Origin of the sequence: Larkinella punicea, assembly GCF_003334855.1 — a bacterium.
Taxonomy (GTDB): Bacteria; Bacteroidota; Bacteroidia; order Cytophagales; family Spirosomataceae; genus Larkinella; species Larkinella punicea.
Window position 1 is genome coordinate 57672 of sequence record NZ_QOWE01000016.1, and the last position, 57671, is coordinate 115342.

Here is a 57671-nt window from a genome sequence, read left to right on the forward strand (position 1 = left end):
AGCCGACCGAGAACCTGATTCTCCGCGTCAATGACCACCCAGTCTTTCTGCACCGTCGCTTTGTTGGCCGAAATGGTCTTGTAGCTTAACGTATCCACTTGTTTATGGGAGATTATATATTGATAGACAAATACTTGCGCTATACACAAAAACTCCCGTCCAAAAACGGGAGTGCAAATATAGAGTCTATATTTCTGAAATACAAGGTCGAATGAAATTTTCAGCTATTTCAGATGTTCTTTCAACAGCATTAAAATGAGCTGCTGCGTTTGTTCCATTTTTCCCATTTGTATTTCAAATCGGTCAAAACGTTGCTCAAGCTTATCAAAACGTTGCTCAAGCTTATCGAAACGTTGCTCAAGTTTATCGAAACGTTGCTCAAGTTGGACTTGTCTTTCTTCCAGCTTGCCTTGTCGCTGTTCAAGTCGGTCGAAACGCTGACGCATTTCCTGACGCGTTTCGCTTAGTTCGATCGTTACTGTAGCCAACCCGCTGGCAAGTGTATCAATTTTCTTTTCGGTACTAGTCACCCGTCGGGTCAGATCGTCCAGTCGCACGGTATGCAGGGAGACCTGGTCTACGATCATGCCAATCTGGCCCAGCATACGGTCCTGCTTGAGGGCGATGTCGGCTACCAAAGGTTCCAGTTGATCAAGGCGTTCTTTCTCGGTCATGGTTCAATTTCGTCAGATAAAGATTTACAACTACTCTGACGTTAACGGAGCTTCAAAGTCACTAAACTGATAACCGCTAAAATGATGGCAACGATCCAGAACCGGGTGACAATTTTGGCTTCGTGATACCCTTTTTTCTGAAAATGGTGGTGCAACGGCGACATCAGGAAGATCCGTCGCCCCTCGCCATACCTCCGCTTGGTGTACCGGAAATAACTGACCTGCATGATCACCGACACGAGTTCCACCAGAAAAATACCGCAAACAATCGGAATCAGCAGCTCTTTCCGGGTTGCCAGCGCCAGCACGGCTATGATACTGCCCAGCATCAAACTCCCCGTATCACCCATGAACACCTGGGCCGGATAAGAATTGTACCACAAAAAACCGATGCAGGCGCCCACAAAAGCCGCACAGAAAATAACCATCTCCCCCGAATTCGGGATGTACATGATGCTCAGGTATTGCGAAAACGGTTTGTTGTTCGACAGATACGCGAAAACGCCCAGCGTCAGGCCGATGATCACGGAGGTGCCGGCCGCCAAACCGTCGATGCCGTCGGTGATGTTAGCCCCGTTGGAAACCGCCGTCACAATAAAGATAACGATGGCGACGTACAGAATCCAGGTGTATTCGCCCGGGATAAAATCGGGCAGTAAAGACGTGTAATTGAAGTCATTGTTCTTCAAAAATGGAACCGTAGTCGACATGGATTTGATGTCCTGATAGGCCCCGTATTCCACCTGACCAATCGACGTGCTGATCAGCCCCGGTTTGTAGACCCGGATTTTGACGTGTTCGTTAAAGTACAGCGTCAACCCAACGATTAGCCCCAGTCCAACCTGCCCGACGACCTTGAACTTCCCCTGTAAACCTTCTTTATTTTTTTTGAATACTTTAATGTAATCGTCAATAAACCCGATCAGACCAGTCCAGACGGTGGAAACCAGCAGCAGAACGATGTAGACATTGGTCAGTTTGGCAAACAGCAAGGTTGGAAAAACCAGCGACGCCAGAATGATAAAACCGCCCATCGTTGGCGTCCCGCGTTTCTGCATTTGTCCCTCCAGCCCCAAATCCCGGATTTCCTCGCCAATTTGCAGCTTCCGGAGTCGATCGATGATTTGCCGCCCATAAACAGCAGCAATCAGCAGCGACAGCGTAATGGCTGCACCCGCCCGAAACGATAAATATTGAAAAACCCCGGCACCGGGGAAATTGAACTGCTGATCCAGATACGTAAAGAGATAATAGAGCATAAAGTCGGAATGGTTGAATAGCGGAATGGAATTGATGGTTAGATGGTTTTTGATGTTTTTGATGGTCAGATGGCTCTAATGGTTCGTATGCATGCAGTAACCATTTAACCATCCAACCATTAAAGCCATCCATCAAAACCATCAAAACCATTCAATCATGATTGTTGAAAGGCTTCACGCAGAATCTTGCGGTCATCGAACTCGTATTTAACGCCTTTGATTTCCTGGTACGTTTCGTGGCCTTTGCCGGCAATTAATATCACATCGTTGGGCTGCGCCAGTTCAACGGCCCGGTAAATGGCTTCGCGCCGGTCAACAAGCGTCTGGGTTTTCTTGAAATGAAGCGGTGGCACGCCAGCCTGCATCTGTTCCAGAATGGCCATCGGGTCTTCGTTGCGTGGATTGTCGGACGTCAGAATGACCCGATCACTGAATTTACAGGCAATTTCGGCCATAATCGGACGCTTGGCGGCATCGCGGTTTCCACCACAGCCTACCACCGTAATCACCTGTTCGTTGCCCTGCCGCAAGCCCGCAATGGTTTCCAGCACGTTCTGCAACGCATCCGGCGTATGGGCGTAATCGACAATACCCACGATTTTTGTATCGGAAATCACCATCTCAAACCGGCCCGGCGGACTGGGCAAATCCGAAAGCTGCGTCAGCGATTCTTCGGGGTCTTCGCCCAGTAAAACAGCCGCTCCGTATACCGCCAGCAGGTTATAAGCATTGAAACGACCCGTCAGCTTAAACCACACTTCCCGGCCGTCGACTTCCATCTGCATCCCGAACAAGCCTTCCGACAGAATCCGCCCTTTGAACGACCCCAGCGTTTGCAGCGAATAGCTTTCTTTCCGGGCGCGGGTATTCTGAAGCATCACCAGCCCCCGCTTGTCGTCCAGATTGGTGAGCGCAAACGCCGACGCGGGTAATTGGTCGAAGAAGCTTTTTTTGGCCTTGATGTAGTTATCAAACGTCTCGTGGAAATCAAGGTGATCGTGGGTAATGTTCGTGAAAATGCCCCCGGCAAAGTGCAAACCCGCCACCCGCTGCTGCACCATCGCGTGCGAACTCACTTCCATAAAACAATGCGTACAACCGCGCTGGGTCATTTGCACCAGCAGTTCGTTCAAAGCAATGGTGTCGGGCGTGGTGTGCGTCGCCGGAATAACCGTCTCATCGATCTGGTTCTGAACCGTCGAGAGCAGGCCCGACCGGTAGCCGCGTCGCTGGAAAAGCCGGAACAACAGCGTCGCCGTCGAGGTTTTGCCATTGGTCCCGGTCACCCCAACGAGCTTTAACTTTTTGGAAGGATGATCGTAGAAATTGGCCGCAATCAGCCCCAGTGCGTAACTGCTGTCCAGAACCTGAACGTAGGTTACCTGTTCAGACCGGTTTTCGGGCATCTCTTCGCACAGAACGACCGAAACGCCCTGTTCAGCGGCTTTGTCGATAAACCGGTGGCCGTCGGTCTGCGTCCCGCGAATGGCCGCAAATAAACCGCCGGGGGCCGCCTGCCGCGAATCCATCGTCAATTTACTGACCTCGACGTTCATATTCCCGGAGGTCGACTGCAAGGGTACTTTATATAATAGGGTGGTTAACTGCATAAGAAAGTGGCGAAGACAGTCCGTCGGGCGGTTATCTTCCGGATTGATTTTTTTTGTTTACGGCCACCACCAGCGTATCCGGTCGCGCACTCTGCCGCAAGGTCAGCGAGATTTTTCGCGGATTCGGCAGCGGATCGCCCGGTGGCACCGATTGGTCGATCACTTTACCGTAGCCTTCAAAACGCACCCGAAAGCCCCGGTTTTCGAGCAGGTGCAAGGCATCCCGCAGCGTCATGCCACGCAAATCAGGCACTTTGTTCTGGGTGGTCTGGCTCACCCACTGCGTTCTTGTACCCTGCGTTTCGGTGGTCACCCAGCCGTCAGCATCGGGTTTGGCGTCCATATTCAATTCCGTACTGATGGTTCGAATGTCGTCGGCAAAACCGGCCTTGATGCCTTTTCCGGACTGACGAACAGTTTTAGAGGCAATGGCGACAGGTCGGTGCATCTGGACATCGTACGCATAAATCCGGTCGGCAATCTCGCGAAAAACCGGTGCCGACACACTGCCTCCGTACAGCAGGTCGATGTTGGCCCCGTGCGGGGTATCGATGATAACCGCAATGCTGTATTTCGGTTTTTCGGCCGGGAAATACCCGATGAATGAGGTCAGGTATTTCCCCACCTGATACCGTCCATTGATGAGCTTCTGGGCCGTACCGGTTTTGCCCGCAAAGCGGTAATACGGACTCTGGCTCTTCTTGGCCGTCCCGCGTTCCACAACGCCTTCGAGCATTTTTTTCACCTGCCGAATGGTCGTTTGGGAGCAAATCGGTTCCTGAGCCACATACGGTTCATAATCTTTCACCACTTCGTTGGCCCGGCGAACCTGCTTGACGAGCATCGGCTGTACCCACTTACCGTCGTTGGCAATGGCGTTGTAGAACGTCAGCATCTGCAACGGCGTCAGTTTCAGTTCGTAGCCAATGGCCATCGAGTTCAGCGACAGTTTGCTCCAGCCCGGCGACTGCGGGTTGGGAATCACAGGCATGGTTTCGCCAATGAGCCGGAGCCCGCTGGGTTTGTCCAGCTTGAAACGGCGCATGTAGCGGCAATACGTGTCCGGGTGATTATACATATTACTGCTGCTCATCAGCAGGTGGACGCCAACGTTCGATGACTTTTCGAAAACCTGCGCGGCCGTTATGCTCCCGTGACCGCTCCGTTTGGCATCCGAAATCCGCCGGCCCCGGTACATGACGATGCCACCGCCCGTATGAACCATCTGTTCGGGCCGGATCAGTTTTTCTTCCAGCAGTGCCACGAAGGTTGGGAGCTTAAAGGTAGAGCCAGGATCGCCCCCACCCGCCAGCGCATGATTAAAGTTTTCGACATACTTGCCGTCTTTCAGCGTTAGATTTGCCATCGCCCGGATTTCGCCGGTTTCCACTTCCATCACGATCAAACAGCCCCGTTCAGCCTCGTATTTTTCCAGTCCGTGCAACAACGCGGTTTCGGCCATGTCCTGAAAATTGACATCGAGGGTCGTATACACATCCATACCCGGTTCCGGTTTGATGTCTGACCCATCTTCAATCGGCATGCGCACCCCACCCGACAGGGATTCGACCAGGCCGACGCCGTCTTTTCCCGCCAGTTCTTTCTGAAAACTGGTTTCCAGCCCAACCAGTCCTTTGGCGGTTTCCGGATTCAGGTAACCGACCGTTCGCAGGGCCATTCGCCCGTAGGGATGATACCGTTGGTAAACCGGGTCGAATTTCCCGCCACCCAAACCACTTTTCGAGCGATCACGACGGAAAAAGGGCCATTTCTGCATGGCCAGCCGTTCCTGATAGGTGATTTTCTTTCGACTGAGCAACAGGTATTGCCGTTCGTTTTCCCGGGCTTTCCGGATCATGTAGGCGTACTCATTTCGCGAGCGTTCCCCGAATTTCTGCGACAACAGCATGGCGAGCGAGTCGACTTTCTTGTCAAACGAGTCGGCTTTGGCGACGCGGGGGTCAATTCCAACGTAATAATACGGCAGCGAGATCGCCAGCGGATCTTCGTTGCGCGAATAAATATTGCCCCGCGTGGCCCGCAGGGTGTCTTTTTTGATGTGGAATTGCGTAATGCGATCTTTCCACATTCGTCCGTCCAGTTTCTGGAAAAACTGAACATAAACCAGTTGCCCGATAATCGCCAGGGCAAACAGACAAATGGCCACGGATGCCAGGGTAGCCCGGCGGAGAATGGCTTTCTTTACGTTCATGGCTGCGGCTCTTCCGGTTTAACAACGATTTTTAAAGGCGGGGTGACGGGTTCCGTCAGTCCGGTGGCAATCACCTGCTTGCTGATTTCGGATTGTTTGCTGCTTTTCTTGAAGTCGGCCTGCAGGGTCATGTATTTGGCCCGTTTCTCATCCACCACGGCTTTCACCCGCTGAATATTTCGCACGAGCCGCTCCGCGTTGTGGTTGAAGCCGATGTACAAAATCAGCAGGAACGAGATCCACATGATGCGATCGAAATGCTTGATCGGCCAGGCGTTGTCTTCCCCGAAAAGCCGCTCAAATCCAATGGTATTGTTCAGGTAATTTAAAAGCCGGTTTTCTCGTTTTTTCTTCACGATCGGTGCTTTTGGCGGATGTTTGTAGGTATTCTGTGCCATTATCGTTGATCAAAGTGTCTATCATACCGGTTTCTCTTTACTACCCTAAATCCTCTAAAGGCTGGGCTGTTACGTTCTGCCCCGTCTTTACCCCCCAGCCCCCTTTAGGGGGAGTTTTGTCGCAATTCGCAACTTCGCACTCCGCGCCCGCGGATTCCGGGCCACTTCCTCCGCCGACGCTTCAATCGGTTTGCGCGTGACGGACTGGAGCGGTTTGATCTCGTTTCCGTATAAATCCTTCTCAATATCGCCCCGGAAATTGCCCGACTTAATGAAGTTTTTCACCAGCCGGTCTTCCAGCGAATGATACGCCATCACCACCAGCCGCCCGCCCGGCGCCAGCACCTCCGGCACCTGCATCAGAAATTCTTCCAGCGTCACCAGTTCCTGGTTGACTTCGATGCGCAGCGCCTGAAAAACCTGGGCAAAATATTTGTATTCCCGCCCGCGTGGCGCATAACGCTGCAAGACGGCTTTCAGGTCGTTGATCGTTTCCAGCGGCCGGTTCACCCGGTTGGCGGCAATAACGCCGGCCAGGGTTTTGGCGTTGGTCACTTCGCCGTACATGCCAAAAATTTTATGCAACTGATCTTCCGGATACTCATTGATCACTTTGCGGGCCGTCAACTCGCCCGACTGGCTCATGCGCATGTCGAGATCGGCATCGAAACGGGTGGAAAACCCACGCTCTGGCGTGTCGATCTGGTGCGACGAAATGCCCAAATCGGCCAGAATCCCGTCGACCTGGTCAATTTTATAGAGTCGTAAATACCGCTTCAAATGCCGGAAATTGGCCGCCACAAAGGTCAGCCGCGGGTCGTCGATGGCGTCCGCATTGGCGCGCGCGTCGGGGTCCTGATCAAAAACGATCAGGCGGCCCGGCGAATCCGGCCCGGACGGTAATTGTCGTAAAATTTCGCGGGAATGGCCTCCGCCCCCAAACGTCACGTCAACGTACGTGCCGCCGGGTTTCAGATTTAACCCCTCTACGCAAGCCTGAAGTAATACCGGTTCGTGGTAATTAGTCGCTGTCATTGTCCTTGTAAAACTTCCTATAAACCAGCATGAACGTGCAATCCGCAGAAGATTTCTGGCCCATTTTGTAGGAATTCCGACTTACCGGTCGTTTCAAAAAACCTTTTCGGAACTAAAACAAAATCTTCATCCGTTACAAACTTAACAAAACCGCCCCTATTTCTACCCCGAAGAGAACTGGATCTGCTATTTTTTATTGTATGAAAAAAAACGTTGCGTTGCTGCTTGCAACTCTATTCTTGATTCCTTTCTCCGGCGTATCTCAATCGGATTCAAAACTAAAAACTGGTATCTGGCGGGCGGTTTTACAGAGCAAGGGCGGAGAACTCCCGTTCGGACTGGAACTCAATCAAACCGGGGCAACCTATACGGCTTTTGTCCGCAATGGAGCCGAACGGCTTGCATTCGATAACGTGACGTTGAAAGGAGATTCGGTTCGCCTGACCATCGCCATTTTTGAAGCGGAAATTCGCGCCAAAGTGGACGGCAACACCTTGCGCGGCATCTGGCGTCGCCGACGGACGGGGCAAAATTACACCTCGCTGCCATTTAGCGCCCGGCACGGCTTGAGCTACCGGTTTACCCCGAGTACGCAAACGCCTACCATCAACGTAACCGGAACCTGGGCAACCACTTTCCGTTCCGGAACGGATTCGACAGTTTCGGTTGGTATTTTCGAGCAAAAAGGCAATAAGCTAACCGGTACATTTCTGACGACGACGGGCGATTACCGCTTTCTGGAAGGCAATGTGGTGGGCGATAGTCTGCTGCTTTCCACTTTCGATGGAACGCATTTGTATCTGTTCAAGGCCCGGCGCAAGCCCGACAATACGCTGGAAGGCGGTTTCTGGTCGGGCGAAAGCGGGTATGAAAGCTGGACGGCGCGGTTCGATCCGAAGGCGAAACTGCCGGATGCCACCACGCTGACGTACCTGAAACCGGGTTATAAAACCATTGCGTTCACGTTTCCGGATGTCAATGGCAAGCCGGTTTCGCTGACGGACGCCCGGTTTCAAAACAAGGTCGTGGTGGTTCAGATTCTGGGTTCCTGGTGTCCGAACTGCATGGACGAAACCAATTTTCTGAGTCCGTGGTACAAAAAGAACAAAAACCGGGGCGTCGAGATTGTGGGACTGGCCTACGAAAAATCGGCGGATCTGACGGAATCGGCACCCATGCTGAAACGCATGACCGCCCGCTTCAAGATTGATTATCCGGTGGTTTTGGCCGGAACCAGCGTCAAATCCGAAGCGTCGAAAACCCTGCCGATGCTGAATCAGGTGGTGGGCTTCCCGACGATGATCGTCATTGACAAAAAAGGAACCGTCCGCCAGATCCACACCGGTTTTACCGGACCGGGAACCGGCAAATACTACGACGAGTTTGTCGAAGACTTTAACCGATTGATTGATAAGTTAGTAACTGAGTAAAGCAAAATAACTAGTAAACAACAAATCCACACCAGAGAGGAAAGATAAAAGAGTAAAGACAAGAGACCGTACGGTTTTCGATGTCTTTGCTCTCTGGTCTATCGTCTCACATCTTGAACACACATGTCCCGTCAGGAAAAATTACTGCTTTTTGTTCTCGCGTGCATCAACTTCACGCACATTGTCGACTTCATCATTATGATGCCGATGGGCCCGCATTTGATGCGGCATTTCGGCCTAAATCCGCAGGAATTCAGTTTCATTGTCTCCGCCTATAGCCTGAGTGCCGGTATTTCCGGTTTTCTGGCCGCGTTTTTCGTTGACCGCTTCGACCGGAAAAAAGTAGTGTTGACGGCCTACATCGGTTTTGTAATCGGCACGATTGCCTGCGGACTCGCCCCAACATTCGGTTTATTGATTGTGGCTCGCACCACCGCCGGTTTATTCGGAGGAGTGCTGGGCGCACAGGTGTTTTCGATTGTGGCTGATGTGGTTCCCTACGAGCGACGGGCGCAGGCGATGTCGGTCATTATGACGGCATTCTCGGTAGCCTCCGTTGCGGGAGTGCCCATCGGGTTGTATCTGGCAACGAAAATTAGCTGGCACGCGCCGTTTCTGGCCATTGGCGGTTTGGGTGTTCTGGTGATTGGCCTGATTATCAAGTTTATTCCCCGTCTGGATGGCCATTTACAACGAAACGGCACCCGGTTTAATCCGCTGGAGGTGATCACCACCATTGTGCGCAATCCGAACCAGATGCGGGCGTTGTGGCTGACCACGACCATTATGCTGGGCCACTTTAGCATCATTCCGCTGCTCTCGCCGTTCCTGGTCGCCAACGTCGGTTTGGGAGAAGACCAGTTGTATCTGATTTATTTCGTGGGCGGTTTGGTCACTATTTTTACGGCTCCCATCGTCGGTCGGCTGGCCGACCGACGCGGCAAATATCCGGTTTTCGTCACCTTTGCGCTCTTGTCGATGATCCCGATGTTTCTGCTGACGTCCATGCAGCCGTCCAGCCTGACCTACATTCTGTCCGTCAATGCGCTGTTTTTCATCTTCTCCAATGGACGGTTTATCCCGACCCAGGCGATGGTTTCGTCGGTCGTGTTGCCGCAGCAACGGGGCGGTTTTATGAGCATGAACTCGTCGGTGCAACTACTGGCGCAGGCGCTGGCTACCTACGGGGCCGGTTTGATCGTTACCAAAACGGCGGGCGGTCAGTTGATTCACTACTCGTGGGTCGGTTATCTGGCGATGGCGGCTATTTTCGCGAGTGTGTTTATCGCCCGGAAACTCCGGCCGGTCGACGAAAAACCATCACCATCGAACCCGCAGCCTCCTGAGCCTGTACACCCTGCGCCCAAGCGCCCGGATGTGAACCGACCCGTTGAAGCGCTGTAACCATTTCCTAAAAATTTAACCGGAAAATTTGGCGGGAATGAATTCTGTTGCTTACATTTGCACATATCCTATTGACAAAGTATAGTAATGTCTGTTTCTACACAAAAAATCGCCACTCGCCCGTTTGAACGGGTTCTCCCACTGCACAACGTTTGGGTGAATGGTTGCTGTTGTCAGCGATTCCGAATGGGCTGTTAGAACATCTCTTCCCTCCCTGTTATCCAATTTCTACCCGACGAATCAGTCAACTTGAAAACCGGTGACACATCGGTTCAACCCATCTGCCCGCGTCGATTCTTTTCGTTGACTCAAAAATCTATATAGTCTATAAACTTACTAAAAAAATGGCAACCTTTTTTGATTCTATCCCCGAAGACTCTGACTTGTATTCCATTCCACAAGTGTTTCGGAAACTCACGCCCATTTCACCCTTGAAAACGGGTCAAAAAGCCCCTTTGTTTGGACTCCATCGCCAGCGGGCCATTGGACAATACATCACCTGGCAAACGGACTATTCAAAAACCGTTCATTTGCACGACTGGCTGCAAACCGGCCCGCTCGTGGTTGCTTTTTACAGCGCTGGCTGGAGTGGCTACGGCAACCGGTATCTGCAAAAACTGACCCGGCTTTACGCCCATATTCAGGAGAACGGCGGCACCTTGCTGGTGTTGTCACCGGATTCCCTCGAATCGCTGCAAACGCTGGTTGAGCAACACGATTTGCCGTTCACGATTGCACAGGATGTTGATAACCAGATTGCTGCCAAATTCGGCGTTTATTCAACCGAAGATCCGGTCTGGAACCTGATTGCCGGGATTACGGAGGACGTCCCCTACCCGGCTTTGTTTGTGGTAGCGCCCAACCGGCAGATTCAATTCAGCTATGCCGATCGGAATTTTACGGAAATTTTTCCCGCTGGTGAATTGCTGCACCACATCAACGGGCAGCAAACGGCGTTATTGAGTCTGGCCGCTTAACCTGCCACGGATGTACCTCCGGACTTTAGTCCGGGCGTACATCCGGTCATCCGCAACTTTTTTAGTAGTTTTGAATGTTCTTTCAAGACGATTAAACCTGAAGCGGAGCGTAGTTGATGACGGATTATATTTCAACCTTAAATGAACCTCAGCGGCAGGCCGTGCTGCATGGCGACGGCCCGCTGATTATTATAGCCGGTGCGGGATCGGGGAAAACCCGCGTGCTGACCTACCGGATTTCACACCTGATTGAAAAAGGCGTCGATCCATTCCGGATTTTGTCGCTGACCTTTACCAACAAAGCCGCCGGTGAAATGCGTCACCGGATCGAGAGCGTGGTGGGTACGGAAGCCCGCAACATCTGGATGGGGACTTTTCACTCCGTTTTTGCCAAAATTCTGCGGATTGAAGCGAAGGCCCTGGGTTTCACCAGCAACTTTTCCATTTACGATACCGACGATTCCAAATCACTGCTGCGAAGCATCATCAAGGAATTCGGGCTGGACGATAAAATTTATCGCGCCAATGTCGTGTTTTCGCGAATTTCAGGCGCTAAAAACCGGCTCGTTGGCCCGGCAGATTACCTGGCCAATCCATTGATTCAGACGGACGATGCAGCCGCCCGGATGCCCGAAATCGGCCGGATCTACAAAGCCTACACCATGCGTTGCTTTCAGGCCAACGCCATGGATTTCGACGATCTTCTGTTCAACACGAACGTGCTTTTCCGCGACCACCTCGACATTCTGAACAAATACCAGCACAAATTCAAACACGTGCTGGTCGATGAGTTTCAGGATACGAACGTGTCGCAGTACCTCATTACCCGGAAATTATCGGCGGTCAATCAGAACATCTGCGTCGTTGGCGACGATGCGCAGAGCATTTACGCCTTCCGGGGTGCCAATATTGAGAACATTCTGAATTTCGAGAAAGATTTCCCGGACGTTCGCACGATCAAACTGGAGCAGAACTACCGCTCGACCAAAACCATCGTCAACGCGGCCAATTCGATCATTGCCCGAAACCGGGCGCAGTTGCGCAAAAGCGTTTTTACCGACAACGAAGACGGCACGCTGATCGACGTCATCAAAGCCGCTTCTGACAACGAGGAGGGACGCCTGATTGCCACGTCGCTCTTCGAAGCCAAGATGCAGGACGGACTGCACAACACGGATTTTGCCATTCTCTACCGCACCAACGCGCAGTCGCGGGCGTTTGAGGAAGCCCTCCGGCGACTGAACATCAAATACCGGATCATTGGCGGTCTGTCGTTTTACCAGCGCAAAGAAATCAAGGACTTGCTGGCGTACCTGCGTTTTACGGTCAACCAGAGCGACGAAGAAGCCTTCAAGCGAATCATCAACCTGCCCAAACGCGGGATTGGCGATACCACCGTGGCAAAAATTGCGGTGGTCGCTTCGGAAAACCAGGTGCCGATTTGGGAAGTGGTGAGCAACGTCAATAAATACGTCGCCGGACGAGCCGGGATTGCCATTGAAGCGTTTGCCGATCTGATCAAGAGCTATCAATTGCTGCTCGACAAGAAAGACGCCTATGACGTGGCTGCGCACGTGGCCAAGACCTCCGGGATTCTGAAAGAGCTGTATGACGACAAAACCGTCGAAGGGCTGTCGCGCTACGAAAACGTGCAGGCGTTGTTGAACTCGATCAAGGAATTTGTCGACAATCCGGACAACGACGACAAGAGCCTGAGCGCCTTTTTGCAGGTGGTTTCGCTGCTGACCAGCGCCGACGAAAAAGACGACGACGGCGACAACGACAAAGTGACCCTGATGACCATCCACGGAGCCAAAGGACTGGAGTTCCGGAATGTGTATATCGTGGGGCTGGAGGAAGACCTGTTTCCGTCGCAGATGATGCTCGAAAGCCGGGCGGATCTGGAAGAAGAACGGCGGCTGTTCTATGTGGCCATCACCCGCGCCGAGAAGAAACTGACGGTTTCCTACGCCGAATCGCGGTATCATTATGGTCGGCTGAAAGTCTGCGAACCCAGCCGTTTTTTGATGGAAATTGACCCCGCCTTTCTGAAAGTGGCCAAAACCCGCAAGGCGGAACGGGAAGAAAGCCAGGAAGCCAAGCGGGAAACACCGGCTGGCGGTTCGATGAGTTTTGTGCGGAGCCTGGCCCAGAAAACCGCTAAGCAACAAGCTCCGCAACCCACGGTAGCCCACGTTCCATCCAGCGATTTTACGCCCAGCGATACGTCAAAACTGGCGGAAGGCATGCGCGTCGAACACCTCAAATTCGGCTTCGGGCTGGTTCAGAAAATCGACCAGAACGGCAACGACCGCAAAGCGATCATCAAATTCGAAACCGCCGGCGAAAAGACGTTGCTATTGAGTTTTGCCAAATTGAAGATTGTGTGAGACTGAAAACCTGTAAGGTCTTTAAGACGGGGTCGCCCAGACCTTGCAGGTTTCTTTGTATTTTGTTTGATCGAATAGGCGAAATAGCTTCTGATTCTCTTTCTGCGAATCAGTATACCAGCCCCCTTTATCTCCTTTTGACTCAAACGATTCCCTGCCCGTATGGTCTCCGATGTCAATGCCGGTTCTGTGCCCCTTCAGACCCAGGAAGTGGCGGCTGTTAAAGCCAAACGATTGCTCTCCATCGATGCCCTCCGCGGGTTCGATATGCTGCTGATTGCGGGTGGGGGCGCGTTCATCGAACGACTCAATGGAAAAACCGGTTTAGGCTGGGTCGACTGGATGGGCAATCAGTTGACGCATCCGGCCTGGAACGGGTTTACGTTTTACGACTTTATCTTTCCCCTGTTCCTGTTTCTCTCCGGTGTTTCGCTTTCTTTTTCTCTGCAAACAGCCGTAGCCAAAGGCATCGAAAAGCCTGTTTTATACCGAAAGGCGTTTCGCCGGTTTGTCATTCTTTACCTGCTGGGTATTCTCGACAAAAATATTCCGCTGGATGTATTCGATCCGGCGAACATCCGGTACGGGACGGTTTTGGGCCGCATCGGTCTGGCTACGCTGGTTGCCACGGTTTTATTCCTGAACTTTTCCTGGAAACAGCGGCTCTATGCCGTGGCCAGTATTCTGCTGGCTTACTATGCCGCCCTGTTTCTGATCCCGGTTCCAGGCTTCGGCAGTGGCGACCTTTCGTTCGAGGGCAATCTGGTGGGCTGGTTCGACCGGGCGTTTATGCCCGGTCGGTTGCTCCAGAAAACCTACGACGAACTGGCCCTGCTGACGCAGTTTCCGGCGCTTTGTCTGGCGGTTTTGGGAACCGTGGCCGGGGAGCTGCTGCAATCGGATCGATCCGACCGGACGAAGCTAACCTATCTGGTAGCACCCGGCCTGTACAGCATTGGAATCGGCCTGCTCTGGAGCCTGCATTTCCCGATCAACAAGCACTTGTGGACCAGCTCTTTCATTCTGGTTACGGCGGGCATGGGCGCGCTGTTTCTGGCGCTGTTTTACGGCATCATCGACGTGCTGGGCTTCCGGAAATGGTCCTTTTTCTTCAAGGTGATTGGGGTGAATTCGCTGGTGGTTTACCTGGCGTACCGGTTTATCGATTTTAACCACACCGCCAAACTCTTATTTGAAGGATTTTACCGGCATACGCCCGAACCCTTTCACGAATCGCTGAACGCGCTGGGTGCGCTCGCGCTGGTCTGGACGTTTCTGTATATTCTCTACCGAAACAAAATTTTCGTCAAAATATAGCGATAGGAACGCGGATGGAACGGATTAGGCGGATTTTAACGGATTATCGGTGTCAATCGGTTTAATCCGTGCCATCCGCGTTCCCATTCAGAAGGTTGGCTATCTTTGCGGTATGATTCGATTCTTTACGGAAGACGTTAAATTTAATCTTTCCCGGAAAATACCAACCCGGCAGTGGCTCACCAATCTGGCGTTGAAAGAAGGTTTCAGCGTTGGTGAGTTGAATTACATTTTCTGCTCCGACGAGTATCTGCTCCAGGTGAACCGCGAGTATCTGGAACACGATTATTACACCGACATCATCACCTTTGACAATTCAGAAGAAGAAAACCGGCTGGAAGGCGACATTTTCGTCAGCATCGACCGCATCCGCGACAACGCCCGGCAACTAACCATTCCGGAGGAGCAGGAACTCCGCCGGGTGCTGGCGCACGGTTTGCTGCACCTCTGCGGCTACGGCGACAAAACCGACGAAGAAGTGAAACGAATGCGGGAGAAGGAAGAAGAAGGTTTGATAGACTGGAATAACCGTTCGCTCAATCGTGCCTCCGGCCAATCGGACCTTTAAGCAGAAAACCGTATTTTTGAGGGCTTAATTTTAGGCCCCCTACGCAATTGAAGCCATGTAATCGTTCACAGGTCTCCTTTTAATGGATTTGCCCTTGCCACCCGGCAAGGTGCCTGTGTTACCTTTTATCAAAACGAACATGGTATTTTCACAAAAATACGGTCGCACGTATCATTACCCGTTTTCGCCAGGCACGACCAGCGACGACCGCATCAATCAGCACTACGAAGAACATATTGCTCCTATTCCAGCACTGGTTCATACCGAAAAACTCGACGGTGAAAACAATTGCCTGAATCGCTACGGCGTTTTTGCCCGCTCACACGCAGCACCCACACAATCGCCCTGGACAAGGTATCTGCGTGACCGCTGGGAGTTGATTCGCCATGATCTCGGCGATCTGGAAGTGTTTGGCGAGAACCTCTACGCTATTCATTCTATCGAATACCACCAGTTAGAACACCATTTCTACGTCTTTGCCATTCGCGACCGCGACCGCTGGCTTTCGTGGGAAGAAACCCGGTTTTATGCCCAGTTGCTCGATTTCCCGCTAGTACCCGAGTTAGAGGTTGTTCAGGCGCCCTTTCGCCCCGGAGTCATTGAAAAACAAGTGAAAGGCTGGGCCACCCAGAACAGTCGGCTTGGTTCGCACGATGCTCTGACGGGCCAGCCCTGCACAATGGAAGGCATTGTCACCCGCAACACCGATGCCTATACCGCCGATGCATTCGGCCAGAATGTGTTCAAATATGTCCGGGCCGGGCATGTAAAAACGGATGAACACTGGACGCGCAATTGGAAACGGGCTTCATTGCTCCGGGAACGCCCCGCCGATGTTCTACCTCAACCGACGATCCGCTGATGTGGCAGTTAACGACACAAAAGAATTGGGACGAGCTTGAGCGTCAGTTTGGGTTTGTCCGGGATATGCGCGACGTGCCGCAGGACCCGCGTCACCATGCCGAAGGTGATGTAGCGGTTCATACCCGCCTGGTGATCGAACAACTGCAACAGCTTCCCGGCTACCAGCAACTTAATCCGCAGGACCAGGCGGTTTTGTGGACGGCAGCCCTGCTGCATGACGTTGAAAAACGATCGACAACGGTGCTGGAAACCGATGGCAGCATCACCTCACGGGGCCACGCCCGACGGGGTGAGCAAACCACGCGGGAATTGCTGTACCGCAACTTTCCGGCCCCTTTCGAACTTCGGGAGCAGATTGCAAAACTGGTGCGGTATCACGGCCTGCCCTTATGGATCTTTGAAAAACCGGACCCGTTGAAATCGTTATTGCAAACCAGTCTGGAAGTCAACACGCAATGGCTGGCGCTGCTGGCCGAAGCGGATGTCCGGGGGCGAATCTGTACCGATCAGGCTGAATTGTTGGAAAAAGTAGCCTTTTTTCGGGCCTATTGCGAAGAAAATGGGTGCTGGGGAACGCCTTATCCGTTTTCCTCCGGGCGAAACCGGTTCACGTATTTTTACAAGGAAGACGCGTCACCAACCTACGAGCCCTTCGACACCACGGTTTTCGAAGTAGTGCTGTTGGCCGGATTGCCCGGAGCAGGAAAAGATACGTACATCAGCAAACGGCTCGCCGACTGGCCGGTGGTCTGCCTGGATGATTTCCGGCGACAATTCCGCATCGATCCAGCAGACCGCGAAGGAACGGGTTACGTCGTTCAAATGGCCAAAGAGAAAGCGAAAACCCTGTTACGACAACAACAATCGTTTGTTTGGAATGCCACAAATTTGACCCGACAGGTGAGGCAGCAACTGATTGAGTTGTTCGTAACCTATAAAGCGCGCGTCCGGCTGGTCTACCTTGAAGTGCCGTATACCCAGCTAAAGCAACAAAATCAAAACCGCGTTCATGTTGTACCCAATGCCGTTATGGCCCGAATGCTTTCCCGACTTGAAATTCCGGCCTGCTGGGAAGCCCATGAAGTTGTTTATGAAGTTCGTACTTAATGGCTTGATTCAGTACGGCAAATTCCCGTATTTGCCATTCGTACAACAACCGCATCTCTATACCGAATTATTCTATGCAATTTACTGAAATAGATCAGCATCAGATTCTGGCGCAGGGCGCTACGCTCGAGCAGGTTGAAGAACAGATCCAGCATTTTGTCGATAACTTCCCGTATTTGCCCGTCATCAAAGCGGCTACGGTGGGCGACGGTCTGATCCGCGTCGATGAGCAGGCACTGGCCGGCATCGTGGCGGGTTTCGACCAGAAAGCCCCGGCCCTGTCGCTGCTGAAATTTGTGCCGGCATCGGGAGCAGCCACGCGGATGTTCAAGTCGCTGTTTGCCGGGCTGGAAGGCAAAACCGACAAATCGGTGGAGGAATTCTTCGCCCGTCTGTCCGATTTTGCCTTTTATGACGCCTTGAAAGGCGTTTCGGGCGAAGCCAACCACCAGGTTTTGTCGGCTCTGCTCACCGAAGAAGGACTGGATTACGGCAGTTTACCCAAAGGACTGCTGTTGTTTCACCGGTATCCCGAAGGGCCGCGCACACCCGTCGAAGAGCACCTGATCGAAGGGGCGGCATACGCCAATTCGAATGGCCGCGTCCGGATTCACTTCACGGTTTCGCCCGAACACCGCAGCCGGTTTGAAGACCTGATCGAACGCGTTCAGCCGGACTACGAAGCCAAACTGGGCGTTACCTTCGAAATTACATTTTCGGAACAGAAAAAATCGACGGACACGATCTCGGTCAACCCCGACAATACTCCGTTCCGCAACGCCGACGGTTCGCTGCTGTTCCGCCCGGCGGGTCACGGTGCGCTCATCGAAAACCTGAACGACATTGACGCCGACGTAGTGTTCATCAAAAACATCGATAACGTGGTGCCGGATGCCCTGAAAGAGCCAACCATCACCTACAAAAAAGTGCTGGGTGCCATTTTGCTCGACATCCAGCAGCAGATTTTCCGGTTTCAGGAAATCCTGGGCGACGATATGATCAGCGAAGGCTACCTGGCCGAACTCGATGAATTTCTGCGGACGACACTTTGTATCCTCCCGCCCGATGGTTTTGACACCTGGCTGCAGGATGAGAAAGTGGAGTATTTCCGGAAGAAACTCGACCGGCCGCTGCGGGCCTGCGGCATGGTGCAGAACGTGGGCGAACCCGGTGGAGGGCCATTCTGGGCGAAAAACGCCGACGGTTCGGTTTCGCTGCAAATCGTGGAATCGGCGCAGATTGACCTCTCCAATGCCGAGCAGAAGCAGATTTTCGATCAGGCGACGCACTTCAATCCGGTCGATCTGGTGTGTGCGCTGAAAAACCGGGACGGCGAAAAGTATAACCTGCCCGCTTACCGCGATCCGCAAACGGGCTTCAATACCGCAAAATCGAAAGATGGCAAGGAACTGAAAGCGCAGGAATTGCCGGGATTGTGGAATGGCGCGATGGCCGACTGGAACACGGTTTTTGTCGAAGTGCCGCTGATCACGTTTAACCCGGTGAAAACCGTGAATGATCTGCTGCGGAAGGAGCACCAGCCGGCTTAATGAAACTTGCCCCTAAATCCCCTGAAGGGGACTTGGACACCGTAATATCCAGATGCGTAAAGTCCCCTTCAGGGGATTTAGGGGCTTAAACCGTAAACTATTTATTCTCCGTATCGACCAGATTCACCACCACTTCCTGGTGTTCGGCTTCCCGGCGGGCAAACGCCAACAGGGTGGTTTGTTCGTAGACCGCCAGGTTTGCGTCCCGGACGCGCTCCATAATCGGGCGAATGGCACAGGTTACTTCGTCGTTGCAGTCGTCGCAGCGGACGTAAAAATTGAGGGAAACGCAGGGCGTTGGCGCAATCGGGCCGTCGATGACGCGCAGAACCTGGGCCAGATTGACCCGTTCGGGATCGACGCGCAGCAGATAACCGCCCCCTTTGCCTTTCTGGCTTTGCAAAATGCCGTGGTTACGCAACTCGAGTAAAATCGCTTCCAGGAATTTTTTAGGGATGTTCTCTTTCGCCGAAATATACGAAATCAGGATCGGCCCCTTGCCAAATTCTTCGGTAAGAACTTTCAGGGCTTTGATGGCATACTTGGCTTTCTTTGAAATCATTGCGTTACGGGTATGAAACAGTTTCAGGTGTCGGTTTTGGCGCACAACCAGACAAGATATTAACTTATTAGTCTATAGACAAGTTCCTCAATAGATTTGGTAGTGAATGGCGTCCGCACGGTATGGGGTAAAAATAAGAAAAAAGCCGGAGCAAAGCCCCGGCCTTTTCGTGCGACACCAAATATAAAGAATTGAGAGAGTTACTTCAAGGTATAGTCTGTATTCTGCGGATCGAAGTTGGTCCAGGTTTCGGTCCAGTCTGTCGTTCCAAAAGCCCCCATAACCGTGTTGGTTTCGAAGCCCGTTGGCAGCGTTACACCGCCCGTCAGCAAAGGAGAGCCGGTTTGGGGCAGAATACCCGGCTTGCCGGTCAGAACGTTGAAGTTGGCGGGCAATTTCAGATCGGCTTCTTTCGCACCCAGCATGTTTTTGCGATCGGTGGCTTTCAGCATAACCGTATCGCCCGAAACCACCGCTTTGCTGTTCACAATGGCCAAACCACGGTAATCGCTTTTACCGGTTTTGAAGTTATTCTGCGTAGCTTCCTGTTCCAGTTCCAGACCGCCTTTCGGGAATGCACCCACCACCGTCGAGTTGTAGATGCTGATGGCCGAATTCCGGCGAATCCGGAAAGCTGACCGGTATTTGCTGTTTACCGTACCGCTACCCATAAAGACACTGATGTTGGCGAATTTGGCCGACGTCTGTGGCAGATCGGCCGAACCGGTTCCGTCGTTGTCTGATTCAAAACCGTTGGAGTCCGAACAATTACACTGATCGGCAACCGCCGGATCGCGCAGAATCAAACCGTACTGCACATTGCCGCTGAAGCCATAATCCGTATCGAAATCATCGTCCAGGGTCCGGTAAGAAACCAGGTGCTTCGCATTGACCGTTCCGCCAAACCATTCGATGGCGTCGTCACCACTGTAGGAAACCTGTACGTAGTCGATCACCGTGCCGCTACCAACACCGGCCAGCGTCAAACCGTTGATCTCTTTGTCGGTCTGGAACGCAATGCCACCAAACTCGATGCGGACATACCGCAGAATCCCGGAATTGTCGGCAGCATCGCCCGTCGTACCACCCGGCACCACCGATACTTCTTCCCCTTCAATTTTAAAATCCTTCTTGTTGGCGGGGGCTTTTCCCAGGATTACGACACCACCCCAGTCGCCCGCCCGGCGTGAACCGATGGCTTGATTGGATGTAAAAACGATGGGTTTCTCTTTTGTTCCGTCGGCAATGATTTTAGCACCCGGCAGAATAAACAGGCTCCCTTTCGATGCCTGATCGCCTTTGATAACCGTACCCGGTTCGATGGTCAGCGTTACGCCCGGCTGCACATAGACATAACTTTTCAGCAGATACTGGTTTTTGGCCGACCAGGTTGTATTGGCCGTAATATTTCCGCTTACCTCGGTCAGTGTACCCGGCACAGGCACCACACCCAGATCATCATCATCGTCGTCGTCATTGGTACAGGAAACCATCAGACCCAGCGATACGACGCTCAACAGCAAGGCCAGCATCCAGGTTGTTAACTTTTTCATACTTGTTTAAATTGGTTGTGTGTATTGATTGGTTATTGTCTTAAAATTTGCTCCGTTCTGCCCCTAAATCCCCTAAAGGGGACTTTCAAATCCGGATGATTAGGCGTCCAAGTCCCCTTTAGGGGATTTAGGGGCGGAGCGGGCAAAGCATCAGAATTTATAGGTTACCCCCACCGTCGAGTACGAGCCGCGTTTGAAACGCTGGTACACATCATCGCTGTCCGTAATTTTCTTGTCCAGATTGGAATCCTGAATCAGGCGGAACGGCTGGTTCAGCAGATCCTGAATACCGGCCCGGATTTCAAGATGGTCGCCCACTTTTTTGGTGACCGTCAAATCGATCACGTTCCGGGGCATTTCGTAAATCGTCGGCTGCACCGACCGGTCGCCCACCGCAAAAATCCGGCGGCCGATGACGTTGTAGAGCACATTGACCTGCCAGCCCTGTTTCGGGTCGGTGTAATACACCCCGGCATTGACCAGATACGGCGACTGTCCCTGCAACGACCGGTTGTTTTCCTGTCCGACAAAGGAATTGATGACCGAACTTTTGATCAAAGCCGCATTCAGCAAAACCGTCATGTTGTCCAGAAAACCGGAACCGCTCACGCCCCGCAGCGATTTCCGCGCTTCGAGTTCCACCCCCATGCTGTAGGCGTTGTTGGCGTTGTCGACGGTGTAGGAAACCCCGCTGCCCGAATAGTTGATTTTGGCTTCGATCGGGTTGATGAAGTATTTGTAGAAACCGGCGACCGAAATCAGCTCGCCCTCGCCCGGATAAAACTCGTAGCGAACGTCGGCGTTGTGAATTTTGGCAATTTTCAGATTCGGATTTCCGACACGCGACACGTCGTAGTTGAAGTCATAATAGGCAAACTGCGCCAGTTCGCGGAATTCCGGCCGGTTGACGGACATGCTATACGCGACCCGGAACAGCGACTTGTCCGACAGGTTATACGACGCGTTGACCGACGGCAGCGGGCTGAAAATCGGGTTGTCGACCTTGATCGGTTGTACGCCGTTCACGACGCTTTGCAGTTGCTGACGGTTGTATTCGCCCCGGAAACCGACCGTGGCGTTAAACCGGGCCGACAGCGGAAGGTAGGCTCCCACATAACCCGACATCATCAGGTTCTGGGCGTCGTAATGATCCTGCGTGTTTGTGCCTTCGTTGTAATACAATCCTCTGGACGACAGATTGGACGCCTGGAAGAACTGCGATGGCGACTGCGACAGAACCTCGGAACTCACGTTGTTCGGGTTGACAATCCCGAAATACCGCGCCTTGAAAATCCGGTCTTTGTATTCGGAATAGACCCCGGCGCGCAGTTTCAGAATCTGTTTGTCGTCCGTATCGGCGGGGGCGGCTTTTTTGTATTCGTAATCAACGCGGCCCGTGGTGACGTATTCCGTCAGGTTCGAATAAAACCGGGCGGCATTCTGGAACGTCGGGCTGGGTTGTTGCGGAACGTCGATGCGGAACGGTTCGCTGCTGCCTTGCGGACGGCTCGACGTAAACCGGCGGTAATCCGGCTCCTGGCGGTTGGTGTAGCCAAAACCACCCGTCCAGCGCAACCGGCTCTGGCCATTCAGTTCGTGGGTTCCGTTCAACTGACCGGTGTAAATGCTTTTCTGTTCGTAGCGAAACGCGTAGTTGTTCAGCTCCAGGTTGTTGTCGTTATAGCCGTTCCGCAGTGTCGTTTCTTTCGTTCCCAACTGGTTGAACAGGTTCCGGAACTCGATTTTTGTCCGCGGATTCAGAATCAGCGCCCAGTTGGACAGCACGCCCAGGCGGGTGTTTTCGGTCAGCAACTGGTCGTTGTAGGCGTATTGAATATCACTTAAACCGGTGGTGGCGTTGGCGGCAAAATACCGGTATTGCTCGACGTTGGCAAACGTATGCGTGTTGGTATAATTCAGGTTGGTAAACGTGGTCAGTTCCTTGCTGCCCAGGTAAAACCGGCGGCTGAAGCCCAGTTGCGCCCGCAAATCCGGCGAAACCATTTTGTTGTTCAGCGCAAAATACGGCGACAATGATTTAAACTTGTTGATCACCGGCTCCGACGACGCACCGAAAGCGTTGATCCGGCGTTGCGACGGGAAGTTAGACGGCAACCGGCGCGTTCCATCGTCGAAACCGAGAAAGTCGGTTTTGCCACCCTGGTACGAACTGTGATTCTGGAAAGTCGTGTTGGCGCGGTAGGAAGTCGAAATGCCGGCGTAGAAACTGTTGGCGTCCGGGATGGTTTTGGTGTAGATTTTGATGATCCCGCCCCCGAAATCGCCCGGCAGTTCGGCGGCTCCCGATTTGAAGATCAGCATCCGGTCGATGGCCGAACTCGGAATGAGGTCGAATGAGAACGCCTTGATATCCACCTCCGTAGACGGCGTGATGACGTCGTTCAGCATGACGGTGTTGTAGCGTTCGTTCAGCCCGCGAACAATGATGAAGCGGTCGTCCTGAATGGAAACGCCCGGCACCCGGCGGATGACCTGCGACGCATCGCGGTCCTGACTGCGGGAGATCTGCTGCGCTGAAATCCCGACGGCCACCTGCTCGATCTGCTTGATTTCGGTGATGACGGCGACTTCGGTGTTGGTGCCGCGCTGGCCTTTTACGATGACTTCCGCGAGGGTTTTGTTGTCTTCGGCCAGCGCTGAGTTGATCAATGTGGTTTTTCCGGCTTCCACCCGCACGTTATCGATGGTTTTGGTGGCGTAGGAAACGTAGCTAATTTGCAGTTGGTGAACGCCCGCGGGCACTTTGTTAATTTCGAAATTCCCTTCAACGTCGGTGACCGAACCGATAACCGGGTTTGCCCCGACGAGTTGAATGGTGGCGCCGATGATGGCTTCGTTGTTTTTGGCGTCTTTAATCGTCCCTTTGAGGGAGCCGCTCTGGGCAAAGACGGTTAACTGGAGGAAAAGTAAGCTAATTCCGGTTAGAAGAAATTTCATAGTTTGGTGTCGTTATTTGACGACCCAAAGGTAGGGTGGCTATATTACCCCAATGTTACGGGAAGGTTATGGGAGGGTTGTGATTTTTGGGAGCGGGGTGAGAGAAGCTACCCAACTATAATTCCTCCGCTATTTACAGTAAGCAAAAAAATCGTTTAAAACATAAAAAATACGCTTGATCGTTTGTAAGATTTGTTTCATATTGTCGAGCCTATTTTTCAATGCAAAATTCGTATCATGTATTGTAATGACACTATTACCGGTCCTAACTAATTATAAAATAATTACCAGAATATTCTGAATTTGTTGGTTAGTAATAATATATTGCAGTTACGAAAAAAATCTTAATCTATTTATCATCTGCATGAAATTTAAAAAAGCATATGGATATAATTGAAATTTTATTAGACAGTTATACAGATTTTGTTAAATTCGAGAGGCTTGCGACGGAAATAATGCTTCTAGAAGGGTTCGGAACTATTACACCAATCGGAGGGTTAGATGATGAAGGCATTGATGCTGAAATTATAAAGTATTTTAAAGATAAAACTGAAAGGATAATTTTCCAGTTTACCATACAGGAGAATGTAGGGTCAAAAATTACTGATACTATAAAAAAATTGAAAGAAAATAAAATTGATTTTCAGCAATTAATAGTGGTAACTAAAAACGAAGTTAATAATGTACAAAAATACAGAACTGATGCAAGGATAAAGCACACTATTAATTTAGATATTTTTGAAAAAGCAACTTTTATCAAACATATTGGAACCAATAAATCACTCCTAACACGGTATTTTCCAGATGCTAAAGCACAGTTGAATAGTGATTTATTCGAAAGAAAATCCATTTTTTCAAGTTCGTCCAGCGATGCATTAGAAATTTCTCTTCTAAAATGCTCTTTACTATTTACGTTTAATCCAAATGTCGATGGCAAAAGAAAAAGACTTTTTGACCATACAGTTCTTAGTTTAGTCGTTGCAGAACGTAAGCCAATTTCAAAAGTTCAATTAAAAGAACGGTTTAAAAACCATTTTGGAAAAGAAATTGAAATTGGAGAAATTGATGCTACAATTACTCGCCTAAAAAAAGATAATTATATTGAAGTTGAAAATGAAAGTATCTTGCCCACTCAAGCAACGGTGGAAAAAATCGAAGGAAGTTTATCAAAAATCAATTCTTCTACCAAAGCCTTAATTGATGATATTATCACGAAAGTAAAAAAAAATTCGGAAGAAAGAATTGACAAACGTACTGAAGGCATAATCACAAATAATATTAAGCAAACTTTAAGTGCATATTTTCGCCTTTATGGTATTGAATATTCTCAAGAAAAAAAGTTTAAAACATCAAAGGAAAGTTTTAAAGAAAATAATGACTTAATAGCGCTAGCAAAAAAGAGCCTACCTGCTAAGCTTTCTGATTTTGTTATTTATTCAATTGGCGAAACCCTTAATTCTCCCACCGAAAAACAGACAGAAACGTTGGCTAATTGGGCTAAGGCATTTATTGGCGCACAAATAATGGGTGTTGACTTTAAATTATCAAATTTTCAGGCAACACGAATTAGCCAAAAGACATTCATTATTGACACAGATTTCCTTCTGTATTGTATAGTGCAAGATTGTTCACTTAGTTCTATATATCTTAAAACCATAAAAGAACTTCAAAATCTCGGATGTAAAATAGTTATCCCTGAAGAAGTTATTCACGAAAGTATTAAGCATGCAGAATTTTCATATCGGAGTTACAATTATTTTAAAACTTCAATTGATTCAATCGATCCAATAGTCCTTGAAGATAAAATTGGAAACATTTATGTAAAAGGTTATTTCAAAGCTGTAACATCTGGCAAAATTGATTCTTCAGAAATATCTTTTAAAGCATATTTAGAAAATTTCTATGACAAAGAGCGACCTTTTGCTTTTATGAAAGAATTATTGCTAACCATATTTCTCGAAAAAATTGCGATTTCGGGAATTTCAAGCCTTTCCACATCAACCGTGCCAACAGAAGAAATTGAAGAATTAACGACCTATATATATGAAGAAACAATAGGAACAGTTAAAGGTGGATATAGAACTGAAGAAGAGAATCGAGAAGTAGCTAAAACTGATGCTAAACTTTTCTTAGCAACTTACTATCTAAATAGTAAAATTGAAAAATCAGATGAAATCTTATCAGGGTCTCATTATCTTATTACATCTTCAACAAGAACCCTGCGATGTGCAAGTAAAATGGGATTTTCTGCAAACGTAATTTCGAAGCCCAGTACTATTATTAATTTGTTAGAAAAAATTGGGCAGTTTAGGCCAACATCCAACGAAATTGTTGATTTATTTGAAAATCCATATTTAATTGATGCTGTTAACAACTCTTGGAATGATATAAAAGCTCTAGTTGATGCTGGAGTTTCGCTTAAAGGAAAAAATATTATTCGTTTGAAATGGGACTTAGATGCGGAAATTAAGGCATTTATAGCAACCCAAAATATTAGCAGTGAATTTGAAACAGATTCGGAAAAAGAAAAAACAACAGAATATATTTCTTTTTTAAGAAATCTAAAGTCTAAAGGTTATACATTAATGCCTGAAGTAGAATTATTAGAGGCTAAAATAAGCGAACTTGAAGCGGAAGTAACGACAACTCAAGAGCATCAAGAAAAACTACAGAGTGAGATTGACAAGTTTGGAATAAGAAGGAAAAAATATCTTGAAAGAATAAAAAAAGGCAACAAGAATAAATAAATTTCGCCCAATATAAAGATTTTTTGCAATTGGGGAATAAGTACAATCATCGGCAGTAAATATGCTCGCCTTGGTCGATATCTTCATCGACCACATTCTAAAACCAAATTTCTGGTCGGCGCAGCCACCGACCAGAAAAAAGACGTAAAACCCTAAAAAAACCTATCCAACCCCTCGAATACCTTGCTAACCTTCCGCCCTCCCTACTTCATCATCACCCTACTCCTCTTCATCACCGAAGTCCTAATTGCCTTATTTCTCCATGATGAAATCATTCGCCCGTACGTGGGGGATTTCCTGGTGGTTATTCTGATCTATTGTTTTTTACGCTCCTTCCTAAATATAGCGGTTTTGCCGACGGCCCTTTTTGTTTTGGTATTTTCCTATACGCTTGAAGTGCTGCAATATTTCAACCTGGTTGAAATGCTGGGGCTTCATGAGTATAAGCTGGCCAGAATCGTGATTGGCACCTCGTTTGAATGGATTGATTTATTGGCGTATACGCTCGGCGTTCTTTTCGTTGTATCCCTTGAAAAGACAAAAACCGCCTGTCGGTGGAATCGGAGCGGAAGTAAAATATCCTGAGTTGCTTCCGGATGCGGTTTTTCACGGGCCACGTTCTGAAACCAAATTTCCGGCTGGTCAGGACACCGATCGGGGACATGGAAAGCACGATGCAATCCGGCCAGAAATTACTATATTTGAACTATGACAACCTATCAGATTGACATTCTGAACCCCAAAGCGACTAAGCTACTGCAAGACCTTGCAGATCTGGACTTGATTGCGATTCGACAAACAACAGAAGACGGTTTTCTGAAAGTCGTCAATCGTCTACGGGCAAAAGCGGCTGACAATCCGCCGTCTTTGGAAGACATCACTAAAGAAGTTGAATTGGTAAGGTCCAAGCGCTATGCCAAAAAGAAAGCATAGAGTTATTATTGACACAAACCTTTGGATTAGCTTTTTGCTGACCAAAAACTTCTCCAAACTGGACAACGTTTTTGCTGACCAGACACTTACCTTACTTTTCAGCCAGGAGCTTCTGGACGAATTCATCGAAGTAGCAAGGCGGCCAAAGTTCAAACGGTATTTTTCCCTCGCGGATCTGCAAGCTCTAGTAGAACAAATTAGTCTTCGGGCAGAATTTGTAACCGTCACCAGCGAGATAACTATTTGTCGCGACCCGAAAGACAATTTTCTGTTAGCATTAGCTACTGACGCGAAGGCTTCTCATTTGATTACCGGCGACAAGGATTTGCTTGACCTTCAACAGTTTGAAAATACCGCTATCATGACAATCGCAACGTACTTGTCCGGTAAGTAATCCTACTAAACCAGGTAGCCATCCTTTAGCTTCACCCGAAGAGAAATCCAATATTTGTCACACACCATCTGGCCGACACTATTTAACAAATGGTAAATCACAGCCAAAAGCTTTTGCTTAGATTGCGCCAATGAAAGAATTAATAGACTATATCTTGAAATTCGGCAACCTGAATAAGCAACAGATTGACCTGATTACCAGCAAAGTAACCGAAATAAGACTTCGTAAAGATGCGTACTTTTCAGAAGCAGGGAAAATACCCCGGCAAGTCGGTTTCGTTGTGGAGGGTGTTGTTCGTGGCTGTTATTACAACAACAAAGGCGAAGAGATTACACGTTGCTTCATTGCCGAAAATAATTTAGTGGTCGATTACGTCAATTTTGAAGCCAATACAGCTTCTGCCGAATACTTACAAGCCTGCACCGATTGCAACCTCATTGTGTTTTCAAAACAAGACTGGGAAGAGCTTTCTCATACCATTGTTGGGTGGGACAATATCAAAAACAAAATGGTGCAACTGTGTATGTACCAGAAATCCAGAAAAAACCCTGTCATTTCGCAAGATGCTACGACACGTTATTTGGAATTTTTAAAAAACTATCCCACACTGACTAACCGGGTTGCCCTCTCTCATATAGCCTCTTATTTAGGTGTTACGCAACAATCATTGAGCCGAATAAGAAAAAATCTTCACTAAAATTACTTTTTACCATTTGGTAAAACAGCTCATTTTTAATCGCGCAACCTTTGCTTCATAATTTTAATACAGAAGCAAAATGAAAAGAGCATTCATTACGGGAGCCAACAAAGGCATTGGCCTGGAAACAGCAAAGCAACTACTAAAAAAAGGATTTTACGTTTACCTTGGAAGCCGTGATAAACAACGGGGAATAGAGGCCGTTGAAAAACTGAAAGCCGAAAACTTAACGAACGTTGAAGCCATTCAGATTGATGTAACGGATGAGAATTCGGTAAAAAATGCCCGAATAGAAATCGGCAAGAAATCATCTGTCCTGGACGTTTTGATTAACAATGCCGGTATAAATGGCGGAGCACCCTATACCGCGCTTGAATCAAGTACAGCGCAATTTTTATCTACCTTTCATACCAATGTATTTGGCGTAGCAAGCGTTACACAGGCATTCATTGATTTATTACGTCAATCACCTGAGCCAAGAATTGTGAATGTGAGCACAAGTGTTGGCTCACTTACCTTACAAAGCGACCCGAATTGGTTGGGTTACGACTTTGCAAAATATGCGGTTTATGGTTCTTCAAAAGCGGCATTGAATATGTTTACCGTTCATTTGGCTTACGAACTTCGAGACACCGCATTCAAAGTAAATGCAGTTTGTCCTGGTTACACAAAAACTGATTTTACTAACCACAACGGTGGCGAAGTTGAAGCAGCCGGAAAACGTATTGTGAAGTACGCCTTGTTAGACAAAGACGGTGTAACAGGCAAATTTATTAGTGAAGAAACGAATCCAACAACGGGCGAAATTCCCTGGTAACAAATTCCGCAATTCTTTTTCGCCAATGCCAAAAGCATTGGCTTTTTTGCATTTTATCCACTGACAAAAAATAGCCCTTTAAACACAATCCTCACAAACGCCAATAAGGACACAATTCATTCGTTGCACCTTGTATTTTGGGGGAACTGAAAATTCCACAAGTGCCGGAAGACATTGAATAGTTTCACATTTTGTACAACGAAAATGAAAATGGTTGTCGGGAATCGTATTCTCCTCACACTTTACACAAACGGCAAAATACTGTTTTCCATCATCTGCAACGATCTTATGAACGATTTCATCTTCACAAAAGCGGTTTAGTATTCGGTAAACAGTGGCTCTGTCAACGTCCAGTTCCAATTTCTTGACAATAGCATCCTGGCTCATTGCCTTTTTGGCACTTGTCAAAACAGACAGTACTGCTTCTTTCGATAGGGTGTTTCTTCTTTTCAATGCATTGCAAACTTAACAAATAAACGTTCATGCGCCAACTTTGTATTAATCTATTGCAACAGTGTCGCATTAACGAAATTGATGCCTATCTTTGCCAAAAATTTAGCGCTATATGGAAACAGGGGAAAACTTAAAACCTCAAGAAATTGAAGTTTTAATCACTGACATCAAAAACAACATCCAAGTGGAACACTTGGTGAAAAATCTTAAGGATAGCTTTCCTACACTGAAAATAAATTTTGATTTAAGTGAAACCAAATTGCCTTACCCTTGTGGTCATACGGTTCTAAGAATTGAAGGAAGCCAGAAACTTTCTGAGGAGATTAAATCAATACTAATCCATTCAGGGTTTAAGTGTGCTATTTTAGAAGATAAAGTGTGTAATTAAACCAGAAAACAGAATGACTGAATTTTGGGAAGAATCATTTAAAGACAAACAGGAAATGTGGGGCTTCCAGCCTGCACATTCAGCCTTATTGACTAAAGATTTTTTTGTCGAAAAAGCAGTTAAAAATATCCTCATTCCGGGCATTGGTTACGGACGCAATGCGAAAGTATTTCAAGACAATGGAATGACCGTTACAGGAATTGAAATTTCGAAAACCGCAATAGATTTAGCAATAAAACATTTCGGAACCGCAATGAATATTTATCATGGCTCTGTAACTGAAATGCCTTTCGACAACAAACAATATGATGGCATATTTTGCCATGGATTAATTTATTTATTGGATAAACCTGAAAGAGAAAAGCTGATCAAAGATTGCTACGACCAACTCACCGATAACGGAAATATGGTTTTCACAGCCATAACCAAGAATGCTCAAACGTATGGACAAGGGGTTTTAATTGGAAAGGACCGATTTGAAATGTTTGGGGGCGTTAAAATTTTCTTCTTCGATAAGAAAACAATAGAAGAAGAATTTGGAACATATGGATTGTTTGAAGTGACCGAAGTAAACGAAAATTATCCTTTTTATTTAATAAAATGTAGGAAGAAAAAAACGAGATAAGGATACGGTTTTTCGCGGCTGGCTTCCACAATCAAATTTCCGGTCGGAATCATCACCGACCGGCGAAAGGAAAACAGATTCCCCAATACGACGGTTTTGCAAGCCTATTGATTCGTTCCCTTTGCTTTGTTATACACGACCAGGCACTCGTGAAGCGGTTTGCCCCGGTTATAAATGCAGTCACAAAAGTCTTCGCAGGCTTTTGGATTGCTATTGCCAGGACATCCATTGGTGCACTCCATCGGGGAACTACCCGGTCGAATGTCGTACAGAAACTGGTTTATAACGATTACAGCAGCGATCATCGCAAAAACACACCCAAAAAACAGGAACGGAAATTGGGTGTTCAACGGTTTTTTGCTTGCTGAGTAACCAGCTTCATTGCGTTGTTTAAACGGTAAAATGGACTTGATCCGGTTGTAGTCCCAACACAATAAATATAAATTGGCCAGCAACATGAGTGTTGTAATACGCGTACCTTCAAAGCGGGTCGCATAGGCCAGAATGCAAATATTCAGGATAATGGGAAAATACAACAGTGCACCCAGAAGTGCTGTTCTTGGAATGAGTAACAAGAGCGCAATGACCAACTGCGAAATGCCGATAAAGGTGTAGTAGTATTCGGTTTGGTGCAGTGCTTCCAAATAGTGTCCCAGCGGATGATTGTTGGACAAACCGCTGGCAAACCGTTCTCCATTCACTTTTACAAACCCCGATGGAATGAATCCCAGCGCCAGCATGATGCGACAGAAAACAGCAAAATAATGAAACCATTTGTTTCCCTTTGCTTCATCATACACCCGGGTAAGCCTGCCTGATAGACGCATACAATAAAAGTTGAGTTGATGATTACGAATCGGTTTGTGTTTTATTCCTTTTAGTATTCTTCCAGATCGATACGATTCTGAATCAAACTTTTTACTCGAAGTACTTTGAAGTACAAAGTAAAAGAAATTTGTTTCATTTCAAAAGACAAGCAACACCCTACGACTTCCAACATTCCCAAATTTTGAGTTTGAAAATAGTTGCGCAACCAGATAATTGCGCTTATATTTGCAACCACATGGTAGCAGATAGGTAAAGATGGAAACAAGACGAGACATTTTTCAGGCGATTGCCGACCCGACACGGCGGGCCATTCTTGTGCTTATTGCCATGCAGGCAATGACCCCGAATGCACTGGCCGAGCATTTTCATACCAGCCGGCAGGCGGTATCAAAGCATCTGAAAGTATTGGCCGAATGCGAATTGGTAAAACCGGAGCTTTCGGGCCGGGAAATTTACTACCAGCTTGAAATCGGCAAAATGAAAGAAATCGATACCTGGCTCGAGCCATTCCGGAAAATATGGGCCGATCGATTTAACCAATTAGACGATGTATTAGCCACCCTTAAAAAACAGCAAAATGAAAAATGATCTGCCAGTTGATTTTACCGTTGACAAAGCCGCAAAAACGGTGTTTATAACCAGAGAATTTGCGGCCGACCTCTCACTGGTGTGGGATGCGTACACCAAACCGGAAATTCTGGACCAATGGTGGGCCCCCAAACCCTGGACTTCAAAAACCAAGGTCATGAATTTTGAAGTGGGCGGGCGACGGTTTTACGCGATGGTAAGCCCGGAAGGACAAGAGCGCTGGTCGATTCAACGGTATACTTCCATTCGTCCAAAAACCAATTTCAAACTGTTCAATGCCTTTGCCGACCCGGATGAAAACCCCGAATTGCCCGGTTCTGACTGGGATTTAACTTTCAGCGAACAAAACGGAAAGACAAAAGTCAGTATTACCATTTACAATGAATCCCTCGAACGCATGGAGAAAATGATTGAAATGGGCTTCAAAGAAGGATTCACCATGACCCTGAACAGCCTGGATGAATTACTGGCCACTTTATCGCAAAAATGACTTTCGTTGTCAATTCGTCTGTAAAAACGCCGTTGTCACTCGCTTGCCGCGAGTGACAACGATCCAAAGGCCATCCGACCCGGCCTCGCATTGGTCTACTAATTACGCTAAAAACCGTTGGGTTTTGTAACGAATTCATCGTCAGCTCAATCTTTAAAAAACTCACTCGTCGGGCAGTAGTTTTCTTTCGGTTCTGTTTCATACTTCTCATTCCAGACAATAATCGAGTTTAGAATGGGCAGAAGTGCTAACCCTTTTTCTGTCAATGAATATTCCACCCGTGGCGGAAGTTCACTGAATGCTTCTCTGATTACCAGGCCGTCATCTTCTAATTCTTTCAATTGCTCCGTTAATACCTTCCTGGTTATCAAAGGGATATAGGCATCTAACTGGCCAAACCTCACTTTACGTGTTTGCAATACGTATACGATGATTGGTTTCCACTTAGTGCCAATAATGCCCATCGAGCGCGTCAACGAACATTTTGAAAAGCTAAATCGCTCGTCTTTCATGGTGATCCATTTATGGTTACTGCAAAGTAACCACTATCAGGCTGCATTAGTATCATATCGATACTAACAAAAGTATCTTTATGAAACAATTTAAAATAACGGCAAAAAACGTTCAGGAAGATGAGCAATAAATTAGCAAACAAAGTCGTCATTGTAACCGGTGCATCGAAAGGAATCGGTGCCGGTATTGCAAAACAAATGGGTGCCGAAGGTGCCAAAGTCGTCGTAAACTACGTATCGAGTAAAGAGGATGCTGATAACGTGGTGAATGCAATCACAAATCAGGGTGGAACGGCCATCGCGATACAAGGCGATGTGTCAAAATCAGACGATGTAAAACGGCTTTTTGGAGAAACCAAAGAAGCTTTTGGCGGCCTCGATGTCTTGGTAAACAACGCCGGGATTTACTGGGCGTTGCCCTTAGCCGATTTCACGGAGGATGCTTACCGCAAGATGTTTGATGTCAACGTGCTGGGCACGCTGTTGACATCACATGAAGCCCTTACATTATTTGACGAAAAAGGCGGTAGCATTATCAACATCAGCTCGGTTGCCGGTAGAGACCCGGAGGTTACCTTATCAGTATACGGCGCCACTAAAGCAGCGATGAGCTTACTGACGACATCACTTTCAAAAGAATTGGGACCTAAAAACATCCGGGTAAACTCCATCCTTTCCAGCATGATTTTGACAGAAGGGCTTGCAAGTCTGGGATTGGTTGCCAATACCGATAATCCCTACATAAACCTGATGACAAGCCGAACGGCTTTAGGACGATTGGGAACTGCGGAAGAGATCGGTCATGTAGCGGTATTTCTTTCAACAGACGAAGCCAGTTTTGTAACCGGACAAGAAATTGAAGTTTCCGGCGGGTTTAAATAAATCCATCGAATAATAAAATGGGCCGTCTTATACGTTGAGACGGCCCATTTTATTGAACACCGCCTGGGGCAGACAGAAGTGGATGGCGTCATTGTTGGCTGTTACAAGCGGGCGGAGACGTGAAGACGGGTACGGTTGACAAAAACGAAGAAAATTTTGACCGGCTTGAAACCGAATGGACTCAAACGACCTTGTAAACAAGACGATTGACGTTGACGAAGTGACCTATACCGTTTACAATGGAAGAATTTATAGCCTTCATAAAAACCATTATCTGGATCGACGATTTCGATTTGCAACTGGTCCTTTCCCGGTGCACCGAAAGGCAAATTCCCAAAGGGAAAATGATCCTGAGGAAAGGGCAGATTGCCAATCAGTATTTTTACATTGTGACGGGCGGGGTCCGGTTTTTTTATGACCGCAATGACCAGGAAAATACCACCTGGGTAACGTTTAAAAATGAGTTTTTTACCGAAATTTCAAGCCTCCATCCCCAAAAACCGACCCGGTTTACGATTGAGGCCATTGAAGATTCCAAACTGGTGGTGATTGACAAAAAAGACATGGACTTTTTATACAGCCATGTTCCCGTTTGGGAAGAGTTTGGCCGAAAAATCTGGGAAGCGATGTCGGTGCGAATGATCGACCAGATCCTGAATTTCCAGACGCTGTCGGCCGAAGAACGGTATCTGGAGTTTATGAGCAACCCTGAATTTTTACAAAAAGTACCCATCAAACAGTTGGCCGCCGTGCTGGGCATTACCCCCAACGCTTTGAGCCGAATCCGGAAAAACATCCGGTAATTTCATTATCTACCATTTGGTAGTTTTCGCGCTTCACCAGCCATCTACCTTTGAGTCGCTAAAAACAAAACGATGACTCAAACGAAAGACAATACACCGTTATCTCAGAATCTCTATTCTGACGATGAATTGATTAAAGATTTCCCCGGCTTTACCAATCAGTATGCCACCGTCAACGGAGTGAAGCTACATTACATGGAAGGCGGTTCTGGCGTGCCACTGCTTTGTTTGCCCGGATGGCCCCAAACCTGGTATTCCTACCATCCGGTTGCCACCGAGCTAGCCAAAACCTACCGCGTCATCATCGTTGACCTACGCGGCATGGGCAGTTCGGAAAAACCCGCTTCGGGCTACGACAAGAAAACGATGGCTACGGATATTTTGGAACTTGTCCGGCAACTTGGTTTAAAAAAGGTTTATATCATGGGCCACGATATTGGCGGCATGGTAGCCATGAGTTTTGCTTTCAACTATCCCGCATTCACCCAAAAGCTCATTGTTTTGGACGGTTCGCACCCCAGTGAAGGCATGATGCAATCGACGATGCAAAAGCTTACCAGCCGCTTGCCATGCCGGTCTTAGGGATTGGGAGTTACATCAGCTACCAATACATGAAAATGGGATTGCCGTATGTCGCAACCGATCTAACCGTAGTGGGAATTCTGGAAAGCGGGCATTACCTGTTTGAAGAGAAGCCGGAACAGGTGATTGACGCGGTTTTGAGCTTTCTGGCATCATAACGGAAAACGCAATGGACTTGGGTCTGATAATTCAGTTATATGTACAATTCACCCCTAAATCCCCTGAAGGGGACTTTTAGCATCCGGAGAATTCTGCGTCCAAGTCCCCTTTAGGGGATTTAGGGGTAATAAGTACTAATTCATAAAAAGCAAGACATGAAAAAAGCAATTTTAGTAGCCGGTGCCACCGGTAATTTAGGAAGTAAAATCTGCCGGGAACTCCTAAAACGAGAAGCCGACGTCAGTGCGATCGTTCGGACATCTTCCGATCCTGAAAAAATAGAAACCCTGGCAAAAATGGGCGTCAAGGTTATCGAGGTTGATTTAAACCGGATTGACGAAATCGCGAAAGCCTGTGCCGGTACCCATTGCGTGGTGTCCGCCCTCGCGGGTCTGGGCGATGTCATTGTGGATTTACAAAAGCGAATTTTGGATGGTGCCATCCAGGCCGGGGTTCCACGGTTTATTCCGTCCGATTTTTGCACGGATTACAATGACCTGGTGCCGGGCGAAAACCGGAATTTTGATTTACGAAGAGCATTTAAAGCGTATCTGGACAACACGTTCATACAGGCATCGTCTGTTTTCAATGGTGCTTTTGCCGACATCCTGAAATACAACACCCCGGTTTTAAACTTAAAAGACAAAAGCATTGGTTACTGGGGTGAAAAAGCAGACTGGAAACTGGATTTCACCACCATGGACGACACGGCGGCCTTTACCGCCGAAGTGGCTCTGGACGACAGCGCACCCCGGGATTTACAGATCGCCAGTTTCCAGGTCAGTCCCAACAACCTATGGGCCGACGTGAAAGAAGCAAGCGGCCAGGAATTCCGAATCCAGCAATTATCCAGTCTCGAAGACTTTGCGCGATTCATAAAAAAACAAAGGGCCGACAACCCGGCGGGTGAAAATGAGTTGTATGCAAAATGGCAGCAAAGCCAGTATATGTATTCGATGTTTTCGACGCAACACCATCAACTGGCGAATGAAAGGTATAAAAACCTGACCTGGACAAGGAGTTTGGCGTTTATCAAGTCTTTTGTCCACTAAAACAAGGCTGTAGAGCCTATCAATTGATAGGTTCTACAGGACAATTTGTTATTGCACCCATCCATACCCGCATCAACACCCTGCTCCTAAAACCGCATAGGCTTACTTTTGTAAAAGCAAAACGGCCATGAGAAAACTCACATTACCACACAAGCTATGAAAGCAACGCCCGAACACGATGAGCGGATCGCAAAACTGACTTTTGCTTCAGTATATCCCCACTATGTCACCAAAGTGGAGAAGAAAGGCCGAACGAAAGACGAATTGCATCAGGTGATTACCTGGTTAACAGGCTTTGATGAAAAAAGACAGCAAGAACTCATCGAAGAAAAGGTGACGTTTGAAGCCTTTTTTCAAAAGGCCACCGTAAACCCGGCGGCTCACCGCATTACAGGTGCCATCTGTGGCTATCGGGTGGAAGAAATCGAGAATCCGTTAACGCAACAAGTCAGGTATTTAGACAAATTAGTGGATGAATTGGCGAAAGGTCGGAAAATGGAGAAAATTTTGCGGGTGGTGTAAAAAGAACGGCGAGCAACGACCGCAACCCGGTAAAAGCTACATACCAGGAACCCTGACTTTCCCTGTAACACCAATCCCAAACCGTGTCTGGCAAGTTGATCATTAGTGATTAATCCACAAGTCAATCAGTATGAAATATTCATTCGTCGCAGCATTACTCTGTATCGCCCTGCTTTGTGAAGCACAAATAGCACCACAACTATTTGAACCCTCGCTGATATCCAATGGTGGCGTTTTTGGGCTAACCATTTCGCCTGATTCTAAAATTGCCCTCTGGGTACGTTCAAATGGAAAAAGAGATACGTTAAAAATAATGGAGTCAAGGAAAAACAACGGTATCTGGTCGACGCCGGTTGTAGCGTCCTTTTCTTCACCAACCGGCGAATGGAAAGACATCGATCCCCTGTTTAGTCCGGACGGAAAAACGGTATTATTTCAATCCAACAGAAACACGGGAAGGAGTGCGGACCGGAAAGATTTTGACATTTGGGCGGTTACGCTGGCGAATAATCAATGGAGCAAACCCTACCATCTGGGTTCTGTAATCAATACAGAAAGCTCCGAATCCTATGCCTCCGTAGCCCGGAACGGCAACATTTACTTCATGAAGGAAAATGAAGATGGCAAAGGCAAATCCGATCTGTATGTTTCAGAATTTAAAAATGGCAACTATCAAACCCCTCGAAACATAGGTTTGCCGATCAATACGACGGAGCGGGAATCAAACCCTTTTATTTCTCCCGACGAAGATTACCTGCTCTATTTTTCGTCCGATCCGACCGGTTTTGGCGATGTCGATTTATACATCTCTTTTCAGAAAAAAGGTAAATGGACCACCCCGAAAAATCTGGGATCACCCATAAATTCCAGCCTCGCTGAATTTTGCCCATTTGTCCATACCAAAGAAAAAAGACTATATTTTTCCAGACAGGAGAAGCAAGGTGATAAAATGAAAGAAGACCTGCTTTATATCGATTTTGATATAAAAAAATACAAGTAAAACAGGCATCAACAACTGTTGCGAACCATCGATCCATGCCCGAACGCTTCAAAGCCCATTTGTATAAATTCACAGCCGCTACGGATGACGAAGCGGTTCAGATTCTTTCGTATTTTCAGACCAGAACAGTGGGCAAAAAAGAAAACCTGCTCACGGCAGGACAGGTCTGCCAATGGCTTTATTTTGTCGAACGGGGAATCCTGCGGAAGTTTTATGTCAATGAAAAAGGCGTGGAACAAACCACAGAACTGGCCATCGAAAACTGGTGGATAACCGATCATTTTGCCTACGAAAGCCAATCGATCACCGAGTCTACCATTCAGGCGGTTGAACACACGGAAGTGCTCGCTCTGCATCGGGATAGCCGGGAAAAACTGCTGGCGCAACATCCGGTGATGGAAAAATATTTCCGGTGCGTCTATCAAAAAGCGTATGCAGCCGCTCAGATGCGGATCAAGTTTATGTATGGCTTTTCGCGGGAAGAGTTATACCATCATTTCTGCAAAAAACATCCCGAGTTTCTGCAACGCATTCCGCAATACCTGCTGGCTTCCTACCTGGGTTTTACGCCCGAATACCTGAGCGAAATTCGCCGGAAAAGCCTTTCTTAAACCAGTTTAAGATTTCTAAACGATGCGGTTTTCACCTTTGCATCACATTTAATCCGTTAAAAAAGAAGCAAGATGAAAATAGTCATTATCGGCGGTACCGGCCTCATTGGTAGCCAGTTAACCCATACATTAAAAGACCAGTACGACGTTCTGGCCGCATCGCCCAATACCGGCGTCAACACGATTACCCAAGCCGGTTTGGCAGAAGCCCTGCAAAACGCCACGGTGGTGATCGACGTTTCCAACTCGCCCTCCTTCGCCACGGAGGATGTGATGGCCTTCTTTAAAACCTCCACGGAGAATTTGCTGGCGGCCGAAAAAAGAGCCGGTGTTCAACACCATGTTATCCTCTCGGTGGTCGGGACCCACAAACTCCAGGAAAGCGGTTATTTCCGGGCCAAACAGGTGCAGGAAGACCTGGTCAAGGCATCCGGCATTCCGTTCTCGATTGTTCGGGCGACCCAGTTTTTCGAATTTGCGGCAGGCGTTGCCCACATGAGTGCGGCCGACGGAAAAATCGTGCTGCCCCGCGGGCTTGTGCAGCCCATCGCCAGTGCCGACGTGGCGTCTTTTCTGGCCAAAACCGCCACCGGAACGCCAACCAATCGCATCGTAGACATTGCCGGACCCGAGCGGTTTGAGCTGGATGCCTGGATCCGACGCTATTTTGCGAGCATCGACAATCCGCAGGAAGTGGTAACCGATGCCAAAGCGGTTTATTCAGGGGCCGCCATTACGGCCACGACGCTGGTGCCCGATGACGCCGGGTATGTGGGAAGCACCCACTACGACGAATGGATTTCGAAACCGGAAAACCAACGGTAAACCGCAGCACCACACCCGTAGGAAAGTGCAAATTCAACTGCGGCAATCGACCACAGGAATAAGCGAAAAAAGGATTGCCTTATCGTGGCAATCCTTTTTTCGCTCCCGTAGTGACCTTCACAACAAACTAAAACTGGACGTTACAGCAAAGTTGCCAATCGCTCTAATCCGGAATTTTGTGCTGTTCATTAACGACACAAATAAAATGACGAACCAAACCATATTAGTAACCGGCGGCACCGGATTTGTGGGGATCCACACCATTCTGCAACTTTTGCAAAAAGGATACCACGTAAACACCACGCTGCGCTCCCTGTCGAAAAAAGACAGCATTCTCAATGCCTTGAAAGAAGCCGGAATTGACGATTTTACTGCATTGGCGTTTTTTGAGGCCGATCTGACCAGCGACACCGGTTGGGAAGAAGCCGTGGCGGGTGTGGATTATGTGCTGCACGTCGCGTCGCCGTTTCCGGCCCAGGACCCCAGGGATGAAAACGAACTGATCATTCCGGCGCGGGATGGTGCTTTGCGGGTGCTGAAAGCCGCTCAGAAAGCCGGTGTCAAACGGGTTGTGCTGACCTCCTCGTTCGCGGCCATTGGCTACAGCCGCAATCCCAAAGACCATCTTTTTACCGAAGAAGACTGGACGGATGCCACGGCAGCGATTCCGCCGTATATCAAGTCGAAAACCGTGGCCGAAAAAGCGGCCTGGGAGTACATTGAAACCGAAGGCGGGAATCTGGAACTGACGGTGATCAATCCGGTGGGAATTTTTGGCCCGGTTCTGGGTGGAATCAGCTCGGCGTCGCTGGATATTGCCGTGTCCGGAATCCTGAATGGCGTGATCCGGGAAAGTCCGAATTTTACAATGGGCGTTGTCGATGTCCGGGATGTGGCCGCGATCCATCTCACGGCCATGACGCATCCGGAAGCGGGTGGAGAGCGGTTTATTGCTACGTCGGATGGCGTGATGAGCTTTTATGATGTCGCCGAACTGTTTAAAAAAGAACGGCCCGAATGGGCTGAAAAGATTGCCGACATGCAGCCGACGCCCAATGAATTTTACATTGAAATGACAAACCACAAAGCCAAAACCGTGTTGGGCTGGCAGCCCCGGAGCAAAGAAGCGGCCTTGCTGGCCAGTGTTGATAGCTTGCCAAGGAATTAATTTTTTAGATTTAGAGATTTCGCTTTTTGCCCCTAAATCCCGAAGCGTCGGCCCGGCCTAAAGGGGACTTGGACGCTGTTCAATCCGGATGCCTAAAGTCCCCTTTAGGCCGGGCCGACGCTTCGGGATTTAGGGGCATTTTTCAGTGCAATACAATTATCAGACAAAAGACCCAAACATTGAAAGTTCACAACATCCAATCCTGCCACTTAGGCCCCGAAATTTCCCCGGAGCAATTCATATCAGACCATTTTTTTCTGTATTTATTGAAAGGGTCGATGAAGGCGTTTGACGGACGAAACACGTATACGATGAATCCGGGCGATGCCGTAATCGCCCGGAAAAATCATTTGGTGCGGTATACGAAGTACAGGGAAAACGATCGGTTCGAGAAAATTATCATTACGCTGGACGAGCCTTTTTTGCGAAAATTCCAGGAGCGACATCCGGTCGACGTGCCGGTTTTTGCCAATGACAACTCGTTTTTAGGGATCGAAGCGACTAAATTCATACAGAGTTTTATCTATTCTCTGGAACCCTATTACACCGGCGATTTACAGATCGACGAAACCTTCGCCGATTTAAAAAGGGAAGAATTGCTGCTGATTTTGTTGAAAGCCAATCCACAACTGGCCAGTGTTTTCTTTAATTTCAGCATTCCCGAAAAGATAAATCTGGAAGAATTTATGAACCGTAATTTTCGCTTCAACATTAGCCTCGACCGTTTTGCCTATTTGACGGGGCGAAGTTTGTCGTCGTTCAAACGGGATTTCCAGAAACGATTCGGGACAACGCCCTACACCTGGCTCAAAAAGAAACGGCTGGATGAAGCTCATTTTCAACTTTCGAATCAGCACCTCAAACCCGCCCAGGTGTATCTGGAAGTCGGGTTTGAAGATTTGTCACATTTTTCGTTTGCCTTCAAAAAGCAGTTTGGCAAAACACCGACGGAAGTAATTGAAAGTCAACACCCAGGCAGATAAAACGGTTTTAGTAGAAGCAGGCATCTTACCGTAAAGAAAAGAAGTCGATCATGGCTTATACTGAAGAAACCGCACTGATCGACCTCACTATTTATTGGGCAAATCCTTGATTTGCTGAAGCGTTTTTTCACGGATGGGTTTACCGTCTGCAATACTGTGAACCGCGCTGGTAACACAAATGGCCGCATTCAACGTGTTCGGATCGGCCCGGCGTTTGGGGTAATCTTCAAAATTGGCCTTCTTATTCGCCAGCAACTGGTAGAGTTGCTCCATGCCAGGGTGGCGGGTGACAATGGGCTGCTCTTCATATTCGTCGCCAGGACTTGATGTCTCACGATCCAAATTGACACAATAGAGAAAAAGTAACGCCAGATAGCGTTCTTTCGCAGGCACCTCGATGGACACCCTGGAAGGCAAAATTCCATTCTGAACATTTCCCGATTTGCTGATAAAAAGCAATCCGGGTGGTAGCTGAATGGTAATGGGCTGGTTGGTACTGTTATAAAAATTCAGACAGAGTATAACGGCTCCTCCGTTGCCATATTCGTGTTCTCTCCCGGCCTCCTGCTGACAGTCATAATCGGTTCCGGGTTTGCCAATCAACGTAATGCCTTTGGGCCACACGAAAGGTGTACCGACGGGCCGTTCTTTCGATTTGCCAAATCCTGGCTCAAGCCGCGGTTTGGGGCTGTCATCCTCTCGGGATGCCGGCTTGCAATCCAGCAGGAAGAGAAAAACCGCCAATAGACATAAACGGGATAATACGGTCACGAATGACATAGCCTTGCTGTTAGATTTACAGGCGAACTTACCTGCCGTGCCTGCCGATCTGAATGGGTTTTATGCCAACCACTTCTGATGTTATTTGAATGCATTGTCTTGCGGTTTAAACCAAAGGAATTGACTTCGCTGAAAAAAGGGATGACAATTTGTTATGCTGCCGCGTCGGAATGGATGCCTGCGAAACCGGGCTCAGGCAGTGTAGTGAAAGAAAAGAGCGGTTTCGTGACGACCTAAAACGTCAAAAAAAGTATCTTTCCGAAACTTTATCAATTACCAACCAAAACGTAAAAAATGGCAAAGATCACCTTAAAAGACGGGACTGAAATCTATTACAAGGACTGGGGCACCGGTCAACCGCTCGTATTCCACCACGGCTGGCCGTTGTCCGGCGATGACTGGGACGCCCAAATGATGTTTTTCCTGAACCAGGGCTTTCGCGTGATTGCGCATGACCGCCGGGGACACGGCCGGTCGTCGCAAACCGAAAATGGCCATGACATGGATACCTATGCCGCCGATGTGGCTGAACTGACAGCGTTTCTGGATTTAAAAGATGCGGTACACATCGGCCACTCGACCGGTGGTGGTGAAGTGATCCGGTATGTGGCCAAACACGGCCAGGGCCGTGTTGCGAAAGCGGTTTTGATCAGTGCCGTTACGCCCCTCATGGCACAAACCGAATCGAATCCGGACGGGATTCCCATGTCGGTGTTCGACGACATCCGGACTGGTACGGCCACCCAGCGCCCCCAATACTTTCAGGATTTTACGATGCCTTTTTACGGCTTTAACCGGGAAGGCGCCAAAGTCTCGCAGGGAATTCGGGATAACTGGTGGCGGCAGGGCATGATGGGGGCCATCAAAGCGCATTACGATTGCGTTAAAGTTTTCTCCGAAACCGATTTTACCGAAGACCTGAAAAGTGTCGATGTACCGGTCCTGGTTCTGCATGGTGAAGATGACCAGATCGTTCCCTTTCATCTGACCGCCGTGAAGGCGGTGAAGCTTTTAAAGAACGGAAAGCTGATCTCCTACCCCGGTTTTCCGCACGGCATGCCGACGACTGAAGCCGCTACCATCAATGCCGACCTGTTAGCATTTATCCAATCATAGTTCTTTCCGTGGCCGGTTTCATCACCGGCCACCTTTTAAAAACCAACCTAAGTTCAGTATCCGGGTTTTGTTTTTGTAGGGGATAAAAATTTCATACGTAAAACCGCAAGCCCTTGCCAACCAAGTCTTATTTGTATTTTTACAATTCGTAAGCTAGAAGATCAGCAGCGCATGGTCTCCCCATTACCCTGTATTTGATCCATGGTTGGTTCCGACGATTTATTCCTGCCGAAACTTATATCGCTGATTGACAGCAATTTAATCAACCCTTCGTTTTCGGCTGAAATCATTTGCCGGGAAATGGGGGTCAGCCGATCCGGGTTACACCGGCTTGTCAAAGAACACACCGGTCTGTCCGTCACCTTGTTCATTCGCCGGTACCGACTGGAAAAGGCCAAAATTCTGCTCAAAACAACCGAATTACGCAGTGTGGAAATCGCCGAGCTGGTCGGCATTCCCAATCCGCAGAACTTCAGCAAGTATTTTACCGAAGCCTACGCCGTCAGTCCTTCCGAATACCGAAAGCTGCCGCCCGAAACGGATCATTTTATCCCGGATCCGGAGCCAATCGTTGCCGATACTATGCCGATAATAGCGGAACCAAAACCGATTCGTCAACAACCGGTCTCCCCACCCGTTACGGACTCTAGACGCCGGTATCGATACCTTATTCCGGGGCTGCTGGTTGCGGGTCTGGCGCTGTTGGTCTGGCTGCGATTCGGCAGGCAAACCGATGATTTACAAACGTCATCGGGCTTCGACAGCTCCATTGCCATTCTGCCCTTCCGAAATCTGGGAACCGCCGAGACCCAGTATTTTAGCGAAGGCGTTCGGGAACAGGTTCAGGTGGCTCTCGCTTACATCCCGCAGGTGAAAGTCATTTCACGAACCTCAACCCAATCCTACGAGAAAACCGCGAAAACCGTCCCGCAAATTGCCCGTGAACTGGATGTTTCGTACCTGCTCGAAGGCAGTGCCCTTCAGTTGGGCAACCGGATCAAACTATCGGTTGCGCTGATCCGGGCGGAAGAGAACCAAACCGTCTGGACCAAGACCTACGAGGGCGAGACAAAAGACCTGTGGGCGTTCACCAGCACGGTTGCCAAAACGATTGCGGGCGAACTAAACCAGCAGCTTAGCAGCATCATCCGGAAAAAAATGGATAAAGCGCCCACCTTAAACCCGACCGCGATGACCGAATACCTCAAAGGTGAGTATTTCCTCCGGACCCGAACCAAGGAAGGGCTCAACAACAGTCTGATCAATCTGAACCGGGCGATTGCCCTGGATTCCGGCTTTGCAGAAGCCTACGCCAGCAAGGCGCAGGTGTATTTTCTGTACTTCGAAGAAGGGTATGCCGATGCCGACAGCAGTATGAAACGGGCCGAACAAAATGCCCTTACCGCCATCCGGCTCGATTCCGAAAATGCGAACGCCTTTGCCCTATTGGCTAAATTGTACCAGCGGCAGAGCAAGTGGGAACAGGCCCTCACGACGATCCGGATTGCCCTCCAATACCAACCCAATAACGCCCTGACCAATTATTGGTACAGCCTGATGCTTCGTTCCGTGGGCGAGGCTGATCGGGCCATCGAGTACAGCACCAAAGCCCTGCGCATCGACCCACTGTTTCCGGTGATTATGATTGGCCATTTGGGAAATTTAACCTACGCCGGGCGATTTGAAGAAGCCCGACAGGTGATGGAAGAAGGGCAGCGACTGCATGCTTCGGCTTATGGCTGGTACTGGAGCACGGCTTTTTATTACATCAACCAAAACCGGTGGCCGGAAGCACTGCGTGAACTCGAAAAGGCGCAACGACTCAATCCGGATACCCGCTCGTTTCCGGTTTTTATTGCTTACGTAAAAGCCCGGATGCATCAACCGGCAGCCGCCCGGGCGCTGCTGGATTCCCTGCCGGATGACGTGACCCATTACCCCTATCGGTCCGTTCTGTACATCGGACTCGGCGACACGGACCGCTGCCTCACCTACCTCGAAAAAGGAGCGGAGGTGGGTAGCCTGCCCGACTATCTCAAAGTTTCGCCGGTGTTCAAGTCACTGCGGAATACGCCCCGGTTTCAGGCCGTCATCCGGAAAGTGGGACTGGATAAAACCGCCTTCTGACACAATACACCAACTTTTTGACACAATACACTAAGTTTTTGACACAATAGACCAACAGGCCTGGCTGGTTTGGGGGCGAACTTTGCCCCAACGTAACCGGTCTATGAAACCCGTCCTGTTTTTGTTACTGGCTCTTCAAACAGCCTGCACCCCGACCACCCTGAAGGAACCGCTTACCGACTACGGGACGGCCGACCTCTCCTATCTGGTGCTGACCCAGAAAGCCCTCACTTATCAAGCTGATTTCGACACCGAAGCCTGGGGGGAAATGCTCACCGATAGTATTGAATTCATTGCCCCCGATGGGCAACCGGTCTGGCGCGGAAAACCGGCGGTGCTGGCGGGCTGGCAGCAGTGGCGGCAACAGCTCGGTGTAGCCCGGATGCAGTTGACCAACCTGACGCACTGGCCCATCCAGATTGCCCAGCCTTCGGCGCTCTGGCACAAACCCGGCGTCTATGTGGTCTCGTACTGCACGGCCCACCTGTCGTTGCGGGATGGACAACAAACCCACCTGCTGATGCACCTGTGCTGCCACTTCGACACCACCGGCCACATCGACCGCTACCTTTTGTTACACCAACAACCCTTGAACAAAGCCACAACCCGAAAACCGGCATCGGATTTCAAAAAACCGTATCTGTTTTAACCCTCAATTTTCTTGTTTATGTCTCTGTTTTACAAAACCACCCGCACGCTACTCATCCATTTCCAACCGCTTCTCCTGGCTTTATTTTTTGGATTAGCCACCCTGCCCGCCCTGGCCCAGACCACCTGGACCGGAACCACCAACACCGACTGGAACACCGCCGGCAACTGGTCGGCGGGCGTCCCGACAACGACGCTTGACGCCATCATCCCGAATGTAACACCCTCACCCACCATCGGGGCTAGCACTTCGGCGGTGGCTAAGTCCGTGGAAGTGCAGAGTGGCGGTACGCTGACCATCGCCAGCTCGGCAACGCTGACGATCAATGACTCCAAGACCGCTACAGACGGATACTTCGCTTTCCTGAACGAAGGCGATGTTCAGAACAGTGGGCAACTGCTCATTGGCAACCTCAACACTGCGGGGTCTTATGGTATTCGTAACAAAGCCACCTTCAGCAACAAGGCAGGGGGAACGATTCAGATTGACCGGACATATGGCTACGCTTTGTACAATAACAGTGGCACGTTCACCAATGCGGGCACGATCACCATTGGGAGCATTACCCCTACTGTTGTCGGCAGTTACGGCCTCTACAATGCTGCGACGTTCAATAACAACACGGGGGGACGAATCCAGATTGACCGGGGACAAGGTAGTAGTTTAAACAATGTTTCCGGCGGCACCTTCAACAATGCCGCGACAATCGTCCTGGGCAGTATGGCTTCCGGGGGCAATTCGTGCCTGTCCAACGCGGCAACGTTCTACAATAATGCGGGCGGAACCATCCAGATTGACCGGGCAGACAACTCTGGTTTGAGCAATGAAACCGGTGGCACCTTCACCAATAGCGCCACGATCACCATTGGGGGTACGACAGGCACAAATTATGGAATAATCAATCAGGCCACGTTCAACAACGACGCAGGAAGCATTCAGATTGACCGGTCAAGATCGAATGGTTTATACAATATTTCGGGCACATTCAACAACGCAGCCCAGATCACTTTCGGGGCGAACGCTGCTCTTGGAACTAATGGGATAGATAACCGGGCCACGTTCAACAACAACATAGGGGGAACCATCCAGATTGACCGGGCAACTTCTGAAGGAATATCCAACAGTGGAAGCGCTACATTCACCAACGCGGCTACGATCAAAATCGGGAGTCTCGCTGCCGTCGGTCAATCTGGTATTCTTACGATGGGAACGTTCAATAACAATGCAGGGGGGAGCATTCAGATTGACCGTACCACTACCAATGGCATAAGCAACAACGGACCATTCACCAACGCGGCCACGATCACCATCGGGAGCCTCGCTGAGGTCGGCCAATTTGGCATTTTCACTTCTAATACGTTCAAGAACGAGGCAGGGGGAAATATCCAGATTGACCGGGTCACGAATAGTGGCTTGTACAATAGTGGCACGGTTATCAACGAAGGATTGATGAACATCGGGGCCTTGATGGCTACGTACGGCAGCATTTACAACGCCAATACGATCAACAATACCTGTGGAGGAGTGATCACGACCCAGAATACCATCACCATCAGTAATTCCACCACTTTTACCAACAGCGGCTCGATTATCGACAAGGCCAGCGGCAACAGCAGCATCAGCAGCAACACCGGTTTGGTACAGAACCTGAACGGGGGCAACTTTACCATTACGACCAACTCGGGAACCCTCACCACGGCGGAGGGTACATTCTGGACGGGCTGCACCAGCACCAACTGGGCCACCGCCAGCAACTGGAGCGGGGGCGTGGTGCCTACCACCGCCGACGATGTGGTGATTTTGAGCGGCACCGCCAACCAGCCCACCATCGGGGGCGGTACTTCGGCGGTGGCCAAATCCGTGGAAGTGCAGAGTGGTGCTACGCTGACCATTGCCAGTTCGGGGACGCTGGCCATCAATGACTACAAGTTTGCTTCAACAACAATACCTGTCTCTTTCTATAACCAAGGTACTGTTCAGAACGGGGGGCAATTGCTCATTGGCAACACCGGTAGAATAAACGGCTCGGGAATCTACAACCGCGCTATGTTTAACAACAACGCCGGAGGGACCATTCAGATTGACCAAACAAATAGCATTGGCCTGGTCAACAAGGAAGGTACGTTTACCAATGCCGCGACGATTCGCATCGGAAGTCTGGCCGGCTTGGGCAATCATGGTCTGAAAAACGATGGTACATTCAACAACAATACGGGGGCGACCATTGAGATCGACCGAGTAAACGGTGACGGCATGAACAGTGAGGGCATTTTTACCAATAACGGAGCCATCATCATTGGGGCGATTGGCGGAGTGTATGGTGACGGTATATCTAATCAAGGCAACTTTACAAATAACGAGGGGGGACGCATCCAGATTGACCGAACCTCAAATAACGGCCTGGCAAACGTTTCCACATTCACTAATTTTTCGACCATCACCATTGGGGCTTCCGGCATGATTGGTCGTAGTGGGTTAGTTAACAACGCTACGTTCAACAATAACGCGGGAGGATTCATTCAGATTGATCGAACAGATAGTTATGGCATTGACAATGCTGCTGGCACATTCACCAACTCAGCAACAATTACTATTGGGGCTTCGGGAGATACGGAAATTTACAACCGTTCCACCATCAACAACAACGGTTGCGGGGCGATAATCACTACGCAGAAAAGGATCACCAATCTCGGTACGTTTACCAACAGCGGCACCCTCATCGAGAATTCCAGCAGAGACAGCGGCATCAGTTCGAATTCGGGGCTGGTTCGAAATCTCAATGGAGGTGCCTTTACCATCACCACGAATACCGGGGTGCTGACCACCACCGACGGTACAGCCGCACCCACCATTACGGCCACACCCTCACTGACGGTCAACCAGGGGGAGATTGTCACCCTGACCGCCGAGGGTGCCACCAGTTACCACTGGTCGACGGGCGAAACTACCCCCGCCATCTCGGTAACAGCCGCCGGGCCCTATTCCGTCACCGGTACCATCGGTGAGTGCTCCCAGGTAGCTTCCGTGACGCTCATCGTCAATGCCGTAACCGACGTGACGGTGACCAACCCGGCGGCTGTCTGCGCGCCCGCTACGGTCGATCTCACCCAGGGTGTAGCCTCCTCCAGCATTCCCAATTCCACATTTTACTTTTATACCGATGCTGACGGTACGCAGGAAGTGCCCAATCCGGCCGCCGTGGGCGGGGGTACCTATTACGTCAAAGCCACCAGTCAGGTAGGGGGGGCTTCTTCCCTGAAATCCATCACCGTCGTGGTCAATACTTCCCCAACCGTTTCGATTAGCCCCAACAATCCCACGATCTGTTCCGGACAAAGCACGACCCTGACGGCGTCGGGGGCCAACACGTATCTCTGGAGCACCGGCGCGACCTCGTCCACCATCAGTGTGTCCTCTGCGGGCGTCGTTTCGGTGACGGGCACGAGCAATGGCTGTTCGGCGACAGCGACCCAAACCGTCACTGAAAACGCGCTCCCCACACCCACGCTGACCACCAATGTATCCGCCAGCAGTCCGGGCAGTGCAACCGTCATCCAAAATACCCCCTTTGTCACCCTGACCGCCAGTGGCTGCAGCGGAACCCTGGCCTGGACCGGCCCCAACAATCCCACCGGAAGCCCCATCGCGGTGCTCACCTCGGCCACCGGCACCTTAAGTTATACGGTTTCCTGCCAGCAAGACGGCTGTAGCAGTCCACCCGCCAGTTTCACAGTTTACGTTACCGCTCCAACCACCACCGGCTCTTTCGACGGGTTTGTCAACGGGGCCGATTGTGGCACCTTCCGCGGATGGGCCTGGGATCGCAACAAACCCAATACCGTCGTCTCGGTCGAAATCCTCGATGGTTCAACCATCATCGGAACCCTGCCCGCCGGCGATTTTCGCCAGGATTTGCTCGATGCCGGGAAAGGAAACGGTCGGCACGCCTTCCGCTTCACGATTCCCGAAAGTGTCAAAGACGGCTTGGCCCACAGTCTCTCGGCCCGGGTCGCGGGGAGCAGTTTCATCCTGAAAGATTCCCCCAAAGCCATCATCTGTGTCGGCACCGCCCCCGAAGGCAACAAACCGCCCCAGCCGCCTACCCCCACGGTTCTCAACGCTCCGCTGACGGCGCAGGTCGGTGTCCCCTTCTCGGGAACACTCGTGGCCTTCACCGATCCTGAAGGCACGACGATGAGCTACGGTTTGAGCGGTTTACCGACGGGATTGAGCCTGAACCCCGTCAGCCGGGTCATCAGCGGAACGCCCACCGAAGCAGGCACCTTTGTGCTGACCTACTCGGCCACCGACGAAGGCGGAGCCAACAACAGCGTGAGTTTTAACCTGACGATCAATCCGGCCGAAACCACGACGGTGACGGGCAATTTCGAAGGCTATCTCGACAAAGTGGAGTGCGGCACGATTCGGGGCTGGGTCTGGGACCGCAACAAACCCAACACCCCGGTGACAGTCGAGTTCTACACCGGCAATACGGTCTGGGGCAGTGTGGTGGCCAACATCTACCGGGTAGATCTGAAGAATGCGGGCAAAGGCAACGGCGCCCACGCCTATAGTTTCGACGTACCGGCGGTGTTGAAAGACGGCACGTCGCGCCTGATTTACGGCCGGGTGCAGGGCAGCACGTTTGTGCTCAAGGATTCGGGCAAACCGCTCTCCTGTAATGTTCCCACGAGGCTGTCGGCCGAAACCGCACCGGATTTGCAGGTCATGGTGTTGGGTAACCCGGTTTTGGGAACAGCGCTATCCGTCGAAATTCGGGGGGCGGAAGGCCAGCCGCTGCGGCTAGAGTTGACGGATTTGCAGGGCCGGATGCTGTCCACCCGACAGATTGATTCCGCCCAGACCGTGGAACGCCAGACGTTTGTGGTTCAGCATCAACCGCCGGGCCTGTTGCTGCTGCGGGTGACGAATGGATTGAAAAGTGTGACGGTGAAAGTACTCAGATAAAACGCAAAAAAAATAGTCTGGAAATTTGTGCTTTTTTTGACCTTGCTGCGAATAATTGTTCAACCAACCCGTTGAACCCCGCGCATGACTTCCGCAGACCCGTCAGACCGCTTTCTTGCTGTTCTCCAGGCGAATAAAGGCATCATTTATAAGGTCGCCAATTCGTATTGCGTCGATGCAGAAGACCGGAAAGATCTGGTTCAGGAAATCATCGTCCAACTCTGGAAATCATTCGACCGCTACACCGACCAGTTCCAGTATTCCACCTGGATATACCGCATTGCGCTGAACGTCGCAATTTCATTCTACCGGAAAGAAAGCCGCAGGCAACAGATCGCTCAACCTTTATCGGACGGAATCATCCATTTTGTCGATACCCCTGCAGGTGACGAACAGGAAGAAAGAATCGGGGTTTTACAGCAATTCATTACCGAATTAAAAGAGCTGGACAAAGCCCTCATGCTGCTGTATCTCGACGAAAAAAGCCACAAAGAAATTGCGGAAATCATGGGACTTTCCGAAACCAACGTGGCTACCAAAATCGGCCGGATCAAAACCGTACTGAAACAGAAATTCTTACTCCTCAAAAACGCCTGATTATGGAAGACACTGAACTCATCAACCTCTGGAAAGCCTACGACAAAAAGTTGGACGAAAACCTGGTTCTGAACCGGAAAAATGCCGAAGATATTACTAAAATGAAGGTTCAATCCTTACTGAACGCGATGAAACCACTAAAAATCTTCACCCTCCTCGCGGGGCTATTATGGGTTGGCCTGGGCGGAACCATTATCTCCAATCTGTTTATCCATGCCTATTCCAACATGAGCAAGTTTTTCTTGTTTTCAGCCGCTATTCAATTGATCCTGACCGCCATCGCTCTCTGGATCTATCTGTATCAGCTCATTCTGATCCACCAGATTGACAGCAGCGAACCGATCGTTGCGACCCAGGAAAAACTGGCGCGGCTTAAATCATCAACGCTTTGGGCAGCCCGTCTTCTTTTTCTCCAGCTTCCGGTCTGGACCACGTTCTACTGGAGCGAAAGTGGGTTTAAAAATGGCAATAGCGTCCCGATATTCTTCCAAATCGCCGTTTCGCTGGCTTTTACGTTCCTGGCAATCTGGCTTTTCCGGAATATTCACTACAAAAATCGCGACAAGAAATGGTTTCGGTTGCTGTTTGAGGGAAATGAATGGACTCCGGTTATTCGATCGATAGGGCTTTTGAACGAAATTGAAGCGTATCGCCTGGAGGCTAAACCGGACAAACCGCTCACTTCACCCGCTGAATAATTGCCTTCACCGGTTCGGGTGACAACACCCGGACCGTGTGTTCGGTATCCAGCGGAATGTCGACGTAATCGCCCGCCGACAGCCGGATTTTTTCAGTCCCAATCTGGCATTCACATTCCCCTTCCAGAATCAGAAAACTCTCGCGTTCGTCGTGGTGGTCTTCGGGCTTCACTTCTTCTTTTACCCACAGAATAAACTGCTCAATACCGTTGCCAGACCGCAGCGGGTGAACATACAGGTTCCGAAATTCGCGGGTGGGCTGAATCGAAGCTACCGTTCGCTGCCACTGCTCAGCGTCGGAATAGGCATTGATGAGCGGCAAATTGCCCAAATCGAAAACCGGGGGCTTTCCGAGTTGATTGAGGGTGTTCAGGATGCGTTTTTTTAGTCGTTCATCCGGCGCAACGGGTGGCGTTAACGTCCGGTTAATTCGATCAATGGCCTGTTGAACAGCAGGATACATGCCGGCCATTCGCTCTACTTCCTGAATCTCTCCGGGCAGAAGAAGGCCACGACAATACTCCTCCAGTATTCCCGAGTTAATAAATTCCTGTACCTTACTCATGCCGTGAAAATAAATCCTGACGATTTCAGCTTTCTACCGGTCAAATCCGGTTTTAACTAAGAACGAATATACGTCGAAAAATAATAAGAATTAATCATCCTGAACCGCATGCGACTCACCGTTACGCCCGAAAACCTCCTCGAATGGATCGCCCTTAAAATCAATCTGGTACCGCTACCGCTTCTGCACGCCCAGATTTTCCCGATTGTGGGCAAAGCCGTGCTCGAAGCGGCCGACAAAGGCATTTTCGAAGCGGTTTCCAACGGCAAACAGACGGTGGACGAGATTGCCGCCGAGTGTCAGTTGAATCCGAAAGCGTTGCGGGAATTGATGGGTTTGCTGCTGGTTTTGGGCTATTTCAAACAACGCGATAACCGGTATACGTTGACCCGCATCAGCCGTCGCTGGTTGCTGAAAGACCAGCAGGAGTCGGTTTTTGGCATGATGCTGTTTAACAATCGGGTCGTCTGGCCGTGGCTGGAGCAGTTGGGGGATTACCTGAAAACCGGCAAAGGCATTCAGTATCACGACCACCTGACCACCGAGCAATGGGCGTATTACCAGCAGGCGATGCTGGCGGCCACCGGCACAGAAGCCAGGGAATTTGGCCGGAAAGCCCCGGTGCCTAAAAACGCCACGCTCATGCTCGACATTGGCGGCTCACACGGCCAGCATTCGGTGGCTCTGTGTCGGAAACTACCGAATCTCCAGGCGATTATCTTGGATTTACCACCGGCCATCGAGCAGGCGGCTCCGCTGCTGGCGCGCCTGGGCATGGGCGACCGCGTTCGGCACCAGGCCGGCAACGCGCTGACGGATGAGTTTGGGGAAGCGCAATACGACATTGTGCTGATGTCTAGTCTGGCACATCATTTTTCGGAGGAGCAGAACCGCGAAGTCGCCCGAAAAGTGGCCAAATCGCTGAAACCGGGGGGCGTTTACATTGTCAATGAATTTATCCGGCCCGAGGACGATGGAAATTCGGCCGGTGTCGGCACCAATCTGGTGGGCAATAGCATGGATCTGTTCTACGGCCTGACCAGCACCGCCGGGAATTATTCCGTTCGGGAAATTCAGGACTGGCAACACGCAGCCGGGCTGAAACCGTCGAAAGTCATCACCTACCTCTCGATTCCGGGCCGGGCCATGGTCGTTGCCAAAAAATAAGATCAGGCAATCACCAGCTTTTCGATGAGCAGAATGAACAAATGAATGACTTTGATGTGAATCTCCTGGATGCGGTCGGCATAGCCAAAGTGCGGGACGCGGATTTCAACGTCGGCGGTTCCGGCCAGCCTGCCCCCGTCTTTGCCGGTTAGCAACACCACCTTCATGCCCCGCAGCCGGGCAGCTTCCACAGCCCGGATGATGTTGGCCGAATTACCGCTCGTGCTAATGCCCAGCAACACGTCGCCTTCGTTGCCCAGCCCTTCGATAAAACGCGAGAATACGAAATCGTAACCATAATCATTGCCCACGCAGGTGAGGTGGCTGGAGTCGGAAATGGCGATAGCGGCCAGTGCTCTTCGTTCGTCGCGGTACCGCCCCGACAGTTCTTCGGCAAAGTGCATGGCGTCGCAGTGGGAGCCGCCGTTGCCGCAGGAAATAATTTTATGGCCGTTTTGCAGGGCCTCTGCCATCAATTGGGCAGCTTGTCCGATGGCCGTAATCTGGTTAGCGTCGCTAAGAAATGCATCGAGAACCGAGCGGGCTTCGGTCAGTTCCTGGCGGATGGTTTGGTCAAGCATTCCCGAAAGGGTTAATCCGTTGGTACAGTTTCCGGTAAAATAACGACCGGAAACCGTACGAACCAATTCATTTTAAAGAACCAGGGTTCGGTAGGGCAGATTCCAGCGGAGGGCCAGAGAGGTCGACGACGTATTGTACTTCAGCCGGTCGGCCTGGCTGTCGCTTTTTCGAACGAGCTGCTGGAAATCGACAAACAGGTTGTGTTTCAACATGAACGACAGCCGTACGTCGGCGTAGGTAACCAGGGTTTTACGCCCCTGAGCGATGTGGTGGCCCGATCCCACGGCCTGGCCCGGCCACTCCACCCGGCTTTCATACGGTTTCAGCAGGTTGCCGCCATAATTGTAGTTCGGTGGATCGGCCCCGTACTTCATGACGCCAAACGTCCCGGTCAGATTCCAGCGATCGCGGGGCTGGTAGCGCACAATGGCCAGGCCTTCGATGAAATTGGCCCCGAGCGGATGCGCCAGCGGTTGATTGTAATGCACATAATTGGTTTGGCCGGAACGGTGGGAATAGGTATAAGGCCGCGCCAGATTCATTTCGGCCTGCAAATCAAGATTCGGAATATCGAAGGCATCGATGTACTTCAGGCCCGTTTGAAACGCGAATTTATTGACCCACGAACCATTTCTCGCCCGCAGTTCACTAATCTTGAACTCATCTAACATCAACTGACCATAAGCCAGAAAATGACCGGCAAAATTGGCTTTGAAATCCAGGCCAACCAGCGCATTGTCGGCACTGCCCCGATACGATTCAATGAAACGGTAGAAAATAACGGGATTAAAATAATTCAATTCCAGTTGGCTCCGGCTGAATACTTCCGCTTCAAAGAGGCCAATGTTGACATGCTCGCCAATGTTGACACTCAGGTGGTGAATCGCCGTGTATTTTTGCGGATTCAGTTCTTCATACGCACCGGCCGGTTTCTGGCTGTTCTGAAACTCGGTCAGCAGGTTGGTGTATTGAAACCGCCCAAACCGGGTGCTGATCTTGAGAAAAAGGTATGGAGAGCTGTTATCCGATAAAAACAGGGAACGATACCCATTGCCAAAGATATTCCGGTCGTGGCCAAACTGAATATTGATGATTTTTAAGGCATTGAAGGTAATGTATCCCCGGGCCGACAAAAAATCTGCTCCGCCATAGGGCGCATGGCGGGTCGCAATTAGTTTGGCAAAGCCTTCGTTGGGGGCAAAACCTTCATTGAAATTGGTTGTATACTGACTTCCATATTCCCAGATATACCGGGGAAACAGCACTTGATTATCAGACAGGAATGTGTAAAAACTTAAGCGTTTGCGAATGCTCCCGCGAATTTCAACTCCTCTTGAATTAACGTAGGGATTAACTGACGAACCCACCGCTCCGGAATTGGTTTCGACGCCGTAGCTAAAGTTGACCACCGGACTGACGTGAATATCATAATCCTCGTTTTCGTAGCTGTAGAGGTCATTTTTTTTCTTATAAAACGCACTGAAAGCCCGTTTGCTGTCGCCTGCCCGTTTCTGACCCGCGTGCAATTCTGCCGTTCGTTCCTGTAGAAGAGGGAGAGAATCCGGATAAACTTTGGGAACCCATTCCCAGCTATCGTCGCGCAGGTAGCGGACGGTGGAACGGTCTACCGGGGATAACCGAACAAAGGGATCGGCCAGAATACTGTCGGTTAATTGAACGACTGCCTGGCGACTATACGGTTTTACCGAACTATGAAAACCGCTCGTCCACCGGCCCTGTTTGATTTCAAGCCGGTCGATCAGGTGGTAATAATCACTGTTTAAAGGTATCTTTTGACTTTGACCTTGCGCCGACACCGACGCCAGTAAAACAAAAGCTATCCCGATTGTAAAAATAGTCCTCATTGGAAGCTTCACACTGGCAACCGTGTGGACGGTGTACCCTAAATAACATCTTCTTATTTCAATGCACAAATTAGGGAAAGGGTTTGGATTATCCGACACATTCCCTTTAAATTACACTGAAAAAGCCCCTATGTTTGTTTTCGCCGACCATCCTTCTCTTGCCGACCAATTTATTGCCGAACTCCGCGATGTAACCATTCAGAAAGATCCGATGCGTTTTCGGCGCAATCTGGAACGGCTGGGAGAACTGATGGCCTACGAAATATCCAAGTCGATGTCGTTTCAGGTCGTGAACGTACAAACGCCACTGGGCGTGTCGTCTACACCACTGATCAAAAAACCGCCGGTTCTGGCCACCATTCTGCGGGCGAGCCTGCCGTTCCACCAGGGATTTCTGAATTATTTCGACCGGGCCGAAAACGCCTTCATTGGTGCGTATCGCGGTTATCTACCAACGAGTGAAGATTTTGAAGTGGCGATGGATTACATTTCCAGCCCCGATCTGAGCGGCAAAACCGTCATTCTGATGGACCCGATGCTGGCAACCGGCCGGTCGCTGGAGAAGGTGTATCACGCGCTGCTGCGGTTTGGAACACCCGCCAAAACGCATATTGCCGCCGTGTTGGCCAG

Annotated in this window: 55 protein-coding genes (2 of these 55 cut by a window edge); 38 read left to right on the forward strand and 17 right to left on the reverse strand. The window is 49.7% G+C overall.

Features of this window, described 5'->3' with window-relative positions; genetic code table 11:
• The 7 genes from rplM to rsmH form a co-directional block, all read right to left on the reverse strand.
• Positions 1-98, reverse strand: the start of a protein-coding gene (gene rplM, locus DUE52_RS19210; protein WP_114407664.1) for a 50S ribosomal protein L13. It extends 352 nt beyond the left edge of the window; only the first 98 of its 450 coding nucleotides appear in the window; its start codon is at positions 96-98; its stop codon lies off the left edge, out of view.
• Between the two features lie 126 nt (positions 99-224).
• Positions 225-674 carry a hypothetical protein gene (locus tag DUE52_RS19215; RefSeq protein WP_114407665.1) on the reverse strand — a complete coding sequence of 150 codons (450 nt, stop codon included), beginning with the start codon at positions 672-674 and terminating at the stop codon, positions 225-227.
• Between the two features lie 41 nt (positions 675-715).
• Entirely contained in the window at positions 716-1933 is a 1218-nt protein-coding gene (gene mraY, locus DUE52_RS19220; protein WP_114407666.1) for a phospho-N-acetylmuramoyl-pentapeptide-transferase, read from the reverse strand.
• A 155-nt stretch (positions 1934-2088) separates the two neighbouring features.
• Entirely contained in the window at positions 2089-3543 is a 1455-nt protein-coding gene (locus DUE52_RS19225) for a UDP-N-acetylmuramoyl-L-alanyl-D-glutamate--2,6-diaminopimelate ligase (RefSeq protein WP_114407667.1), read from the reverse strand.
• A gap of 31 nt (positions 3544-3574) precedes the next feature.
• Positions 3575-5755 carry a PASTA domain-containing penicillin-binding protein gene (locus DUE52_RS19230; protein ID WP_114407668.1) on the reverse strand — a complete coding sequence of 727 codons (2181 nt, stop codon included), beginning with the start codon at positions 5753-5755 and terminating at the stop codon, positions 3575-3577.
• Positions 5752-6153 carry an FtsL-like putative cell division protein gene (locus DUE52_RS19235; protein WP_114407669.1) on the reverse strand — a complete coding sequence of 134 codons (402 nt, stop codon included), beginning with the start codon at positions 6151-6153 and terminating at the stop codon, positions 5752-5754. The genes DUE52_RS19230 and DUE52_RS19235 overlap by 4 nt, the downstream gene beginning before the upstream one ends.
• Positions 6154-6240: 87 nt before the next feature.
• Positions 6241-7188, reverse strand: a complete 948-nt coding sequence (rsmH, locus tag DUE52_RS19240; protein WP_114407670.1) for a 16S rRNA (cytosine(1402)-N(4))-methyltransferase RsmH — start codon at positions 7186-7188, stop codon at positions 6241-6243.
• Positions 7189-7388: 200 nt separating this feature from the next.
• Here rsmH and DUE52_RS19245 point away from each other — a divergent pair, with 200 nt between their 5' ends.
• The 9 genes from DUE52_RS19245 to DUE52_RS19285 all read left to right on the forward strand — a co-directional run bounded on the left by DUE52_RS19245 (position 7389) and on the right by DUE52_RS19285 (position 18795).
• Complete coding sequence (locus tag DUE52_RS19245; RefSeq protein WP_114407671.1) at positions 7389-8618, forward strand: peroxiredoxin family protein; 1230 nt, start codon at positions 7389-7391, stop codon at positions 8616-8618.
• A 123-nt stretch (positions 8619-8741) separates the two neighbouring features.
• Positions 8742-10022 (forward strand): MFS transporter, encoded by a 1281-nt coding sequence (locus DUE52_RS19250; RefSeq protein ID WP_114407672.1) that lies wholly within the window; start codon positions 8742-8744, stop codon positions 10020-10022.
• 344 nt (positions 10023-10366) lie between these two features.
• Positions 10367-10999 carry a redoxin domain-containing protein gene (locus tag DUE52_RS19255; protein ID WP_114407673.1) on the forward strand — a complete coding sequence of 211 codons (633 nt, stop codon included), beginning with the start codon at positions 10367-10369 and terminating at the stop codon, positions 10997-10999.
• 116 nt (positions 11000-11115) lie between these two features.
• Complete coding sequence (locus DUE52_RS19260; protein ID WP_114407674.1) at positions 11116-13389, forward strand: ATP-dependent helicase; 2274 nt, start codon at positions 11116-11118, stop codon at positions 13387-13389.
• 162 nt (positions 13390-13551) lie between these two features.
• Positions 13552-14706, forward strand: a complete 1155-nt coding sequence (locus DUE52_RS19265) for an acyltransferase family protein (RefSeq protein ID WP_114407675.1) — start codon at positions 13552-13554, stop codon at positions 14704-14706.
• A gap of 112 nt (positions 14707-14818) precedes the next feature.
• Complete coding sequence (gene ybeY, locus DUE52_RS19270) at positions 14819-15274, forward strand: rRNA maturation RNase YbeY (RefSeq protein WP_114407676.1); 456 nt, start codon at positions 14819-14821, stop codon at positions 15272-15274.
• A gap of 139 nt (positions 15275-15413) precedes the next feature.
• Positions 15414-16136, forward strand: a complete 723-nt coding sequence (locus tag DUE52_RS19275; protein WP_114407786.1) for an RNA ligase family protein — start codon at positions 15414-15416, stop codon at positions 16134-16136.
• Entirely contained in the window at positions 16136-17245 is a 1110-nt protein-coding gene (locus DUE52_RS19280; RefSeq protein WP_114407677.1) for an AAA family ATPase, read from the forward strand. Before DUE52_RS19275 ends, DUE52_RS19280 begins: the two co-directional genes overlap by 1 nt.
• 74 nt (positions 17246-17319) lie before the next feature.
• Positions 17320-18795, forward strand: coding sequence for a DUF4301 family protein (locus tag DUE52_RS19285; protein ID WP_114407678.1), 1476 nt, complete (start codon positions 17320-17322; stop codon positions 18793-18795).
• Positions 18796-18892: 97 nt separating this feature from the next.
• Here DUE52_RS19285 and DUE52_RS19290 read toward each other — a convergent pair whose 3' ends face one another.
• The 3 genes from DUE52_RS19290 to DUE52_RS19300 form a co-directional block, all read right to left on the reverse strand.
• The gene (locus DUE52_RS19290; protein ID WP_114407679.1) at positions 18893-19357 is read right to left on the reverse strand and encodes an RrF2 family transcriptional regulator; all 465 of its coding nucleotides are present in this window, start codon (positions 19355-19357) and stop codon (positions 18893-18895) included.
• A 200-nt stretch (positions 19358-19557) separates the two neighbouring features.
• Complete coding sequence (locus DUE52_RS19295) at positions 19558-20910, reverse strand: beta-helix domain-containing protein (RefSeq protein ID WP_114407680.1); 1353 nt, start codon at positions 20908-20910, stop codon at positions 19558-19560.
• 150 nt (positions 20911-21060) lie between these two features.
• Positions 21061-23868, reverse strand: coding sequence for a TonB-dependent receptor (locus DUE52_RS19300; protein WP_114407681.1), 2808 nt, complete (start codon positions 23866-23868; stop codon positions 21061-21063).
• Positions 23869-24251: 383 nt separating this feature from the next.
• On the opposite strand from DUE52_RS19300, the gene DUE52_RS19305 reads away from it, so the two are divergent.
• The 6 genes from DUE52_RS19305 (at position 24252) to DUE52_RS19330 (ending at position 29456) form a co-directional block, all read left to right on the forward strand.
• A complete protein-coding gene (locus tag DUE52_RS19305) occupies positions 24252-26615 on the forward strand; it encodes a hypothetical protein (protein ID WP_114407682.1) in 2364 nt (787 codons plus the stop codon).
• Between the two features lie 183 nt (positions 26616-26798).
• Entirely contained in the window at positions 26799-27200 is a 402-nt protein-coding gene (locus DUE52_RS19310; RefSeq protein WP_114407683.1) for a ribosomal maturation YjgA family protein, read from the forward strand.
• A 123-nt stretch (positions 27201-27323) separates the two neighbouring features.
• Complete coding sequence (locus DUE52_RS19315; RefSeq protein WP_114407684.1) at positions 27324-27548, forward strand: hypothetical protein; 225 nt, start codon at positions 27324-27326, stop codon at positions 27546-27548.
• A complete protein-coding gene (locus DUE52_RS19320) occupies positions 27529-27942 on the forward strand; it encodes a putative toxin-antitoxin system toxin component, PIN family (protein ID WP_114407685.1) in 414 nt (137 codons plus the stop codon). The genes DUE52_RS19315 and DUE52_RS19320 overlap by 20 nt, the downstream gene beginning before the upstream one ends.
• 130 nt (positions 27943-28072) lie before the next feature.
• Positions 28073-28639: a Crp/Fnr family transcriptional regulator gene (locus tag DUE52_RS19325; RefSeq protein WP_114407686.1), complete on the forward strand. Its 567-nt coding sequence runs from the start codon at positions 28073-28075 to the stop codon at positions 28637-28639.
• A gap of 79 nt (positions 28640-28718) precedes the next feature.
• The gene (locus DUE52_RS19330) at positions 28719-29456 is read left to right on the forward strand and encodes an SDR family oxidoreductase (protein ID WP_114407687.1); all 738 of its coding nucleotides are present in this window, start codon (positions 28719-28721) and stop codon (positions 29454-29456) included.
• A gap of 78 nt (positions 29457-29534) precedes the next feature.
• Here the strand turns inward: DUE52_RS19330 and DUE52_RS19335 are convergent, their stop codons facing one another.
• Complete coding sequence (locus tag DUE52_RS19335; RefSeq protein ID WP_114407688.1) at positions 29535-29909, reverse strand: Fur family transcriptional regulator; 375 nt, start codon at positions 29907-29909, stop codon at positions 29535-29537.
• Between the two features lie 112 nt (positions 29910-30021).
• Here DUE52_RS19335 and DUE52_RS19340 point away from each other — a divergent pair, with 112 nt between their 5' ends.
• On the forward strand, positions 30022-30297 hold the full coding sequence (locus DUE52_RS19340) for a hypothetical protein (protein ID WP_114407689.1): 276 nt from the start codon (positions 30022-30024) through the stop codon (positions 30295-30297).
• Positions 30298-30310: 13 nt separating this feature from the next.
• Positions 30311-30922: a class I SAM-dependent methyltransferase gene (locus DUE52_RS19345; protein ID WP_114407690.1), complete on the forward strand. Its 612-nt coding sequence runs from the start codon at positions 30311-30313 to the stop codon at positions 30920-30922.
• 104 nt (positions 30923-31026) lie between these two features.
• Here DUE52_RS19345 and DUE52_RS19350 read toward each other — a convergent pair whose 3' ends face one another.
• Positions 31027-31749 (reverse strand): DoxX family protein, encoded by a 723-nt coding sequence (locus tag DUE52_RS19350; protein ID WP_114407691.1) that lies wholly within the window; start codon positions 31747-31749, stop codon positions 31027-31029.
• Between the two features lie 256 nt (positions 31750-32005).
• On the opposite strand from DUE52_RS19350, the gene DUE52_RS19355 reads away from it, so the two are divergent.
• Together DUE52_RS19355 and DUE52_RS19360 are read left to right on the forward strand one after the other, a co-directional pair.
• Positions 32006-32338: an ArsR/SmtB family transcription factor gene (locus DUE52_RS19355; RefSeq protein ID WP_114407692.1), complete on the forward strand. Its 333-nt coding sequence runs from the start codon at positions 32006-32008 to the stop codon at positions 32336-32338.
• Positions 32328-32828, forward strand: a complete 501-nt coding sequence (locus DUE52_RS19360) for an SRPBCC family protein (RefSeq protein WP_114407693.1) — start codon at positions 32328-32330, stop codon at positions 32826-32828. The genes DUE52_RS19355 and DUE52_RS19360 overlap by 11 nt, the downstream gene beginning before the upstream one ends.
• A 146-nt stretch (positions 32829-32974) precedes the next feature.
• On the opposite strand, the gene DUE52_RS19365 is transcribed toward DUE52_RS19360, so the two are convergent.
• A complete protein-coding gene (locus DUE52_RS19365) occupies positions 32975-33340 on the reverse strand; it encodes a winged helix-turn-helix transcriptional regulator (protein WP_114407694.1) in 366 nt (121 codons plus the stop codon).
• 120 nt (positions 33341-33460) lie between these two features.
• Between DUE52_RS19365 and DUE52_RS19370 the strand changes: the two genes are divergently transcribed.
• From DUE52_RS19370 to DUE52_RS19415, 11 genes are all read left to right on the forward strand, one after another.
• Positions 33461-34222, forward strand: coding sequence for an SDR family NAD(P)-dependent oxidoreductase (locus DUE52_RS19370; protein WP_114407695.1), 762 nt, complete (start codon positions 33461-33463; stop codon positions 34220-34222).
• A 239-nt stretch (positions 34223-34461) separates the two neighbouring features.
• Positions 34462-35025 carry a Crp/Fnr family transcriptional regulator gene (locus tag DUE52_RS19375; protein WP_114407696.1) on the forward strand — a complete coding sequence of 188 codons (564 nt, stop codon included), beginning with the start codon at positions 34462-34464 and terminating at the stop codon, positions 35023-35025.
• 72 nt (positions 35026-35097) lie between these two features.
• The gene (locus DUE52_RS19380; RefSeq protein WP_222930295.1) at positions 35098-35607 is read left to right on the forward strand and encodes an alpha/beta fold hydrolase; all 510 of its coding nucleotides are present in this window, start codon (positions 35098-35100) and stop codon (positions 35605-35607) included.
• The gene (locus DUE52_RS32655; RefSeq protein ID WP_222930296.1) at positions 35595-35765 is read left to right on the forward strand and encodes an alpha/beta fold hydrolase; all 171 of its coding nucleotides are present in this window, start codon (positions 35595-35597) and stop codon (positions 35763-35765) included. Before DUE52_RS19380 ends, DUE52_RS32655 begins: the two co-directional genes overlap by 13 nt.
• Before the next feature lie 156 nt (positions 35766-35921).
• On the forward strand, positions 35922-36818 hold the full coding sequence (locus DUE52_RS19385; RefSeq protein ID WP_114407697.1) for an NmrA family NAD(P)-binding protein: 897 nt from the start codon (positions 35922-35924) through the stop codon (positions 36816-36818).
• Between the two features lie 156 nt (positions 36819-36974).
• Positions 36975-37340: a DUF2200 domain-containing protein gene (locus DUE52_RS19390; RefSeq protein WP_114407698.1), complete on the forward strand. Its 366-nt coding sequence runs from the start codon at positions 36975-36977 to the stop codon at positions 37338-37340.
• A 130-nt stretch (positions 37341-37470) separates the two neighbouring features.
• The gene (locus DUE52_RS19395) at positions 37471-38340 is read left to right on the forward strand and encodes a TolB family protein (RefSeq protein WP_114407699.1); all 870 of its coding nucleotides are present in this window, start codon (positions 37471-37473) and stop codon (positions 38338-38340) included.
• A 35-nt stretch (positions 38341-38375) separates the two neighbouring features.
• Complete coding sequence (locus tag DUE52_RS19400) at positions 38376-38951, forward strand: Crp/Fnr family transcriptional regulator (RefSeq protein ID WP_114407700.1); 576 nt, start codon at positions 38376-38378, stop codon at positions 38949-38951.
• A 72-nt stretch (positions 38952-39023) separates the two neighbouring features.
• Positions 39024-39776, forward strand: a complete 753-nt coding sequence (locus DUE52_RS19405; protein ID WP_114407701.1) for an SDR family oxidoreductase — start codon at positions 39024-39026, stop codon at positions 39774-39776.
• A 205-nt stretch (positions 39777-39981) separates the two neighbouring features.
• Positions 39982-40944, forward strand: coding sequence for an SDR family oxidoreductase (locus tag DUE52_RS19410; RefSeq protein ID WP_114407787.1), 963 nt, complete (start codon positions 39982-39984; stop codon positions 40942-40944).
• A gap of 278 nt (positions 40945-41222) precedes the next feature.
• Entirely contained in the window at positions 41223-41927 is a 705-nt protein-coding gene (locus DUE52_RS19415) for a helix-turn-helix domain-containing protein (RefSeq protein WP_229312229.1), read from the forward strand.
• 87 nt (positions 41928-42014) lie between these two features.
• Here the strand turns inward: DUE52_RS19415 and DUE52_RS19420 are convergent, their stop codons facing one another.
• Positions 42015-42707 (reverse strand): hypothetical protein, encoded by a 693-nt coding sequence (locus DUE52_RS19420; RefSeq protein ID WP_133299877.1) that lies wholly within the window; start codon positions 42705-42707, stop codon positions 42015-42017.
• A gap of 294 nt (positions 42708-43001) precedes the next feature.
• Between DUE52_RS19420 and DUE52_RS19425 the strand changes: the two genes are divergently transcribed.
• From DUE52_RS19425 to DUE52_RS19450, 6 genes are all read left to right on the forward strand, one after another.
• Positions 43002-43823, forward strand: coding sequence for an alpha/beta fold hydrolase (locus tag DUE52_RS19425; protein WP_114407704.1), 822 nt, complete (start codon positions 43002-43004; stop codon positions 43821-43823).
• 201 nt (positions 43824-44024) lie between these two features.
• Positions 44025-45950, forward strand: coding sequence for a helix-turn-helix domain-containing protein (locus tag DUE52_RS19430; protein ID WP_114407705.1), 1926 nt, complete (start codon positions 44025-44027; stop codon positions 45948-45950).
• A gap of 103 nt (positions 45951-46053) precedes the next feature.
• Positions 46054-46599, forward strand: a complete 546-nt coding sequence (locus DUE52_RS19435; protein WP_114407706.1) for a nuclear transport factor 2-like protein — start codon at positions 46054-46056, stop codon at positions 46597-46599.
• Between the two features lie 18 nt (positions 46600-46617).
• Positions 46618-51567, forward strand: a complete 4950-nt coding sequence (locus DUE52_RS19440; RefSeq protein ID WP_114407707.1) for a DUF8693 domain-containing protein — start codon at positions 46618-46620, stop codon at positions 51565-51567.
• Between the two features lie 84 nt (positions 51568-51651).
• On the forward strand, positions 51652-52164 hold the full coding sequence (locus DUE52_RS19445; protein WP_114407708.1) for an RNA polymerase sigma factor: 513 nt from the start codon (positions 51652-51654) through the stop codon (positions 52162-52164).
• A gap of 2 nt (positions 52165-52166) precedes the next feature.
• Positions 52167-52862: a hypothetical protein gene (locus DUE52_RS19450; protein WP_114407709.1), complete on the forward strand. Its 696-nt coding sequence runs from the start codon at positions 52167-52169 to the stop codon at positions 52860-52862.
• Here the strand turns inward: DUE52_RS19450 and DUE52_RS19455 are convergent.
• Positions 52843-53427: a cupin domain-containing protein gene (locus DUE52_RS19455; protein ID WP_114407710.1), complete on the reverse strand. Its 585-nt coding sequence runs from the start codon at positions 53425-53427 to the stop codon at positions 52843-52845. The genes DUE52_RS19450 and DUE52_RS19455 overlap by 20 nt on opposite strands.
• Before the next feature lie 108 nt (positions 53428-53535).
• Between DUE52_RS19455 and DUE52_RS19460 the strand changes: the two genes are divergently transcribed.
• The gene (locus tag DUE52_RS19460) at positions 53536-54594 is read left to right on the forward strand and encodes a class I SAM-dependent methyltransferase (RefSeq protein WP_114407711.1); all 1059 of its coding nucleotides are present in this window, start codon (positions 53536-53538) and stop codon (positions 54592-54594) included.
• 2 nt (positions 54595-54596) lie between these two features.
• Here DUE52_RS19460 and lpcA read toward each other — a convergent pair whose 3' ends face one another.
• On the reverse strand, positions 54597-55175 hold the full coding sequence (gene lpcA, locus DUE52_RS19465) for a D-sedoheptulose 7-phosphate isomerase (protein WP_114407788.1): 579 nt from the start codon (positions 55173-55175) through the stop codon (positions 54597-54599).
• Positions 55176-55247: 72 nt separating this feature from the next.
• The gene (locus DUE52_RS19470) at positions 55248-57041 is read right to left on the reverse strand and encodes a hypothetical protein (protein WP_114407712.1); all 1794 of its coding nucleotides are present in this window, start codon (positions 57039-57041) and stop codon (positions 55248-55250) included.
• A gap of 130 nt (positions 57042-57171) precedes the next feature.
• Here DUE52_RS19470 and upp point away from each other — a divergent pair, with 130 nt between their 5' ends.
• Positions 57172-57671, forward strand: the 5' portion of a protein-coding gene (gene upp, locus DUE52_RS19475; protein WP_114407713.1) for a uracil phosphoribosyltransferase. The gene runs 145 nt beyond the window's last position; the window shows 500 of its 645 coding nt (coding positions 1-500); it begins with the start codon at positions 57172-57174; its stop codon lies off the right edge, out of view.

Coding starts and splice junctions, on each gene's coding strand:
- DUE52_RS19215 (WP_114407665.1), bottom strand. CDS start 674: ATGACCGAGAAAGAACGCCTTGATCAACTGGAACCTTTGGTAGCCGAC.
- mraY (WP_114407666.1), bottom strand. CDS start 1,933: ATGCTCTATTATCTCTTTACGTATCTGGATCAGCAGTTCAATTTCCCC.
- DUE52_RS19225 (WP_114407667.1), bottom strand. CDS start 3,543: ATGCAGTTAACCACCCTATTATATAAAGTACCCTTGCAGTCGACCTCC.
- DUE52_RS19230 (WP_114407668.1), bottom strand. CDS start 5,755: ATGAACGTAAAGAAAGCCATTCTCCGCCGGGCTACCCTGGCATCCGTG.
- DUE52_RS19235 (WP_114407669.1), bottom strand. CDS start 6,153: ATGGCACAGAATACCTACAAACATCCGCCAAAAGCACCGATCGTGAAG.
- rsmH (WP_114407670.1), bottom strand. CDS start 7,188: ATGACAGCGACTAATTACCACGAACCGGTATTACTTCAGGCTTGCGTA.
- DUE52_RS19245 (WP_114407671.1), top strand. CDS start 7,389: ATGAAAAAAAACGTTGCGTTGCTGCTTGCAACTCTATTCTTGATTCCT.
- DUE52_RS19250 (WP_114407672.1), top strand. CDS start 8,742: ATGTCCCGTCAGGAAAAATTACTGCTTTTTGTTCTCGCGTGCATCAAC.
- DUE52_RS19255 (WP_114407673.1), top strand. CDS start 10,367: ATGGCAACCTTTTTTGATTCTATCCCCGAAGACTCTGACTTGTATTCC.
- DUE52_RS19260 (WP_114407674.1), top strand. CDS start 11,116: ATGACGGATTATATTTCAACCTTAAATGAACCTCAGCGGCAGGCCGTG.
- DUE52_RS19265 (WP_114407675.1), top strand. CDS start 13,552: ATGGTCTCCGATGTCAATGCCGGTTCTGTGCCCCTTCAGACCCAGGAA.
- ybeY (WP_114407676.1), top strand. CDS start 14,819: ATGATTCGATTCTTTACGGAAGACGTTAAATTTAATCTTTCCCGGAAA.
- DUE52_RS19275 (WP_114407786.1), top strand. CDS start 15,414: ATGGTATTTTCACAAAAATACGGTCGCACGTATCATTACCCGTTTTCG.
- DUE52_RS19280 (WP_114407677.1), top strand. CDS start 16,136: ATGTGGCAGTTAACGACACAAAAGAATTGGGACGAGCTTGAGCGTCAG.
- DUE52_RS19285 (WP_114407678.1), top strand. CDS start 17,320: ATGCAATTTACTGAAATAGATCAGCATCAGATTCTGGCGCAGGGCGCT.
- DUE52_RS19290 (WP_114407679.1), bottom strand. CDS start 19,357: ATGATTTCAAAGAAAGCCAAGTATGCCATCAAAGCCCTGAAAGTTCTT.
- DUE52_RS19295 (WP_114407680.1), bottom strand. CDS start 20,910: ATGAAAAAGTTAACAACCTGGATGCTGGCCTTGCTGTTGAGCGTCGTA.
- DUE52_RS19300 (WP_114407681.1), bottom strand. CDS start 23,868: ATGAAATTTCTTCTAACCGGAATTAGCTTACTTTTCCTCCAGTTAACC.
- DUE52_RS19305 (WP_114407682.1), top strand. CDS start 24,252: ATGGATATAATTGAAATTTTATTAGACAGTTATACAGATTTTGTTAAA.
- DUE52_RS19315 (WP_114407684.1), top strand. CDS start 27,324: ATGACAACCTATCAGATTGACATTCTGAACCCCAAAGCGACTAAGCTA.
- DUE52_RS19320 (WP_114407685.1), top strand. CDS start 27,529: ATGCCAAAAAGAAAGCATAGAGTTATTATTGACACAAACCTTTGGATT.
- DUE52_RS19325 (WP_114407686.1), top strand. CDS start 28,073: ATGAAAGAATTAATAGACTATATCTTGAAATTCGGCAACCTGAATAAG.
- DUE52_RS19330 (WP_114407687.1), top strand. CDS start 28,719: ATGAAAAGAGCATTCATTACGGGAGCCAACAAAGGCATTGGCCTGGAA.
- DUE52_RS19340 (WP_114407689.1), top strand. CDS start 30,022: ATGGAAACAGGGGAAAACTTAAAACCTCAAGAAATTGAAGTTTTAATC.
- DUE52_RS19345 (WP_114407690.1), top strand. CDS start 30,311: ATGACTGAATTTTGGGAAGAATCATTTAAAGACAAACAGGAAATGTGG.
- DUE52_RS19350 (WP_114407691.1), bottom strand. CDS start 31,749: ATGCGTCTATCAGGCAGGCTTACCCGGGTGTATGATGAAGCAAAGGGA.
- DUE52_RS19355 (WP_114407692.1), top strand. CDS start 32,006: ATGGAAACAAGACGAGACATTTTTCAGGCGATTGCCGACCCGACACGG.
- DUE52_RS19360 (WP_114407693.1), top strand. CDS start 32,328: ATGAAAAATGATCTGCCAGTTGATTTTACCGTTGACAAAGCCGCAAAA.
- DUE52_RS19365 (WP_114407694.1), bottom strand. CDS start 33,340: ATGAAAGACGAGCGATTTAGCTTTTCAAAATGTTCGTTGACGCGCTCG.
- DUE52_RS19370 (WP_114407695.1), top strand. CDS start 33,461: ATGAGCAATAAATTAGCAAACAAAGTCGTCATTGTAACCGGTGCATCG.
- DUE52_RS19375 (WP_114407696.1), top strand. CDS start 34,462: ATGGAAGAATTTATAGCCTTCATAAAAACCATTATCTGGATCGACGAT.
- DUE52_RS19380 (WP_222930295.1), top strand. CDS start 35,098: ATGACTCAAACGAAAGACAATACACCGTTATCTCAGAATCTCTATTCT.
- DUE52_RS32655 (WP_222930296.1), top strand. CDS start 35,595: ATGCCGGTCTTAGGGATTGGGAGTTACATCAGCTACCAATACATGAAA.
- DUE52_RS19385 (WP_114407697.1), top strand. CDS start 35,922: ATGAAAAAAGCAATTTTAGTAGCCGGTGCCACCGGTAATTTAGGAAGT.
- DUE52_RS19390 (WP_114407698.1), top strand. CDS start 36,975: ATGAAAGCAACGCCCGAACACGATGAGCGGATCGCAAAACTGACTTTT.
- DUE52_RS19395 (WP_114407699.1), top strand. CDS start 37,471: ATGAAATATTCATTCGTCGCAGCATTACTCTGTATCGCCCTGCTTTGT.
- DUE52_RS19400 (WP_114407700.1), top strand. CDS start 38,376: ATGCCCGAACGCTTCAAAGCCCATTTGTATAAATTCACAGCCGCTACG.
- DUE52_RS19405 (WP_114407701.1), top strand. CDS start 39,024: ATGAAAATAGTCATTATCGGCGGTACCGGCCTCATTGGTAGCCAGTTA.
- DUE52_RS19410 (WP_114407787.1), top strand. CDS start 39,982: ATGACGAACCAAACCATATTAGTAACCGGCGGCACCGGATTTGTGGGG.
- DUE52_RS19415 (WP_229312229.1), top strand. CDS start 41,223: ATGAAGGCGTTTGACGGACGAAACACGTATACGATGAATCCGGGCGAT.
- DUE52_RS19420 (WP_133299877.1), bottom strand. CDS start 42,707: ATGTCATTCGTGACCGTATTATCCCGTTTATGTCTATTGGCGGTTTTT.
- DUE52_RS19425 (WP_114407704.1), top strand. CDS start 43,002: ATGGCAAAGATCACCTTAAAAGACGGGACTGAAATCTATTACAAGGAC.
- DUE52_RS19430 (WP_114407705.1), top strand. CDS start 44,025: ATGGTTGGTTCCGACGATTTATTCCTGCCGAAACTTATATCGCTGATT.
- DUE52_RS19435 (WP_114407706.1), top strand. CDS start 46,054: ATGAAACCCGTCCTGTTTTTGTTACTGGCTCTTCAAACAGCCTGCACC.
- DUE52_RS19440 (WP_114407707.1), top strand. CDS start 46,618: ATGTCTCTGTTTTACAAAACCACCCGCACGCTACTCATCCATTTCCAA.
- DUE52_RS19445 (WP_114407708.1), top strand. CDS start 51,652: ATGACTTCCGCAGACCCGTCAGACCGCTTTCTTGCTGTTCTCCAGGCG.
- DUE52_RS19450 (WP_114407709.1), top strand. CDS start 52,167: ATGGAAGACACTGAACTCATCAACCTCTGGAAAGCCTACGACAAAAAG.
- DUE52_RS19455 (WP_114407710.1), bottom strand. CDS start 53,427: ATGAGTAAGGTACAGGAATTTATTAACTCGGGAATACTGGAGGAGTAT.
- DUE52_RS19460 (WP_114407711.1), top strand. CDS start 53,536: ATGCGACTCACCGTTACGCCCGAAAACCTCCTCGAATGGATCGCCCTT.
- lpcA (WP_114407788.1), bottom strand. CDS start 55,175: ATGCTTGACCAAACCATCCGCCAGGAACTGACCGAAGCCCGCTCGGTT.
- DUE52_RS19470 (WP_114407712.1), bottom strand. CDS start 57,041: ATGAGGACTATTTTTACAATCGGGATAGCTTTTGTTTTACTGGCGTCG.